44 protein-coding genes are annotated in these 48991 nt (G+C 38.1%); 14 read left to right on the top strand and 30 right to left on the bottom strand.

Annotation, left to right across the window (positions count from 1 at the left end; all coding sequences use genetic code 11):
• Positions 1-415 precede the first annotated feature (415 nt).
• Entirely contained in the window at positions 416-1936 is a 1521-nt protein-coding gene (gene guaA, locus ACEN4L_RS10570; protein ID WP_407097181.1) for a glutamine-hydrolyzing GMP synthase, read from the bottom strand.
• A gap of 232 nt (positions 1937-2168) precedes the next feature.
• Positions 2169-3092, bottom strand: coding sequence for a type I pantothenate kinase (gene coaA, locus ACEN4L_RS10565; RefSeq protein WP_407097178.1), 924 nt, complete (start codon positions 3090-3092; stop codon positions 2169-2171).
• A 242-nt stretch (positions 3093-3334) separates the two neighbouring features.
• Between coaA and ACEN4L_RS10560 the strand changes: the two genes are divergently transcribed.
• From ACEN4L_RS10560 to fni, 6 genes are read left to right on the top strand one after another with little or no spacing between them, the layout of a single operon-like run.
• A complete protein-coding gene (locus tag ACEN4L_RS10560; protein WP_407097177.1) occupies positions 3335-3583 on the top strand; it encodes a hypothetical protein in 249 nt (82 codons plus the stop codon).
• Between the two features lie 11 nt (positions 3584-3594).
• A complete protein-coding gene (locus ACEN4L_RS10555) occupies positions 3595-4953 on the top strand; it encodes a tripartite tricarboxylate transporter permease (RefSeq protein ID WP_407097176.1) in 1359 nt (452 codons plus the stop codon).
• Between the two features lie 45 nt (positions 4954-4998).
• On the top strand, positions 4999-5952 hold the full coding sequence (mvk, locus tag ACEN4L_RS10550) for a mevalonate kinase (RefSeq protein ID WP_407097175.1): 954 nt from the start codon (positions 4999-5001) through the stop codon (positions 5950-5952).
• Complete coding sequence (gene mvaD / locus ACEN4L_RS10545; protein WP_407097174.1) at positions 5945-6922, top strand: diphosphomevalonate decarboxylase; 978 nt, start codon at positions 5945-5947, stop codon at positions 6920-6922. The genes mvk and mvaD overlap by 8 nt, the downstream gene beginning before the upstream one ends.
• 26 nt (positions 6923-6948) lie before the next feature.
• Positions 6949-8022, top strand: a complete 1074-nt coding sequence (locus tag ACEN4L_RS10540) for a phosphomevalonate kinase (RefSeq protein ID WP_407097173.1) — start codon at positions 6949-6951, stop codon at positions 8020-8022.
• A 47-nt stretch (positions 8023-8069) separates the two neighbouring features.
• Positions 8070-9137, top strand: coding sequence for a type 2 isopentenyl-diphosphate Delta-isomerase (fni, locus tag ACEN4L_RS10535; RefSeq protein ID WP_407097172.1), 1068 nt, complete (start codon positions 8070-8072; stop codon positions 9135-9137).
• Positions 9138-9772: 635 nt separating this feature from the next.
• Here the strand turns inward: fni and ACEN4L_RS10530 are convergent.
• The 3 genes from ACEN4L_RS10530 to ACEN4L_RS10520 all read right to left on the bottom strand — a co-directional run bounded on the left by ACEN4L_RS10530 (position 9773) and on the right by ACEN4L_RS10520 (position 11431).
• Complete coding sequence (locus ACEN4L_RS10530; RefSeq protein ID WP_407097171.1) at positions 9773-10306, bottom strand: acyl-CoA thioesterase; 534 nt, start codon at positions 10304-10306, stop codon at positions 9773-9775.
• Between the two features lie 89 nt (positions 10307-10395).
• On the bottom strand, positions 10396-10719 hold the full coding sequence (locus ACEN4L_RS10525; protein ID WP_407097170.1) for an AzlD domain-containing protein: 324 nt from the start codon (positions 10717-10719) through the stop codon (positions 10396-10398).
• Entirely contained in the window at positions 10709-11431 is a 723-nt protein-coding gene (locus ACEN4L_RS10520) for an AzlC family ABC transporter permease (protein ID WP_407097169.1), read from the bottom strand. The genes ACEN4L_RS10525 and ACEN4L_RS10520 overlap by 11 nt, the downstream gene beginning before the upstream one ends.
• 141 nt (positions 11432-11572) lie before the next feature.
• Here ACEN4L_RS10520 and ACEN4L_RS10515 point away from each other — a divergent pair, with 141 nt between their 5' ends.
• Positions 11573-12178: a TraX family protein gene (locus ACEN4L_RS10515; RefSeq protein WP_407097168.1), complete on the top strand. Its 606-nt coding sequence runs from the start codon at positions 11573-11575 to the stop codon at positions 12176-12178.
• A 630-nt stretch (positions 12179-12808) separates the two neighbouring features.
• Here ACEN4L_RS10515 and ACEN4L_RS10510 read toward each other — a convergent pair.
• The 13 genes from ACEN4L_RS10510 to ACEN4L_RS10450 form a co-directional block, all read right to left on the bottom strand.
• The gene (locus tag ACEN4L_RS10510; protein WP_407097167.1) at positions 12809-14113 is read right to left on the bottom strand and encodes a pyrimidine-nucleoside phosphorylase; all 1305 of its coding nucleotides are present in this window, start codon (positions 14111-14113) and stop codon (positions 12809-12811) included.
• Positions 14114-14317: 204 nt separating this feature from the next.
• Positions 14318-14989 carry a ribose-5-phosphate isomerase RpiA gene (gene rpiA / locus ACEN4L_RS10505; protein ID WP_407097166.1) on the bottom strand — a complete coding sequence of 224 codons (672 nt, stop codon included), beginning with the start codon at positions 14987-14989 and terminating at the stop codon, positions 14318-14320.
• A gap of 29 nt (positions 14990-15018) precedes the next feature.
• Entirely contained in the window at positions 15019-15477 is a 459-nt protein-coding gene (locus ACEN4L_RS10500) for an ASCH domain-containing protein (protein ID WP_407097165.1), read from the bottom strand.
• A 239-nt stretch (positions 15478-15716) separates the two neighbouring features.
• Positions 15717-16790, bottom strand: a complete 1074-nt coding sequence (locus tag ACEN4L_RS10495; RefSeq protein WP_407097164.1) for an ABC transporter substrate-binding protein — start codon at positions 16788-16790, stop codon at positions 15717-15719.
• Positions 16787-17623: an ABC transporter permease gene (locus ACEN4L_RS10490; RefSeq protein WP_407097163.1), complete on the bottom strand. Its 837-nt coding sequence runs from the start codon at positions 17621-17623 to the stop codon at positions 16787-16789. Before ACEN4L_RS10490 ends, ACEN4L_RS10495 begins: the two co-directional genes overlap by 4 nt.
• Entirely contained in the window at positions 17623-18435 is an 813-nt protein-coding gene (locus ACEN4L_RS10485; protein WP_407097162.1) for an ABC transporter permease, read from the bottom strand. Before ACEN4L_RS10485 ends, ACEN4L_RS10490 begins: the two co-directional genes overlap by 1 nt.
• A gap of 13 nt (positions 18436-18448) precedes the next feature.
• Positions 18449-19540 (bottom strand): ABC transporter ATP-binding protein, encoded by a 1092-nt coding sequence (locus tag ACEN4L_RS10480; protein WP_407097161.1) that lies wholly within the window; start codon positions 19538-19540, stop codon positions 18449-18451.
• A 71-nt stretch (positions 19541-19611) separates the two neighbouring features.
• Entirely contained in the window at positions 19612-20154 is a 543-nt protein-coding gene (locus ACEN4L_RS10475) for a helix-turn-helix domain-containing protein (RefSeq protein ID WP_407097160.1), read from the bottom strand.
• A 214-nt stretch (positions 20155-20368) separates the two neighbouring features.
• Entirely contained in the window at positions 20369-21286 is a 918-nt protein-coding gene (gene murB, locus ACEN4L_RS10470) for a UDP-N-acetylmuramate dehydrogenase (RefSeq protein WP_407097159.1), read from the bottom strand.
• A 356-nt stretch (positions 21287-21642) separates the two neighbouring features.
• Complete coding sequence (locus tag ACEN4L_RS10465) at positions 21643-22314, bottom strand: potassium channel family protein (RefSeq protein ID WP_407097158.1); 672 nt, start codon at positions 22312-22314, stop codon at positions 21643-21645.
• 11 nt (positions 22315-22325) lie between these two features.
• Positions 22326-23705, bottom strand: a complete 1380-nt coding sequence (locus ACEN4L_RS10460) for a TrkH family potassium uptake protein (RefSeq protein WP_407097157.1) — start codon at positions 23703-23705, stop codon at positions 22326-22328.
• 274 nt (positions 23706-23979) lie between these two features.
• Positions 23980-25365: a TrkH family potassium uptake protein gene (locus ACEN4L_RS10455; RefSeq protein WP_407097156.1), complete on the bottom strand. Its 1386-nt coding sequence runs from the start codon at positions 25363-25365 to the stop codon at positions 23980-23982.
• Between the two features lie 113 nt (positions 25366-25478).
• Positions 25479-26381, bottom strand: a complete 903-nt coding sequence (locus tag ACEN4L_RS10450; RefSeq protein ID WP_407097155.1) for a Gfo/Idh/MocA family protein — start codon at positions 26379-26381, stop codon at positions 25479-25481.
• 126 nt (positions 26382-26507) lie between these two features.
• Between ACEN4L_RS10450 and ACEN4L_RS10445 the strand changes: the two genes are divergently transcribed.
• The gene (locus ACEN4L_RS10445; protein WP_407097154.1) at positions 26508-27281 is read left to right on the top strand and encodes an exodeoxyribonuclease III; all 774 of its coding nucleotides are present in this window, start codon (positions 26508-26510) and stop codon (positions 27279-27281) included.
• 183 nt (positions 27282-27464) lie between these two features.
• Here the strand turns inward: ACEN4L_RS10445 and ACEN4L_RS10440 are convergent, their stop codons facing one another.
• The 3 genes from ACEN4L_RS10440 to ACEN4L_RS10430 all read right to left on the bottom strand — a co-directional run bounded on the left by ACEN4L_RS10440 (position 27465) and on the right by ACEN4L_RS10430 (position 31183).
• The gene (locus ACEN4L_RS10440; protein WP_407097153.1) at positions 27465-28187 is read right to left on the bottom strand and encodes a GntR family transcriptional regulator; all 723 of its coding nucleotides are present in this window, start codon (positions 28185-28187) and stop codon (positions 27465-27467) included.
• A 99-nt stretch (positions 28188-28286) separates the two neighbouring features.
• Positions 28287-29573, bottom strand: coding sequence for a PTS cellobiose transporter subunit IIC (gene celB, locus ACEN4L_RS10435; RefSeq protein WP_407097152.1), 1287 nt, complete (start codon positions 29571-29573; stop codon positions 28287-28289).
• A 215-nt stretch (positions 29574-29788) separates the two neighbouring features.
• Positions 29789-31183 (bottom strand): glycoside hydrolase family 1 protein, encoded by a 1395-nt coding sequence (locus ACEN4L_RS10430; RefSeq protein WP_407097151.1) that lies wholly within the window; start codon positions 31181-31183, stop codon positions 29789-29791.
• Positions 31184-31820: 637 nt separating this feature from the next.
• Here ACEN4L_RS10430 and ACEN4L_RS10425 point away from each other — a divergent pair.
• The gene (locus ACEN4L_RS10425; RefSeq protein ID WP_407097180.1) at positions 31821-34436 is read left to right on the top strand and encodes a cation-translocating P-type ATPase; all 2616 of its coding nucleotides are present in this window, start codon (positions 31821-31823) and stop codon (positions 34434-34436) included.
• A 72-nt stretch (positions 34437-34508) separates the two neighbouring features.
• Here the strand turns inward: ACEN4L_RS10425 and ACEN4L_RS10420 are convergent, their stop codons facing one another.
• The gene (locus tag ACEN4L_RS10420) at positions 34509-35939 is read right to left on the bottom strand and encodes a 6-phospho-beta-glucosidase (RefSeq protein WP_407097150.1); all 1431 of its coding nucleotides are present in this window, start codon (positions 35937-35939) and stop codon (positions 34509-34511) included.
• A 239-nt stretch (positions 35940-36178) separates the two neighbouring features.
• On the opposite strand from ACEN4L_RS10420, the gene ACEN4L_RS10415 reads away from it, so the two are divergent.
• On the top strand, positions 36179-37045 hold the full coding sequence (locus ACEN4L_RS10415) for an MBL fold metallo-hydrolase (protein WP_407097149.1): 867 nt from the start codon (positions 36179-36181) through the stop codon (positions 37043-37045).
• Positions 37046-37112: 67 nt separating this feature from the next.
• Here the strand turns inward: ACEN4L_RS10415 and ACEN4L_RS10410 are convergent, their stop codons facing one another.
• On the bottom strand, positions 37113-38423 hold the full coding sequence (locus ACEN4L_RS10410) for a PTS sugar transporter subunit IIC (protein WP_407097148.1): 1311 nt from the start codon (positions 38421-38423) through the stop codon (positions 37113-37115).
• Positions 38424-38767: 344 nt separating this feature from the next.
• Here ACEN4L_RS10410 and ACEN4L_RS10405 point away from each other — a divergent pair, with 344 nt between their 5' ends.
• A complete protein-coding gene (locus ACEN4L_RS10405) occupies positions 38768-39640 on the top strand; it encodes a DUF368 domain-containing protein (protein WP_407097147.1) in 873 nt (290 codons plus the stop codon).
• A 192-nt stretch (positions 39641-39832) separates the two neighbouring features.
• On the opposite strand, the gene ACEN4L_RS10400 is transcribed toward ACEN4L_RS10405, so the two are convergent.
• Positions 39833-41239, bottom strand: a complete 1407-nt coding sequence (locus ACEN4L_RS10400) for a glycoside hydrolase family 1 protein (RefSeq protein ID WP_407097146.1) — start codon at positions 41237-41239, stop codon at positions 39833-39835.
• Between the two features lie 189 nt (positions 41240-41428).
• Between ACEN4L_RS10400 and ACEN4L_RS10395 the strand changes: the two genes are divergently transcribed.
• The 3 genes from ACEN4L_RS10395 (at position 41429) to ACEN4L_RS10385 (ending at position 44488) form a co-directional block, all read left to right on the top strand.
• The gene (locus ACEN4L_RS10395; RefSeq protein ID WP_079650476.1) at positions 41429-41962 is read left to right on the top strand and encodes a 3'-5' exonuclease; all 534 of its coding nucleotides are present in this window, start codon (positions 41429-41431) and stop codon (positions 41960-41962) included.
• Positions 41963-42294: 332 nt separating this feature from the next.
• Positions 42295-43764 carry an amino acid ABC transporter substrate-binding protein/permease gene (locus ACEN4L_RS10390; protein WP_407097145.1) on the top strand — a complete coding sequence of 490 codons (1470 nt, stop codon included), beginning with the start codon at positions 42295-42297 and terminating at the stop codon, positions 43762-43764.
• Positions 43757-44488 (top strand): amino acid ABC transporter ATP-binding protein, encoded by a 732-nt coding sequence (locus ACEN4L_RS10385; protein ID WP_407097144.1) that lies wholly within the window; start codon positions 43757-43759, stop codon positions 44486-44488. Before ACEN4L_RS10390 ends, ACEN4L_RS10385 begins: the two co-directional genes overlap by 8 nt.
• 60 nt (positions 44489-44548) lie before the next feature.
• Here the strand turns inward: ACEN4L_RS10385 and ACEN4L_RS10380 are convergent, their stop codons facing one another.
• From ACEN4L_RS10380 to tsaE, 6 genes are all read right to left on the bottom strand, one after another.
• A complete protein-coding gene (locus tag ACEN4L_RS10380) occupies positions 44549-45688 on the bottom strand; it encodes a DUF1648 domain-containing protein (RefSeq protein WP_407097143.1) in 1140 nt (379 codons plus the stop codon).
• A gap of 2 nt (positions 45689-45690) precedes the next feature.
• Entirely contained in the window at positions 45691-46077 is a 387-nt protein-coding gene (locus tag ACEN4L_RS10375) for a GntR family transcriptional regulator (RefSeq protein ID WP_407097142.1), read from the bottom strand.
• A gap of 170 nt (positions 46078-46247) precedes the next feature.
• A complete protein-coding gene (locus tag ACEN4L_RS10370) occupies positions 46248-46787 on the bottom strand; it encodes a GNAT family N-acetyltransferase (RefSeq protein WP_407097141.1) in 540 nt (179 codons plus the stop codon).
• Positions 46788-47072: 285 nt separating this feature from the next.
• The gene (locus ACEN4L_RS10365; RefSeq protein ID WP_407097140.1) at positions 47073-47438 is read right to left on the bottom strand and encodes a DUF2512 family protein; all 366 of its coding nucleotides are present in this window, start codon (positions 47436-47438) and stop codon (positions 47073-47075) included.
• A gap of 324 nt (positions 47439-47762) precedes the next feature.
• Positions 47763-48293 carry a GNAT family N-acetyltransferase gene (locus ACEN4L_RS10360; protein WP_407097139.1) on the bottom strand — a complete coding sequence of 177 codons (531 nt, stop codon included), beginning with the start codon at positions 48291-48293 and terminating at the stop codon, positions 47763-47765.
• A gap of 15 nt (positions 48294-48308) precedes the next feature.
• Complete coding sequence (tsaE, locus tag ACEN4L_RS10355; protein WP_407097179.1) at positions 48309-48746, bottom strand: tRNA (adenosine(37)-N6)-threonylcarbamoyltransferase complex ATPase subunit type 1 TsaE; 438 nt, start codon at positions 48744-48746, stop codon at positions 48309-48311.
• Between the last annotated feature and the right edge of the window lie 245 nt (positions 48747-48991).

Below are 48991 nucleotides of genomic sequence, written 5' to 3'. Positions count from 1 at the left end.
CTGTCCTCATTTCAGTAAAAGTGCAAGGTTTTGTTTAACATCCTATAAAAACCCTTGCATCTATTATATCAATCATTAGTTGTAAAAGGCAGCAGAATAAGCATAGTTTATTATTCAGTAGACATTATATAATTATTCTAACATTAATGTAAAACTTTTATTAGTTTAAGCGATATTATCATAAAGTATTATCATAATTATACTTAACCGTTTAATACGGGTTTAAGATCTCTTAGATACATCTATATCCTTTACACAAATTTCGTTTTTTATAAAAGCCATCTAAGTGCCTTTAATTTCTTAAATAGATTGTGAGAGGTAATAATTAAATAAATGATAGGAACAAACCAGATTCAGAGTAAAATAAAAAGACCGAAAAAGCCTTTTAAATAAAGGTTAGTCGGTCTTTTTTCCATTATTCCCACTCAACAGTAGCTGGTGGCTTACTAGTAACGTCATACACGATACGGTTAACGTGTTTCACTTCATTTACAATACGTACAGAAATCTTTTGCAAGACATCCCATGGGATACGCGCAAAGTCAGCTGTCATTCCGTCAATCGATGTTACAGCACGGATTCCGACTGTGTAATCGTACGTACGGCCGTCTCCCATTACTCCAACACTGCGGAAACCTGGAAGGACTGTGAAGTATTGCCAGATATCGCGGTCAAGACCGGCTTTAGCAATTTCTTCTCTTAAGATGTAGTCGCTATCGCGGACAATCTCTAATTTTTCTTCTGTTAATTCACCGATGACACGAATTCCTAGACCTGGACCTGGGAACGGTTGGCGCCATACTAAGCTTTCAGGCATACCTAGCTCGATTCCTAATTCACGAACCTCATCTTTGAACAAAGCATTTAACGGTTCAATCAATTCGAATTGCATGTCTTCAGGAAGTCCACCTACGTTGTGATGTGATTTGATCGTTTGAGCAGTAGCCGTACCACTCTCGATAATGTCTGTATACAACGTTCCTTGTGCTAGGAAGTCCACACCTTCAAGTTTTGTCGCTTCATCATCAAATAAGTACACAAACTCGTTTCCGATGATTTTACGTTTTTGTTCTGGATCGCTGACGCCTTTTAATTTAGCCATGAAACGTTCTTTAGCGTCGACACGGATAATGTTCAAGCCGAATTTGCCGACTAAACTTTCCATAACTTGTTCGCTCTCGCCTTTACGCAATAAACCATGGTCTACAAAGATACACGTCAATTGGTCGCCGATTGCTCTTTGCAGGAGAACTCCAACTACACTTGAATCAACCCCGCCCGATAAACCTAGTAAGACTTTTTTGTCTCCTACTGTTTCACGGATTTTAGCGATTTCTAAGTCGATGAAGTTGCTGATGCTCCAGTTTCCTTCAAATCCACAGACATTGAAAGTAAAGTTTCTTAACATATCATTTCCGTGTACAGAGTGACGAACTTCTGGATGGAATTGAACGGCATGGAAGTTCTTTTGTTCATTGAACATAGAAGCAATCGGACAATGCGCGCTTGTAGCGCTGACAACGAAGCCTTCAGGAGCTTGAGTAACTAAATCTCCATGACTCATCCACACGGTTTCTTCTTCGTCTAATGTTGTAAATAGAGGTGCCGTACGGTCTTCAATACGGATATCCGCTTTACCATACTCACGGTTTGTACTTGGGCTGACTTCTCCACCCATCATTTTCGTCATCAATTGCATTCCATAACAAATACCAAAAATTGGAATACCTAAATTAAAAATTTCTGGATCTACTGAGAAAGATCCATCATCATAAACACTCATCGGTCCACCTGAGAAGATGATTCCTTTAGCATTCATGCCTTTTAATTCGTCAGCTGTTGTCGTATGCGGCAACAATTCTGAGTACACACCAAATTCTCTTATTCGACGCGTGATTAATTGGTTGTATTGACTACCAAAATCAAGAACGATCATTTTTTCCAATTCTTTTGTATCTGTTACAGTTGTCAAAATCTACACCTCTTCTTATTTTTCTTACCATAGTACCATGAAAGCTACCTTGTTGTTACATAAAAGTGGACATTACCCCTCTTTTTTAATGAAAAGTTCATTTTCATAACATTTTTTGAGTTTTCACACTTTTTATACTAAAAAGAACCCTTCTAACATAGCGTTAGTCAGGCTCTTCAAGCGATAATGAGAGTATTTAGTATTTTTTCAATAAAACTTTATCAATGTAATGCTGTTCACTCTTATGCAAAATCAGATCGGCTCTTTTTCGTGTAGGCAGGATGTATTTTTTCAGATTTTCCAAGTTGATGGTTTCCCATACTTGATGTGCATGTGCAAAGGCAACATCTGGGCCTTTTTGAGCCAACTCATAATAGTAATTGTCCGGAGTCGTAAAAGCCGTATCCAGCAAAACGGCAAATCGTTCCAAATACCATTTTTCAATTTGTTCTGGCTCGGCATCGACATAGATGGAAAAATCAAAGAAATCGCTTATGTAGATTTGTTCATTGGATGGAGATTGCAAGACATTGATCCCTTCAACGATCAAGATGTCCGGTTTGTGCAAAATATTTGTTTTCCCTTCCACAATATCATACACTTCATGAGAATAGACTGGAGAAGAAATGTCGGTTTCGCCAGTTTTTACTTTGCTTAAAAAATTGATCAATTTTTTCATATTGTAGCTCTCTGGAAAGCCCTTGCGATTCATAATGCCCCTTTCTTTCAGGACTTTATTGGGATATAAAAAACCATCTGTTGTAATCATTTCAACGTTTAAATCGGTAAACAAACTTGCCAGCATACGTGTCAACAGTCGCGCAGTAGTACTTTTCCCTACCGCCACACTACCTGCAATACCGATCACGAACGGTTTGTTTTCCTTTCGATGTTCTAAAAAAAAGGTCTTTTCTTGCTGCAATTTTTCGTATTGTTGGATAAACAGATTGATTAATTGGACTAGCGGCACATAGATCTCTTTCACGTCTTCCAGTGAAATAGGATCATTCAACCCTCTAATGGTATCCAATTCTTCAAAAGTCATCTTTATGGATGTATCATGTCCTAATGTGCTCCATTCATCACGTAAGATATGGTGATGAGTTTCTGTTTCGTTCATTGGTGTGCCTGCCTCCTGGTTTTGAAAGTTTCGCATAATTGTAACAGATATCACGTCTTATTTATAGTTTTTCCTTTCCACTGGTGACAAAACTTTAAAAAAACTTAACGAGTTTTAAGCGAAGCTTAACTACCGTAAATCTTAAAATTCCTGTACTATAAAGGGTGGGAATGACTTATACAATAGAAAAGTATAGAATCTTTAGTAATTTAGTTAAATTTTTTACAGATAGGAGGAAAAATATGGAAGATAAAAAAAAATATATTGAAATATGGGGAGACGTTGTAGAGCTTCGTGACCTTGTTCGTTCCATTATTATCTCTGCCATTTCAACTATGGGACTTTTTTTTTTAGCACCTTCGGGAAATCGTACGTTGCAATTGTTTTTCGGTTTAGCGGGAGCCGTTATCGGCTTTATCATTTCAGGATTATTGACTAAACCAAAACGGATTATTGATTCCAAAGATGCTAAACACCATCACACTAGTTAGGAGATACCTTAATGGATTTTTTATTGCTCACTCAAATGTTTGTGGCTGCTTTAAGTGCAGTCGTGTTATACACTTTTATTGGATTTATACCGGGTACCGATGAAACATCCGTTTTAATGCCTATTTCACTTGCTCTTATTCTTTCAGGCGCTAACCCAATGATTGTCTTAACTTTCTTTGTAGCAGCGTTTATTACGTTAAATTTAACCAATTTAATGCCCACTGCTTTAGTAGGTTTACCTGGTGGAGTATTATCTGCTCCCATGATTGATCACGCTATTTATTTAAAAAATCAAGGCAAATCAGCTGTTACCGTTAAGAAAATGGCTGCAGGAGCACTGATTGGAACAGTTATTTCTATCCCTGTTTCTTTTTTGTTGGCTAATTTGTTGATTCCATTTGCAGAAACGATACAACCGTACGCTTCGCTCTTATTTGTTATTGGAGCTGTTTTCTTATCATTGATCAGTAAACAAAAAGTTCTTTCTTTGATCAGTATCATTCCGTTAGCTATTCTTTTTCAAAGCCTGCGCCACTTATACTGGGGCACTGGAGTCGTTCCAGAAGGGACCAACATTACCACTTCTTTCTTCCTGGGCATCACCATCGGACCGTTGATCGTTTCTTTATTGCAATTGCTGAATAAAGAAAGCCGCTCGAAAATGCTGACAAACAGTTACAAAAACATCGTCATTCCAAAAGATTTAGGCAAAGAGAAAACATTGAATCCATTTAAAATATTATCGAAAAAAGAATTAAAAGCTGCTTCATTTTCTTCTTTCATCTCCAATATTTTCTTTGTATTGAGCCCAGTTGGCTTGATTTTACTATTTGGTGAAACTGTCTCTAACCGGATCAAAGATCCTGAGGAAAAAGCAACTACTACCATCACTACAATGAGTGCTTTATCGCAATCTACTTATATTTCCGGAATCATTATTCCCTTAGTGGCATTAGGCATTCCTTTATCTCCTACTTCTATTGGACCTGGGAGTGCACTGTTTAATGCTCCTCCTGTGTACACAGTGGAAAACAATTTATTTCATATTTTATCCACAGGGGAAAAAGCGATCGCTATTGTCTTGGGGGCTGTAGTAGCTACAGCTTTGAGTTATGTTATTATTAATAAGTATGCCGGAAAAATCTCCACTTTTGTCTTAGAAAAAATTCCGCATGAAGCCATTCTTGGATTGTTTATTTCCTTCATTCTATTGCTTTCGTATATGGATGCAGGATTGATCAATATATTCGGCGTATTGCTTATTGGAATTACGAGTGGAACTTTAAATAAAATGGGCGTTAATTATGGTATTCAGTTCATGACGTTATATGCAGCACCTTATATCGTTCAACTGTTAACGTCCCTTTAATCAACTAACCAATTATGAAATCAGTACATTAAGGAGTATGTATGCATGCAGACAGCACACAACCAAGCTATTGGAGAAGCTATAGGTAAAATCATTTTAATGGGAGAACATGCAGTGGTTTATGGAGAACCTTCATTAGCTATTCCCTTTCCCAAAGCCACTATTCAAACTACCGTTACACAATCTACAGGACCTGTTACCGTAGATTGTATCTATCATTCAGGGTTGCTGTCAGAAGCACCTGACCGATTGTCTAACTTAATGACGGTCGTTGAGGTGACTTTGAAAGCTTTGAAACAAGAATCAAAAGATTTTTCGTTACACATTACCAGTTCGATCCCAGCAGAACGCGGTATGGGATCTAGTGCAGCAGTGGCTGTCGCTACTGTTCGCGCTCTTTACAATTATTTTGATTGCCCCTTATCACATGACCAATTACTTGAACTAGTCAATATTTCTGAAGTGATCGCTCATGGAAATCCCAGTGGTTTAGATGCCGCAATGACTAGCGGTGACAGCCCCTTGTACTACATCAAAGGCAAACCGTTCGTTCCTTTTTCATTATTGATTGATGCTTATCTAGTGGTTGGGGATACTGGTGTGAAGGGTCAAACCAGAGATGCAGTAGGCAGTATAGCGTTATTGATGGAAACCAATCCGGTAGAAACTTCTCAAGATATTCATCAATTAGGCAGCTTAGCAGATCAAGCAAAATCAGCTATCGAAAATAATCAACCAGTCGAGTTAGGCAAATTGATGCACCAAGCACATGTGCTGTTAACTAAATTGGGTGTCAGCAATGATCAATTGAATCAATTGGTTGAAGCAGCCATAAATGCTGGAGCTTTAGGTGCTAAACTGACCGGTGGCGGACGAGGCGGCTGTATGATCGCTTTAGCTGAAAATGAAACTGCTGCTCAAGACATCGCTCGGGCTTTAAACGAAACGGGAACTTCCACTACTTGGATCTATCATTTAGGAGGTGGCTCTGTTGAATAAGGAGAAAAAAGTACGTGCCTATACCAACATCGCTTTGATCAAATATTGGGGCAAGCGCGATGACAAATTGTTTTTACCGATGAACAGCAGTCTTTCTTTGACTTTAGATTCATTTTACACAGAAACTTCTGTGGCTTTTGACGATAGCACAGCAGAAGATCGTTTCTATTTAAATGATGCATTACAAGATAATAAAGCAACAGCGAAAGTCAGCCGCTTCTTGGATTTATTCCGTGAAGAAGCGGGTATCCAAACAGCAGCGATCGTAAAAAGCACCAACTTCGTCCCGACTGCAGCCGGTCTGGCTTCTTCTGCTTCTGGTATGGCAGCTTTAGCGGGTGCAGTTAATTTGGCTAGCGGATTGAATTTGGACAAAACAACTTTATCCACTTATGCTCGAAGAGGTTCTGGTTCAGCAACACGCAGTATTTTCGGCGGTTTTGTCGAATGGCAAATGGGTACCGGCAGCGATGATTCATTTGCGGTAAAAGTAGATGATGCTTCTTGGGATATCGGCATGGTCACTATCGTGGTCAATGATAAACAAAAAGCGGTTTCCAGTCGTGTAGGTATGAAAAACACCGTAGCGACTTCGCCTTTTTATCCTGGCTGGTTAACAGCTACAGCGATCGATTTGGAAAATATCAAAACGGCTATCTTGAAAAAAGATTTTGAACAAGTTGGTGCCATTACGGAAAGCAACGGCATGAAGATGCATGCAACAATGTTGGGGGCTAATCCGCCTCTTTCTTACTGGGAACCAGACAGTGTTCGAGCGATGCAAGCGGTGAGAGAACTGCGTCAATTAGGTGTTCCATGCTATTTCACGATGGATGCCGGTCCAAACGTCAAAGTATTGTGTCGCCTGTCAGATAGCCAAACGATCAAAAACTACTTGAGCAACATTTTTGATCCCACGCAACTGATTATTTCAGGACCTGGGAAAGATATCGAAGAAATTACAGACTAAAAAAGGAATTTTAAGGAGTGTCGTACATGATCACAGCTTCTGCATCTGGAAAGTTATATATCGCAGGAGAATACGCTGTTGTAGAACCCGGTCATCCTGCCATTTTGGTAGCCGTCGACCAGTTTATTACTGTTTCACTTGAAGCAACGACAGATATGGGAACAATTTTATCGAAGCAATATGGAAACCTGCCTGTCACTTGGAAAAGAGAAAATGATCGACTAGTATTGGACAAGCGTGAAAATCCGTTTCATTATATATTGGCAGCTATTGAAGTGACAGAAAGCTATGTCAAATCCTTTGGAAAAAAGCTTTCTTTTTACCACTTATCTGTCGATAGTGAATTAGACAGTTCCAATGGCCGGAAATACGGTCTCGGTTCCAGTGCCGCTGTTACCGTTGCCACAGTGAAAGGGATTTTGCGTTTTTACGGTTTGCAACATGAGTCTAATGAGAGAATATTCAAGCTAGCTGCCTTGGCACATTTAACGGTCAAAAGCAATGGATCGTGCGGTGATGTAGCTGCCAGCGTTTTTGGTGGATGGTTGGCTTTCACTACTTTCGATCCAAAATGGGTATTGGAAAAGCAACAGCAATTATCGGTTCGAGAAGTGGTTGAATTGGACTGGCCTCATTTGTCTTTTAAACCGTTGACACCCCCAGCAGAATTGCGTTTATTGATCGGCTGGACAGGATCTCCGGCGTCTACTTCTCATTTAGTGGATGAAGTAACGAATAAACGGACCCAAGATGCTCTCGCCTACAATGAATTCTTAAAAGCCAGTGCAGCTTGTGTCGAAGAAATGATTTGCGGCTTCGAAACAAACGATATTCCTAAAATACAAAATGAGATTCGTCACAACCGCTCCCTCTTGAAAAAAATGAGTCAATCGACTGGCGTGATTATCGAGACTCCTGCCTTGGCTCATTTGTGCAAGCTGGCGGAAGAATTTAATGGTGCAGCCAAATCTTCAGGAGCTGGCGGTGGAGACTGCGGAATTGTGATTTTTGATCGCAAAGATGGGGTTCTTTCATTGATCACAGCTTGGGAAGAACAAGGGATCACCAATTTGCCGTTGCATGTTTATACTAAAAATTAGTGGCTGCTAAGCCTACTCTAGAAACATTATCCAGCAGGAGGTTAACAATGGAGAAAAAAAACAATCGGAAAAACGAACACGTTTCATTAGCGGAACATTTTTACACTGAAACGCATGAAACTGATTTTGACCACATCCGGTTTGTACATCACTCAATACCAGAGACCGGAACTCAGAAGATTGATCTGTCCACTTCTTTTGCCGGACTTTCAATGGCGCAACCTTTTTACATCAATGCCATGACCGGCGGGAGCCCTTGGACAAAGAAAATCAATGAAAAATTAGCTGCTGTAGCAAGAGAAACTGGTCTGGCAATGGCTTCAGGTTCATTAAGCGCAGGTTTAAAAGACCCTTCTGTAGCCAATAGTTTTACGATCATTCGGGAAACAAATCCTAATGGACAAATTTTGGCTAATCTAGGCGGCGGACAGACCTTAGAAAATGTAAAAAAAGCTGTGGATTTGATTCAAGCCAATGCTTTGCAGATTCATTTGAACACCCCTCAAGAAATCGTGATGCCAGAGGGAGACAGAGATTTCTCTTCTTGGCTAACTAAATTGGAACAAATCATAAACGGTGTGGATGTACCCGTCGTGGTGAAGGAAGTCGGCTTTGGCATGAGCCGAGAAACGATCCAACAATTGATATCGATTGGCGTAAAAACGATCGATGTCAGCGGGAAAGGCGGAACCAACTTTGCTCAGATCGAAAACTACCGCCGTACTCAGAATCCGATGGACTTCCTAGAAGATTGGGGACAATCTACAGCAATCTCCCTTCTTGAAGCTCATTCCTTTATGGATTCAACTGAAATATTGGCTTCGGGCGGCATCCGTACCCAAATGGATATCCTCAAAAGTTTAGCTCTCGGAGCTAAAGCAGCAGGCATTTCAGGTTACTTCTTGCATTATATTTTACAAAGTGGTGTCGAAAAAACGGTTGCACATGTTGAACAAATCAAAGAACAATTGGTTTCTGTGATGACTTTATTAGGCGCTGAATCGGTGGTTGATTTGCAACGGACAGATGTGATCATCACTGGCCCTGTAAAAGATTGGTGTGACGCAAGAGGCATTGATTTCCGATCTTTTGCGTGTAGAAATCGAATCTCATAAAAAGCACATAAAATTAGTAGTGCAGAAACCAAATGGGTTCATTCTGCACTACAAATTTTTGTTTTTACTGATGTGACGCTGTTAATCTTCAAGTGGGAGACTGATTTGGTGCCACTTGATGAGTAAGGTCATTTTATTCTTCAAGTGAGAGATAAAATTTGCACCACTTAATCAATAAGACCACCTTATTCTTCAAGTGAGAACCAAATTTAACGCCACTTGATCAATAAGACCACCTTATTCTTCAAGTGAGAACCAAATTTAACGCCACTTGATCAGTAAGACCACCTTATTCTTCAAGTGAGAACCAAATTTAACGCCACTTAATGAGTAAGGTCATTTTATTCTTCAAGTGAGAGTTAAATTTTGGACCACTTGATCAATAAGACCACCTTATTCTTCAAGTGAGAACCAAATTTAACGCCACTTAATCAATAAGACCACCTTATTCTTCAAGTGAGAACCAAATTTAACGCCACTTGATCAATAAGACCACCTTATTCTTCAAGTGAGAACCAAATTTAACGCCACTTGATCAGTAAGCCTATTAGACCTGCCCACCAAAAAGCTGGCAATAAAATAAACCTGTTCAAGATAAAGGTTCAATACCTCATCTTAAACAGATTTATTTAGCCTTAGTTTGACCAAGGCAATTGGTCGGTAATCGTTTGCGCAAATTGTTCATGGAATGAACGACTGAACATGCGTTGTGCTTTTCTGGCTTCATATCCTTCACAAACAAACTTCTCTTCTTTAGTACTTGGTTCAACTAAAGGTACTAGCTGTTTTTTGCCTTTTTCTTTAGCGACAGCTACAAAAGTGATAAAGCTTGTAGCTGCCAAGTAACGTTCTCCACTAGATAGATCTTCACCCATTATTTTGCAAAAAACTTCCATCGAGGTCGATCCAACACCGGTCACGTAGCTTTCTATACAAACGGAATGATTTTCATTCAGCGGATGCAAGAAATCTAATGTATCCATTGAAGCAGTAACAACATCACTGCGACTGTGGCGTGAAGCGGATATGGATGCTGTATCATCAATATAACTCATTAAGCGTCCCCCAAATAAAGTCCGATGTGAGTTAACATCTCCGGGAAATACACGATGTGTCTGAATCACTTTTGATTCCCAACTTTTTTTTACTTCTCGATTTTGATCTGCCATACTAAAAGCCTCCATCTATTTTTCTACGCCCATTATAGCACGAAAGCTGTTTATGCAATTTCGTTTCCCATTATACAAGGATAGTACTTTTAGAAAAACCAAATCATAAAACTAATGCCGATAATGCCAAATACCATCGACCAGAGTAAGCTTTGAGTCTTATAGGCTATGTAAAAGACAAGCACTGTTGGCAGCAGTTTCACGTTTTCTATCGGATTTACGTTTACTTCGCTGTCCCAGAAAAAGACATCCGAAAAAACCAGCGCGGCAAAAATAGATACCGGTATAAAAGACATCCATTTAGCGAATTTTTTAGGAATTTGGCGATTACTGAGAACCAGCATCGGAACAAAACGGGGTAAATAAGTCACTACTGCCATTCCTGCAATCAACCCTAGTAAATTACTGTTCATTTTGAATCGTCGCTCCTTCTTCAGCTCTTTTCTTCTCTCTCTGTTCATCCAGCAAGTATCCCACAAAAGAAGCTAGAACTGCGGCAATGACTAATGAAATATTGTGCTGCAATACCATCATAAGAATGACGGCAAGCACACCAGACAGCAGCCCCACAAAAACAAAGATTTTAGAGACAAATTGATTCACCAGCATACATGTAAACATCGCGATCAATACATAATTCATAATGACGGTATTCATCGAAAAAGAACTTCCTATGTATCCCCCAACAACTGTACTCCCCACCCAGCTAAAGTAAGCTAATAGATTGGTAGACAAGGCTTCTTCCGGTCTCCATTCTTTATCCGTTTGAAATTGATTGTAATTGATGGCATAAGCTTCATCCGCTAAGGTATGACTAAACAACATTAAAAACGGCACCGAGCGCTTTTTAAAGAAAGGAGCTATACTGGAGCTCATCAACAAGTGCCTTAAGTTTAAAAAGAATGTCATGATCACGATAGAAGGCATTGCAGCTCCTGCAGAAAGCATAGATGCTGCCATAAATTGTCCTGCACCCGCAAAAACCAGTGTACTCATCAAAAAGATTCCCCATAATCCGATCCCTGCATCATACAGCAACATACCACAGGCTAGTCCTAAAGGAACATAACTGATCATAACAGGATAAATATTTTTGAAGCCTTCCAACCATACTGCTTTTCCCACTCTCTTCCCTCCATTTTACAAGTTTAAAAATCATTATAGCACAATCCATTTTATTTTTTCCGAGAAAGATGAATTATTGTCTTATTCGCTAAGATTTTTTGTATAATAAAATATATACCTTTAGAGAATTGGAGGGTCACAATGGAAACTACCTCGGTGCAAGCCCACAGCTTTGATGAAAAAAGCAATTTTATCAAATGGTTGGCCATCATTATCATGACAATTGATCATATTGGCGCCTATATTTTACCGCAATATGTGATACTGCGTGTCATCGGCAGAATCGCATTTCCCTTATTTTTGTACACTACTGTATTAGGCACACACCGTACACACAACTTTAAACGCTACCTGTTTCAATTACTGCTGTTTGGAATCATATCCATCCCCTTTACGTTAGGAAGAATCAACATTTTATTTTCATTGGCTTTGTTTGCTGTTTCGATGAAAGACAAACGCTTTTTTATTCCTTGCTTGATAGCAAGCTATTTTGTTGAATATGGTATCTACGGGTTTCTCTTGGGCTGGGCTATTTACATGTTAGTTTTTGAAAACCGGTATTTTGGAATCACAGCTTACCTTCTAATGCACATTCCAGAATTTGGAACAATCCAAATGTATGCCTTATTAGCCTTGATTCCAATACTGCTCCCTTTTCGTTTTCATGTGATACGAGTCCCTAAGTATTTGGGTTATGCTTATTACCCACTTCATTTAGCTATTATTCATTTCATCGCTCAATTATAGACGTGAATATGGTGTAAGGTGCGGAGTGTGGCTCCCAAAAGATTAGAGTAAAATCTAGCTTTTTGGAGGTTTTTTATGACAAATTTTAGTGAGTATTTGGGATGATTTAAACATCAAAGGGGAAATTGGTTTGATGAAGAATGGCGTTTGAACATCAAGGACAAAATTGCCTTGATGAAAAACGGGGTTTGAACATCATGGACAAAATTGCCTTGATGAAGAACGGGGTTTGAACATCATGGACAAAATTGCCTTGATGAAGAACGGCGTTTGAACATCAAGGACAAAATGACCTTGATGTTCAAACCCCTTCCATCCTTCATTCGCTCATCAAACATACATTTCTTTCACTCTAAATAGAGCTTCCCACTAGAAGTACGCATCGAGCGGTACAACATTAATCTATCAAAAGCAAAACTGGTTAGCTAACCGTATAGAACCAGAACCACAAATCGTTAGAAAAAAATCGATTGAGTATTGGGTTCTGTTTCTTTTAACGCAAGGAGCCTTTCGAAACACGTTTATAATGTTGGTGCAGACCGGTAAGAGCCCCAAACTTGTACACAAAAAGGAGATAGGATTGGTTGTCCTAACTCCTTTACTTAACTTTATGAGCAGCTTATTACTTCTTTATTCTCCAGATAAAACATCGTAAATCAATGGTAAAGGTTCAGCTGTATCCGCAATCGTAATGCACTCCCAAATCTTTTGTTCTACATCAGGGACTTCTTCTTGATTACTATGGATCGTTAATAAAGGTTCCCCTTTTTTAACTTGGTCTCCTACTTTTTTGTGCAACACTAATCCAACTGCTAGATCAATGTCACTTTCTTTAGTGGCACGTCCTGCACCTAACATCATAGAAGCAACTCCTAATTCGTCAGCTACTAATTCAGCTAAATAACCATCTTGGTTAGCTAACACTTCTGTTTGGTATGGCGCTTTAGGCAACAATTCTGGGTTATCTGCAACGTCTGGGTTTCCGCCTTGGGCTGCCACAAATGTTTTGAAAACTTCCAGTGCTTTCCCATTTTCTAAGTTTTCTTTCAAGATACTTCTGGCTTCATCAAGATCTTTACCAACTCCAGCTAAATGCGCCATTTGACTTCCCAAAGTTAAGCACAAATCTACCACATCTGCTGGTCCATGACCTTTTAAAGTATCGATAGCTTCTTGAACTTCTAATGCATTCCCGATCGCAAATCCTAAAGGCTGGCTCATATCCGAAATAACTGCCATCGTTTTTCTTCCCACATGATTTCCGATTTTTACCATTGCTTCTGCTAATTCGCGAGCAGCTTCAGGAGTCTTCATAAATGCACCGGCACCTGTTTTTACGTCCAATACGATCGCGTCAGCACCAGCTGCGATTTTTTTACTCATGATTGAGCTCGCGATCAATGGGATAGATTCTACTGTACTGGTTACATCTCTTAACGCATACAGTTTTTTGTCTGCAGGAGTTAAATTCCCGGATTGCCCTACAACGGCTACTTTATGTTGATTGACCTGTTCGACAAATTCTTCTTGGCTCAACTCCACATGAAATCCTGGAATAGCTTCTAATTTATCAATCGTACCACCAGTATGGCCTAATCCCCTACCGCTCATCTTTGCAATAGGAACTCCTACACTAGCTACTAATGGAGCTAAAATCAAGGTTGTCGTATCTCCTACTCCACCTGTTGAATGCTTGTCTACTTTGACACCTTCAATTTGAGACAAATCGATTTCATCTCCAGATTTCACCATGCTCATGGTTAAAGCTCCGCGTTCAGCGTCGGTCATGTCTTCAAAATAGATGGCCATCAACATCGCACTCATTTGGTAATCTGGTATTTCATCTGTTGTATATTGTTTTATCATCCATTGAATTTCTTCAGCGGACAACTCTTTCCCTTGTTGTTTTTTATGGATCAAATCTACCATTCTCACTTAATATCATCTCCTTATCGCTAGTACACAGTTATTTTACCACACTTCTAATAGAAACCGTTTTCTAACTTTTGAATATGAGAAGATTTTTACGCTTTTCTTCTGAAGAGCAGCCGCTTAGAATTCATTTCCTCGCACAAATGTCTAACAAAAAAGACTGAGGTTTTTAGCCTCAGTCCCAGCCTTACTGATTTGATCCGTTTGTTATCTAGCTTCTATAATTTCAACGCCTGATTCGCGCCCAACAATAATCGTATTGACACGGTCTAAAAACAATCCATGTTCTACAACTCCTGTTAAACTATCTAACCATTCAGCCAACTCATGAGGCTGCTTGATCGTTCCCATGTGCAAATCAATAATATAATGCCCAGCATCTGTAACCAATACTTCTTCATTAGCATCATTTCTGACAACTGGGTGATACCCTTTTTTCTCAAATAAACGATACAATTGCTGGCTGCCGTAAGGAATCACTTCGATAGGTAGTGGAAAGGCACCTAATTGTTCAACCATTTTAGTTTCATCTACGATCCAGATCACTTTATTGGAATTATCGGCTACGATTTTTTCAAATAAATGAGCTGCACCGCCGCCTTTGATGCCTTGATAATCGCGGCTGATCTCATCTGCTCCATCTATCGTAATATCGATCCGATCGATTTCATCTACGCTTTTCAAAGGAATCCCTAATGCTTCAGCTTGTTCTTGGGTACGATTCGAAGTAGTCACACCAGTAATGTTCAACCCTTCTTTTACACGTCTCCCAATTGCTTCCACCATATAATACGCCGTTGATCCCGTTCCTAAACCAACTACCATACCCTCTTTCACAAACTCTGCTGCTTTTTCTCCAACCATTTGCTTTAAGTCCATTAGGCCATTCCCCTTTAGTTATTAGTTGATTACGCTGCATACACCAATTCGAAGCTTTCAAAAACCACTTCCATTTTCGTCGAAAACGTTTCTCCAGCAGATTGACATTCTCTTTTAAAGAACTCTTTATGAGCTTCCATCCAATAATCGACTGTACGATCACCTTCACCTTCTGCAATGGCGATTTCTTCTGTCACTTCATCAAATGGAAAGACAAAGACGTCTAAATTTTGAATGATTCCCACTGCTTGATCATTTCCATCTAGAATGACTGAATAAGCCCCAACTTGTGGCAAATCCGCTCCTTCAACATCATACAAGCGCTTCAAACTGCACGTCGCTGTTTTTAAACCTGATAACACTAAAGCAGCTAACTGATCTGCTAATTCTTTTGAATCTCCAAAAGCCCAAACATCATAATGCTCCGGTAAATTAGGAATCTGCTGATGAAAGCTTTCCCACAACTCTTTTGCTGATTCGTTCTCCATGTCTACACCTTAACCTTATCTATGAATCTACACTTTTAGCTGAAATACGATTTCTAAAGTATAGTTTTTTTCAAACATCACTCGTATTCTATCATACTATTTTTTTATTTGTTTGGAAACTTATTATAACATGTGATTCTGCTTAAGAATCTCTAACCATCACACTCTTTATTTCGAGCTTTAAAGAATGAAAAAAACACATCGGCCTTTGTAACAAAGACCGATGTGTTGGCTGTTTATCAATTCCGATGCATTTTAAATTCCAAAAACAAATCATTGTAGATCCCAATATACTCTTGTCCTAAGTTTTCATAAACCTCTAAGTGTTCCATCGTTTCATCGGATGGGTAAAATTGCTCGTCCTCAATCATTTCAGCTGGCATCAATTCCATCGCTGACGTATTGGGTGTAGAATACCCGACATACTCTGCATTCTGAGCAGCATTTTCGGGCTCCAACATAAAGTTGATAAAGGCATAGGCAGCCTCCACATTCTGAGCGGTTTTAGGAATGACAAAGTTGTCGAACCACAAATTGGACCCTTCAGGTGGAATCACGTAACGCAGATTTTCATTCTCCCACATCATATCCGCTACTTCTCCAGAAAAAGTTACAGCCACAGAACTTTCTTCTTGGATCATATACATTTTGATTTCATCAGCGACAACAGCTTTTACGTTTGCTGTCATTGAATCCAATTTTTCAGCGGCTTCAGCCAACTCAGCATCATTTTTAGAGTTTACCGAGTAACCTAAACTGTTCAGCGCCAACCCCATCACTTCTCTAGCTCCATCGATCAGCATCACATCATCTTTGAAGCGTGGACCCCATAAATCATCCCAATGTTCAATAGTGCCTTCCTCAATAAACTTCGTATTGTAAACAATTCCTAATGTTCCCCAAAAATAAGGAATGGAATAACGGTTCTCAGGATCAAAAGCCATGTCCAATAAATCAGGATCTAAGTGTTCTAATCCTTCAATTTTTGAATGATCCATTTCAATCAGCATATCTTCTTCAATCATACGCTCGATCATATACTCACTCGGCACAGCTAAATCATACGCTGTCCCACCTTGATTGACTTTGGTATACATGGCCTCGTTCGAATCAAACGTTTCATAAGACACCACATACCCTGTTTCTTCTTCAAATTTAGTAATCAATTCAGGGTCAATATAATCTCCCCAGTTGTACAAATTCAACGTGTTTTCGCCGGTCATGCCTTGAGCTTCATCCAACTTGTTAGATGAATAGTAGAGCACTCCACAGACGGCTAAAATAACGCCGGCTAGTGTGACTAATCGTTTCATAGTAAAGTCACCGCCTCTTTACCTTTTCTTCCATGCTGCTGCTTATGTTTTTTGCTGATGCTGTATTGTTGGATAAAGTAATAGCCCACTACTAAAATCAATGCAAACAAGAACATCAATGTGCTTAATGCGTTGATCTCTAAGGATACTCCTTGGCGAGCACGAGAATAGATCTCTACTGCGAGTGTACTGAAGCCATTTCCAGTTACGAAAAAGGTCACCGCAAAATCATCTAAAGAATACGTAAAGGCCATAAAATAGCCCGCTAAAATTCCAGGAGTGATTGCTGGCAATATGATTTTAGTCAAGACTTGCCAGTTATTTGCCCCTAAATCGTGTGCCGCTTTGATCATCGTCGGATTCATTTCTTGCAATTTTGGCAAGACCATCAATACAACGATCGGAATACTGAACGCAACATGCGACAATAGAACGGAAGCAAAACCTAATCTAAAACCAATAAACGTGAACAGGATTAAGAAGCTTGCTCCAATGATAACATCTGGAGAAACCATCAATATGTTGTTCATACTCAACAAGGTATTGCGTGTCTTTCGATTTTTCACCAAATACACTCCAATAGCGCCTAATGTTCCAATAATCGTTGCTAACAACGAAGACAGCAAAGCGACCAATAATGTATCTAACACGATTCCCATTAAACGAGTATCCTCAAAAACAGCAGTGTAATTGTCCCAAGTAAATCCCGTAAAAGAAGTCATTGTTCCGCCATCATTGAAAGAATAAAATATCAAATACATAATGGGAGCATACAATAAGACGAAAACAAGCAGTAGATAAAGATTCGTCCATTTAAATGTCTTTTTTGCCATTATTTATGCAACGCTCCCTTCTTTTTCTTTTCTCCCGTCAGCAGCATCATTAAGAACATCGCTACGATCAAAACTACTCCAATCGTAGAACCCATTCCCCAATTTTCAGTCACTAAGAAGTGTTGTTCAATCGCTGTCCCTAATGTGATGACGCGATTTCCTCCAATTAATCTGGTCAGCATAAATAAAGATAATGAAGGAATGAAAACGGCTTGTACTCCACTTTTGACTCCATTCAATGACAAAGGAAAAATGACTCGTCTGAAGGTCTCCCAGTTATTGGCTCCTAAATCAGAACTCGCTTTCATATAAGAGGGATTCATTTCTTCCAGTGCATTGTAAATCGGCAAGATCATAAACGGAATTTCAATGTAGGAAGCGACCAGCAAAAAACTAACGTCTGTAAATAAAATTTGCTGACGCCCAATTCCAGTAAACACCAAGAAATCATTGATTGTTCCATTCATACTGAATATTCCAATAAAAGCATAGGCTTTTAACAACAAATTGATCCATGTAGGTAAGATGATCAGCAGCAACCACAATTGTTTATGCTTCGTTCTCACCAATAAATAAGCTGTAGGATAACTGATCAGTAAAGTAAATAAAGTAATCAAGAACGCATAGAATATCGAATTGAAGGTCATGGTTAGATAAGTGCCTGATTGAAAATAAGCAGCATAATTGGCAAACGTAAAATTGCCTTGGATATCAAAAAATGATTGATACAAAATCAACACTAAAGGAGCTACCACAAATAAAAGCAGCCACATCGAATACGGCGCAAAATAAAACGCTTTTGTTTGTTTCATATCCGTTTCCCTCCTATTCCTCTTCGTAACTTTCTAAACGAGCATCAAATTCTTTTTCAGTTTCTCCAAATCTCATAACATGGATATCTTCTGGACCAAAATGCAATCCTACCATTTCGCCAACTACAGCTTTCTTAGTAGAATGAACCATCCATTCATTTCCTTCTGCATCGTATCCGATGATTTCATAATGCACCCCGCGGAATAATTGGGTGTCCACCTTGACCGTCAATTTCCCTTTGTCTGTCGTCGTCAACGCTAAATCTTCTGGACGAATCACCACTTCTACTTTTTCATTCGGCGACATCCCTGCATCAACACATTCAAATGTGCGACCGACAAATGAAATTTCATAGTCTTGAATCATTGTTCCTTCTACGATGTTGCTTTCCCCAATAAAATCCGCCACATAACGGTTGATCGGTTCATCATAAATATCTACCGGTGTTCCGCTTTGAACGATCTTGCCTTCTTTCATCACAAAAATTTCGTCGCTCATAGCTAATGCTTCTTCTTGATCATGAGTGACAAAGATAAACGTGATGCCCAATCGTTGCTGCAATTCACGCAATTCATATTGCATATCGGTTCTTAATTTCAGGTCTAATGCCGATAACGGTTCGTCTAGTAACAATACATCTGGTTCATTAACTAAGGCACGAGCGATAGCCACCCGTTGGCGCTGACCACCAGACATTTCACTGATGGCGCGATTTTCGTAGCCAGATAAACGCATCATTTTTAAGACTGCTGCTACTTTTTCTTTGATCGTTTTGTTGTCTAATTTTTTGATTCTCAAACCAAATGCAATGTTCTCAAATACACTCATGTGCGGGAACAACGCATAATCTTGAAAAACGGTATTGACTGTACGTTTATTGGGAGGAATATCATTTACTTTTTCACCGTTAATGGTAATCAACCCATCAGAAACTTCCGTAAATCCAGCAATCAAATTTAAAATGGTTGTTTTTCCACAACCGGATGGTCCTAACAAGGTATAAAATTTTCCCCGCTCAATATCAAAAGTGATATTTTTTAAAATAACGTCATCTTCATACTGTTTTTTTACATTTTTAAACGTAATAATAGCATTTTCTGGCATTTTTACTATTCTCCTTTTTGTTCCAATCTAGTGGATCTTTTTTTGAAATACAAGTAGAAAGCTTCTGGAGTCTACAGATAGGATTCTGTAACGACCATCAATAACCGGCTTTCTCCATCTGCTTGATTAAATATTTGGTGAGTATCATTAGCATGGTAATAAATCGCATCGCCTTTTTTGGCATAGTATCGATTCATCCCGATTTCGATACACACTGCTCCTTTTGTCACATAAGCAAAGGTTTCTGCCATAGAAGGAGAAAATTCTTTGAAGGCTCCATTTTTTTCCAATGTCAATTGGATAGGTTCCATTTCATTTTCATTGGATTCTGGAACAAGCCATTGGATCGTATATTGTCCATCCACAGCTTCGTAATGAGTGTGCTCATCCTTTTTGTAGACCACTCGCTGTTCCTCTTGTTCTTCGTCAAAGAAATCTTTTGGACTGCAACCCAGAACTTCCAGCATATCAAAAAAAACATCCATTGAAGGCATACTTAAATCTCTTTCTACTTGAGAAATATATCCTTTGCTTAGATTCGTTCGTTCTGCCAATTCCTCTTGTGTAAGATTTTTTTGGATCCGTAAATTCTTTATTCGCGTGCCTATTTCCATTTTTTTACACCCTTTTTTGTTTACTATCATTAAACTAAATAGCACAAAAGTATTCTGTCACTAATTATTTTGTTTAGTAAAACCTCTTCTTATTATAGATAATTTGGACAAAAATGCAATAAAAAAAAACTAAAAAACAGAGAGATTCTGTTTTTTAGTCCTAATTCGTTCCAATGGCTTCTCTTTTATTGTAATGTGTCGTCTCTACCTTCTATTAAGCAAGTTCTTTTACCAGGTCTTCCCCAATAATTCTTACTTCCGTTTCTAATTGCACCTTGTTTACTTTAAGGATGACTTCTTTGATGTGTTCGATCAATTCGATATAATCTGTGGCTGTAGCATGATTGATATTTACGATAAAACCTGCATGTTTTTCGGATATTTGTGCACCACCCCAGATTAAACCTTGTAAGCCAGCTTCTTGGATCAATTTGCCTGTAAAATACCCCGTTGGACGCTTGAACACACTCCCACATGATGGATACTCTAAAGGTTGTTTAGACTCTCTTAAAGCAGTCAATTCATCCATTCGCTCTTTAATAGCCTTTTTCTTACCATTTTCAAGAGAAAATACTACTTCCAACACAATATCATGGCTCTGTTGGATGGCACTGTGACGGTAACTGAATTCTAAGTCCTTATTTTTCACTGTTTTTACTTCACCTTCAAGCGTTAGCACCGTGACTGATTCAATGGATTCGCTGACTTCTCCATCGTAAGCTCCAGCATTCATGTAAACTGCACCACCGATACTGCCTGGAATACCGCAAGCGAATTCCAAACCTGTCAAACCGGCTTCATAAGCTTCATTAGAAGTATCGATTAAACGAGCACCACTTTGAACGATAATTTTTTTATGCTCCACTTGAATACGTTTCATTTTTGTTAAGATCATCACTACACCACGTATTCCGCCATCTTTGACAATAAGATTGCTGGCATTGCCCAACACAGTTAGAGGCAATTGTTCCCTATTTACCCACTGTACGACGTTTGTGACTTCTTCAATAGTTGTGGGGAAAACCAGCACATCAGCTGGACCTCCAGTTTTAGTGTAGGTGTATAGTGATAGTGGTTCATTTTCTTTTATAATTAAATCAGGAATTTGTTTTTTTAATTCTTCGATTACCATAGTGTTTAAATACCCTTTCCTATGAATAGAGCAAATACTCTACTTTTTAATGATCCCAAGTAATGTTTTCATTAGGGATGTCTCTTGCCTGTTTTTTAGTTTACCATGCAAAGATGTATTTTTGTAGCTTGTCTTGCTATAACAATCAAAATTTTAATTCTTTTAGAATAACTTTTGAACAAAAAAAGATGTGCTAGGTTCTGTCCCATCACATCTTCGCTTGATTTGTGCTCTTAAACGCGTTGCGCAAGGCAGCTCACACTACCAAAATCCAAACGACGAGAGTTAGGTAAAGAACACCTAACTCTCGTCGTTTGGATTTTGTCCGGTGAGCTAAACGCCTTGCTCCACGCTCTCTATTTTAGTTTATTCAAGTAGTCGTAGCGTTCAAATATTTCAGATTCTGCAATCCCAACCAAGACAGTACCTTGTTCAATTCGGTAGTCTGGGCTAAAGGATACATCCATTCGTTTTTGAGAAGATTTTCGCACTCCGATAATATTGATTTCGTATCGTTTTCTTAAATCCAATTCATCGAATGTTTTCCCTACCCAAGGAGCAGGCGGAATAAACTCGATTACAGCATAGTCTTCATCCAAGTCAACAATATCCGTGATATGTCTTCTTAACACACTTTTTGCCACACGAGTCCCTGCTTCTTTTTCCGGACGAATGACCTTAGTTGCCCCAATCTCAAGCAGTACTTCCATAAAAGATTTATTTTTTGCTTTTGCAACAATCGTAGCGATCCCTAATTTCTTACAGTTCATGACAGCTAAAACACTTGCCTCTAAACTAGTCCCTGTAGCTACTACTACCACATCACAATTTTCGAGTCCTACACTTTGTAAAAAATCCAAGTCTGTGATATTTCCCTGTACAGCTTGTGTTACATAAGGTTCTACGCGTTCAACATTGTCTATATCGATATCAATTGCAATCACTTCACAATCAAAATCATTCAATTCTTTCGCTATTGATGATCCAAAGACTCCCAGCCCCAGTACACCAATTGTTCTTACTGCCATATTCTTATCTCCTATCCAATTAAAATAGTTGTTTTCGCATATAATTTGTCTTTTGTCTTTTTATTGTTTCTGATTAAACCTAATAGTATGGTGATTGGTCCAATTCTACCAACATACATCAAAATCATCAACACAATATGGCTGATATCTGACAACTCAGGTGTTAAATTTACACTGACCCCTACTGTTGCTAAGGCAGAAACGGCTTCAAACAGTAAATACAAGAAGGGTTGGTCTTCAACCAGCATCAAAATACTTACACCCATTACTAGAAAAGCACAGAATGTAGCTACAACAACGATCGCACGACGTACGATTTCGATTGGAATCGTGTGGTGTGCGTAATTGATGTGTTTTTGCCCCTTGACCTCATTAATAATCAACAGAACAATCAAAGCAAATGTAGTTGTTTTGATACCACCGGCTGCACCTCCAGGAGACCCTCCGATAAACATTGTAAAAATGAAGAATAATAAAGTAAAAGGTTCTACCAGTTCATAATCCAATGTAGCAAAACCAGCTGTTCTCATTATTACTGTTTGAAATAGAGAAGCCATCACCTTGTCCCCAAATGAAAAATTTCCAATGGAGTCTGGGTTGTTCCATTCGACTAATAAGAAAACCAGAGTACCTGTTACAATCAAAATAAGTGTCACATTAATAGCTAAACGCGTATGAATCTTTAACAACCGATAAGCACGTTTCCAACCGTGCTGAAATTTATTTTTTACAATGGATTGAAGGTTGTGTGTGACGTCAAACCAAACTGAAAAACCAATACCGCCTAAAATAACCAGCGAAATAATAACTAGATTGACTAAAGAATCATGCGCATACTCTTGTAGACTAATAGCTCCGATATTGTCGAAACCAGCATTACAAAATCCAGAAACCGCTAGAAATAAAGAGACAAATAGCCCTTTAGCCCATCCGAATTCTGGTACAAATCTAAAAGATAACAGCAGCATTCCTGTTCCTTCAATAGTCATTGTATATTTAATGATGGAAGCTAAATAAGTATTAAAATTGCTTAATTCATCTCTATTAAGAGCTTCTTTTACAGCTATAGTATCCGAATAGCTGATTTTTCTTCCTATTCTTAAGATAAAAGTTGCCAATATAGTCATCAGACCCAGTCCACCTATTTGCATCAAAACGATACAAACGATTTGGCCAAACACCGTATAAGACGCTGCCACAGGCAATGTAAATAATCCCGTCACGCATACCATGGATACCGCTGTAAATAAGTTATCAAAATAAGTGGTTTGTGATGTTTCCAGATTGCTGATGGGCAGTGTTAACAGCAGTGATCCTGCAAAAATAACTATTGCAAAACTAATAGCAATCTTTAAAGCTGGAGGTACCTCCCTAATCTTTTTTGCAGACATTCCCTTCTCCTCTTTCATTCATACTTTATCAAGTTCTCATGTATTATATTCTTATTCGCATAAAAGTAAAGCAAATTCTTTCCTCAAAAAAAGTTTTTTTACACTCTTTTTTTCGAAGGTAAATCTCTTATTGATTATTTTTTTACTCAGTTTGTAAGTTTGTGCGATTCGTTTACTCTATGCCACAATTAGATAAGGATTGTTTCGGATTAAACTAAAGCACTAAACATCGAAAAAGGAGCCCGACTAATGAGGTTCTGACTACTTTTTTCTGTTACCCAATCAAAATTTTTGTTTCTGCATAACGGTAATTTTTTTGTTTTTTGTTTCTTCTACCCAAACTCAAAAATATGGTGATAGGGCCAATTCTGCCAATAAACATTAAAATCATAATCACTACTTGACTAACTGTAGATAACTGGGGCGTCAAGTTATCTACAGTTAGTCCGATCGTTGTTAAAGCAGAAGCCGTTTCAAAAATCAAATGAAAGGGTCTCTGATCTTGCTCAAATAACAACAATAAACCTGTCCCTACCATAAAACAAACAAAAAAGGTGACCAATACTACCAAAGCTCTTCGCACAATTTCAGTTGGAATCGTGTGGTAAGCGTAATTGATGTGTTTTTGTCCTTTGATTTCGTTGTACATCAATAAAACAACTAAAGCTACCGTAGTTGTCTTCAGACCTCCAGCAGTCCCACCTGGAGATCCTCCGATGAAGCTGATGACAACAAAAAAGAAGTTGGTAAAACTTTTAAAGTCCAAAAAATTTACTGTAGTGAATCCAGCGGTTCTAAAAGTAGTGGATTGAAATACTGCTGCCAAGATCTTTTCTCCGATAGAAAAATCTCCAATACTAGAAGGATTGTTCCATTCAACAATTAAAAACAGCATAATTCCAAAGAGCAATAAGAAAACAGAAATATTTATAGCTAGACGAGTGTGCACTTGCAGACGTTGGTAATTTCTCTTTAAATTGCGGCTACCTGTTTTCTTAAAAATCGATTGTACATTTTGCGTGATATCAAACCAGACAGAAAAACCGATCCCTCCTAAAACAATCAACACCATCATAACAATATTGACCACAGGGTCGTGAACGTAATGTTGCAAACTATTTCCTCTCAGCGTATCAAATCCAGCGTTGCAAAAACCCGAAACAGCCAGAAAAAGCGCATGGAAGAAACCGTTCTTCGTTCCGTATTCGGGGATAAGTCTAACTGCCAAAAATATAAATGCTGTTCCTTCAATAACAGCCGTATACTTGATAATAGAGGTCAGGTAATTCTTAAAATCCCCTAATTTATCGCGGTTTAGAGCTTCACTAACCGCAATCTTGTCTTTAAAGCTTATTTTTTTACCTACACCGACTATAAACGCAGCAAGAATCGTCATTAAGCCCAACCCGCCAATTTGCATCAAGAAAATGCAAACTACTTTACCGAATAAACTGTAGGTAGTGATAAGTGGTGTCGTCAATAAACCTGTCACACAGACCATAGAAACTGATGTGAACAGATGCTGAAAGTACCCTGCCTCTGAAACTGCAGATTGGCTGACAGGCAGACTCAGCAATAGGGATCCGATAAAAATAATCATCAAAAAACTGAAAGCAATTTTTTTAGATGGTGATAAATGACGTATTTTATCTCCAATCATAAAAGGTTGGATTCCTCCTTCGTAAATTTTTCTCCTCTTTTTCACAAAAACATGATGAGTCAAGAACGACAGTTACGTCCACCGCTTTTGACTGATCATGTATTTGTTATTCTCTAGTCCTTGTTGTCAGCCACTATTTCGGCACATATTTGGTGACTCATAAAAGAAGATTCCAGACTTACAGGATTATCTCCCGTTTTCACAGCTTCAATGAACTGACGGATCAAAGGAGCAAATCCTCTCTTTTCAAGAGTGTGGTCCCAGTCTCCGAATGCTCTGGTCTCTTGTTCTCCATAAGAATCGCTTTCGTAATCGGTCAAGTTCGTTACGCGATACGTTCCTTCAGGAGACTGTACTTCAGCTACTTCCAGATTAGCTCCAGCTTTATAGTTCATTGAAACGATACACATCGTTTGATCCGTTTCCAACTGCACGACACAGTTTTCCAATTGTCCGTCCGTTTCGGTAATAGTATGTGACATTTCTACTACCTCATCGTCCAATAAGTACAAGGCTGTATCAATGGCGTGAATAAACATATCAAAAATACCAAACTGAACTGTCCCAGAACCATTAGGCTTGTTTTTTTGAACGAAAATCATATTTTTATGCGGAACTTTTTTTAGTTCTTGAATCATTGGTGCAAAGCGACGATTAAATCCGGTAGTCAATACCAGTTGTTTGTCTTCAGCTAAAGCTAGTAAGGATTCTACCTCTTCAAGGTCTTCACTGATTGGTTTATCTACATACACATGAATACCATTTTCTAAAAATTGTCTGATAAAAGCTGTATGCGTGTGGGTTGCCGTATGGATGAATACTCCTTCCACTCCGCTTTCAATCATAGATTCGATTGTTGGATGCAGATTTGTTACTCGGTATTGTTTGCCGATTTTGGACAGTTTTTCTTGATTCCGTGTGTAAAAATGCCACTCGACTTCTTCACTCATGGACATCATAATTGGCAAATACGCTTTTTGAGAGATGCCGCCTAAACCTACTATTCCTATTTTCACTACTTTTCCTCATTTCATTAGTTTAATGGATTTTCTTGCCGAACTACTAAGCTCTACTGCTTCAAGTTTTTTTTCGTTTACTGTACAATAATAGTACCATGTTACACTAAAGGAGCAAACTAATAAATGAAACTAATTTCTTGGAACGTCAACGGATTACGCGCTATTGTCAAAAAAGGTTTCTTAGATATTTTTACAGAATTAGATGCTGATTTTTTCTGCCTTCAGGAGACCAAACTTCAAGAAGGACAAATCGATCTGGATATCCCTGGATACTACTCTTTTTGGAATTATGCTGAAAAGAAAGGCTACTCGGGTACAGCTATTTTTACTAAATATGAGCCTTTATCGGCAGCTTATGGAATCGGTATTTCTGAACACGATACAGAAGGAAGAGTAATCACTTTAGAGTACGACGATTATTATGTGGTTACTTGTTACACTCCTAATTCTCAATCCGAGTTGAAACGGCTAGACTATCGTGTACGTTGGGAACAAGATTTTTTAGCTTATTTAACTGAATTAGATATCCGAAAACCAGTTATTCTTTGTGGAGATCTAAACGTTGCCCATAAAGACATTGATTTAAAAAATCCGCAACGCAACCGCGGCAACGCTGGCTTTTCTGATGAAGAAAGAGCTCAATTTGAGGCTCTTTTAAGCAATGGATTTGTCGATACTTACCGCTATTTCTATCCTGAAACAGAAGGAAGCTACACTTGGTGGAACTACCGGTTCAATGCCCGCAAAAACAATGCCGGTTGGCGCATCGATTATTTCTGTGTTTCACAAAAATTGATTCCATTTCTAGAAGATGCGAAAATACACAACACTATCTTGGGTTCAGATCATTGCCCAGTAGAACTGACTCTTAAAGATACCCTAGCTAAAGCTATTTAAAAGGCTCTTCATCTTCTAACGTTGGTAAAGAAATTTCCTCCGGCCTATGGGGTTGCTTATGGAAGGCCATGGGAACGCCCTTGAGCCGAAAACCGCGTCTCAAGACTTACAAGCATCAAATGTTGTAGAACCATTAAAAAAAGAATGGATCGTCTTAAATGGACGGTCCATTCTTTTTATCGCTTACCCTTTATTTTTGTTTTGCAAATCAACGACTGTGTAACTCCGTTTGTCGTATCTATTTCTACTCCGGGAATATTCAAAAGGTGTCCCATCTTCTAAATGGACAACTTGCTCTACTTCCAAAACTGGGTCATCGACAGCACAGCCTAAATACTTCTGATCGTATTTGGAAGACTTCGCTGCGTGAATCTTTCGGTAAGCTCCTCCGAATTGCAACCCTAATTCATTATGAATGTATTGATAAATAGAGGAGTTTAAGGCTTCTTCGCTTAACCCCGGTATCAAATTCGCATTCATAAACGTATGCTCAATAATATACGGCTCTCCGTCTACAATACGCAAGCGGATAATTTTATATACCGGAACATGTTTATCCAGCATCAGCGTCTCTCGTATCTCTTCTTCAGGAAACTCTACCGAAAAGGAAATAATTTCTCCTTTAACTTCATGACCAACCAATTGTTTGGTCAATCCTTCATATTCCATTGCGTTAGCATTTAGGCCATTTTTTAGAGCCGTTTTCTTCACATAAGTTCCTGATCCGCGTTTCCGAAAAATCAATCCTTCTAATGCCAAAACGTCCATGGCTTTTTTTACGGTCATTCTGCTTACACCAAATTCTTTTGCCAAAGAAATTTGATCAGGGATCAGAGAATCCACTGGATAGAATTCTTCTTGAATACGTTGTCTAATTTTATTCGCTATCATTTCATATTTGATCATGTTCTTCCCTCCGGTGGTTTATACTCTCCCCTAGCATACTCCATCTCAAAGAAAAAGACTAGTTTTTTTATACAAAAAACTAGTCTTTTCAACATTATTTTATTCTGCTGTACTTAAATCGACTGATTTAAGGTTTGTTTTATCGACAACTTTCAAGAATGGATACCAGATAACACCGATAATTGCCATATCAATCAATTGTAACACCCCACCCATTGGAGAGTTCGTAGCTAACATACCGTTAAAGAATACCGGTACTGTCCACGGCACTGATACCCCAGTCGGCGTTGGGAAAATACCCAAGTCCATCACTACATAATTTAAAGTAGTTGTTACTAATGGAGCTAAGATCCATGGAATGAAGATAGCTGCGTTCAATACAAGCGGCATACCGAAGATAACAGGTTCGTTAACATTGAAAATACCAGGTGCTAAAGCTAAACGTCCAACATCTTTCATTTGGCGACTCTTCATCACGAATGCCATAAGGATAACAACGATCAACGTGCTACCAGATCCACCCATACCAACTGTATACATTTCCATAAATGGTTTTGTAACGATATTTGGCAATGCTTCTCCAGCTTCAAAGTGTTCTAAGTTATCCAACATTAATGTATTCCAGATTGGATCCATTACTGAGTTGACAATGATTTGTCCATGTAATCCAAAGAACCATAATAATTGAACAAAGAATACAGCAATCAACGTTGCTGGCAATCCACTACCTAAACCAGTTAACGGCTCTTGAATAACATTGTATACAAAATCATGTAAGTTTGTATTAAATGCGCCAGTTACGATGGCATTTACAATTGTGAAAATACCTAATGTAATAATTGCAGGAATCATCGCTGCAAATGATTTAGAAACTGCTGTTGGAACGCCATCCGGCATTTTGATAACAATTCCTTTTTTGATTATTCTGCAGTAGATTTCAGCTGCAAGAAATGATGCTATCATCCCAACAAACATCCCTTTAGCGCCTAAGCGATCTAAAGTTAACACACCGCTTACTACCTCACCAGATTCAAGAGTAGTCACAAACGGAGTTAAAATCAAGTAGGATGCAAGAGATACGGCTCCACCAAACACTGGATCCACATCGTGTGTTTTAGATAAATAATACCCGATACCAAATGTTACAAAGATAGTCATAATAGACATGGTAGCATTTTGTCCATTACCAAATAATGTTCCTAATGTACCTTTCACATCATCACTGAAAAACGGTAAATTATTGATAACTACTACTAATGAACCAAACATGGTGATTGGGAAAGCCAACATAAAAGCATCTCGCAAGACTAGCAAGTATTTGTTTTGTCCTAACTTTCCTGCAATCGGTAACAATTTTTCACTTAATTTGTCAATAAAGCCATTCATAAGTAAAATACCTCTTTTCTTTTTTTAAAATGTAATAAATTATAGCAAACGTTTACAAACCAAAGTATACCATTTCTACATAAAATGTCTAGTCTTTTTAAAAATAAGTTCAGCTTTTACTCCGAATTCATATTCTGTTCACAATTGTGAATTCGTTTTGATGAAAAAAGTACACTTGCATAGTAAAAATACAAGTGTACTTAAGTAACATTGAATTAGTCTTCAAAACCATTATTTTTAGAAACTTCATTAAACCAGCGACCACTTTTCTTGATCGTCCGTTTGTGCTCATTGTCTAAGTCAACTGCAATAAATCCATAACGGTTTTTATAAGCGTTTGTCCAAGACCAGTTGTCCATACATGTCCACATGTGGTATCCACGCACATTGCTTCCTTCTTGGATGGCTTGGTGTACATATTTCAAGTGATCTTGCACGAATTCGATACGGTAGTCGTCTTCCACAATCCCTTTTTCATTGACGTAACGTTCTTCGCCTTCTACACCCATTCCATTTTCAGAAATAAAGCATTTGATGTTGTCGTAGTTTTCACGTAAATTCGTTAAAATATCGTACACGCCTTTTTCGTAGATTTCCCATCCACGATAAGGGTTCATTTTACGTCCTGGCATTTCATAGTTGTCAAAGTAGTCATCCGGCATTGGACCATCCGCTAACTTCGTAGTCGATTCTTTCGCTTTGATGCGACGAGGTTGGTAGTAGTTTACACCTAATAAGTCGACTGTATTTTCTTTGATCGTGTCTAAGTCGCCTTCTTCAATAACCGGTAAAATATCGATTTCCTTCAATATTTCTACTAAATCGCTTGGGAATTCACCTTTTACAGCAGAATCTAAGAAAGAACGATTGAAAAATGCGTCCGCTGCTTTTGCTGCTTTCACATCTTCGGGATTACTTTCATCACGTGGGTAACTTGGCGTCAAGTTTAGGATGATTCCGATTTCTCCCCCTAGATCCATTCCATGATAAGCTTTAATGGCTTTAGCACTGGCTAGTACTTCATGGTAAGCTACTTGTGCAGCTTTTTTCATATCTACTATAGCTGGGTAATGGAATTGATATAAGTAGCCTCCCTCAACAGGAACGATCGGCTCATTATGTGTAAACCATTTTTTAACACGGTCTCCAAATAATTCAAAACATGTTTTAGCAAACACTACATAAGCTTCTACTGTTTCACGATTTTCCCAGCCGCCTTTTTCTTGCATTTTCCTTGGCATATCAAAGTGATATAAATTGATGAACGGTTCAATATCATTAGCGATCAATTCATCAATTACTCTATTGTAGAAATCGACTGCTTTCTCATTGACTTCCCCTACGCCATTTGGAATCAAACGACTCCATTGGATAGAAGTACGGAATGTATTGTGTCCAGTTTCTTTCATTAATTGAATATCTTCTTTATACTTTTCATAGAATACAGAAGTTTTTTCAGGTCCTACTTGGTTGAAAAATAATTCTGGGCTTTCTTTGTACCAGTAATCCCAAATACTGTCCCCTTTGTTATCGCCTTCAAAAACGCCTTCTGTTTGTGGTCCGCTAGCTGCTGATCCCCACCAAAAATTCTTTGGAAATTCATATTTCATAGCTTTCTTCTCCTTTTTAAATGACTATACTTTTATTTTATAACTTTATACTTTTAAGGATAACAAAAAAAAGAGCATTTGTCTGCAAAATAAGCAAACTTTTTTAAATCGTTTTCATTTTTTGTTTTTTATTATTCTTAATAAAAACAATAAAAAAGTTCCATTCTTTTTGTTGCGCCAGTTTTCGTTATACGATATACTTGATTATGATGAAATCGAATAGTTTCCAATAAGGGAGTAACTGGCAGCTGAAGCTGTGGCAACGTCACCAGCAAGTAGATGTAACGGTCTACTGGTGTTGTCTTAAATAGTGAGACTTATGCAGTTGTTGAACCATAAACAATTCCGCATAAGTCTCTTTTTTTGTCGATTTTATTATGAATACTGTTTAAGGAGGAATTGAATTAAGAGATAGCACATTTTAATCCAGCTGATCAGCTGCCAAAATAAAATACAAGGCATTTTGACAGTTAAATACAAGTTCTGTTTCTTGTGAAAAAACAGCTAGAATAGTATGTTAGATGTAAGTTATTTATTACTACTATCTCTTTAGTAGTTAGGTTTTCCTCTGCAATTCAACAACGTACTAATTTGACAAAAAGAAAGGGTGTATAATTTGGAAAACTATCAAAAAGATATGGACCAGATCTATCAAGATTTTGAAGCTTCAAGAGAAGGCTTATCAGACGCAGAAGTTAAACGTAGACAAGAACGCGATGGTCTAAACGAATTAAAACAAAAGAAAAGAGATTCCGTTTTAAAGCTATTTTTAGAAACATTTAAAGACGCAATGGTTGTTGTACTTTTGATTGTAGCTATTATTCAAATGTTGCTGGGTGAAGTAACTGAGTCTCTAATCATATTTGCGGTATTGATGATCAACTCTGTTTTAAGTGTTGTCCAAACCAGAAAAGCTGAAGGTTCATTAGATGCTTTGAAAAATATGTCGGCTCCTTCTGCAAAAGTATTGCGTAATGGTGGAAAAGCCACTGTTGAAGCAAGAGATTTGGTTGTTGGCGACATTGTGAGTTTAGACGCTGGGGATTATGTTCCTGCAGACGGACGTTTGATCGAAGCCGGTTCATTGCAAATCGAAGAAGGTATGTTGACAGGTGAATCTGTTGCCTCTGAAAAGAACACTGATTCCCTAAGCGGAGACGTTCCTCTAGGTGACCGTTCTAATATGGTCTTCAGTGGAACCTTAACTACTTATGGACGTGGATTATTTGTAGTTACAGGAACTGGTAACAACACTGAAATGGGTAAAGTTGCTAGCTTGATCGATGACGCTTCCTCAAAACAGACTCCATTGCAAAAGAAATTAGATGTATTTAGTAAAAAATTGGGTATCGGAATCTTACTATTAAGTATTTTGATCTTTGCTATCCAAGCTGCTCGTATTTTCTTTGGTGATGTGACAGATGTTCAAACCGAACTGCTGAATGCGTTTATGTTTGCTGTAGCCGTTGCCGTTGCTGCTATCCCTGAGGCATTGCAATCTATTGTAACGATCGTATTGTCTGTCGGAACAAATAAAATGGCGAAGAAACACGCTATCATCCGTAAATTACCGGCTGTTGAAACTTTAGGCTCAACAAGTATCATTTGTACGGATAAAACAGGTACATTGACTCAAAATAAAATGACTATCGTAGATTATTTCTTGCCAAATGGACAATCTGGAGAATTCAGTACAACTCCTGATTCTTGGACAGCCGATGAAAAACGCTTGATGGAAATCGCTGTTCTAGCCAATGATTCTAATATTAATGAAGAAGGTCAAGAACTTGGAGATCCTACTGAAGTGGCTATGATCGCATACAGCAATAAATTAAACAAATCGTATGAAGATCTTCGTCGTCAATACCCACGTGAAGCTGAATTGCCATTTGATTCTGACCGTAAATTGATGTCAACCGTCAACACTATCGACGGAGAACGTTTAATGTTGACAAAAGGTGGTCCAGACGTAGTATTTGGCCGCAGTACTAAAATGATGTTGGATGGCGAAGTCGTTGAATTGACTGACGAACGTCTGAAAGCATTGCAAACTCAAAATGAAGCCTTCTCAGATCGTGCATTACGCGTGTTGGCATTTGCTTACAAACCCCTTCCAGAAGGGAATGAAATCAGTTTTGACGACGAGAATGATTTGATTTTAGCTGGTTTAATGGCTATGATCGACCCTCCTCGTGAAGCTGTTTATGGAGCTATTGAAGAAGCTAAGAGCGCCGGAATTAAAACGGTTATGATTACTGGTGACCACAAAACGACAGCTCGTGCCATTGCTCGTGATATTGGTATCTTTGCAGAAGGCGACTTGGCCTTAACAGGACAAGAGTTAGATGCTTTAAGCGAAGAAGAATTGCATGAAAAATTAGAACACATTTCTGTCTACGCTCGTGTTTCACCTGAAAACAAAATCCGTATCGTTCGTGCATGGCAAGACAGAGACAAAGTTTCTGCTATGACAGGTGATGGAGTTAACGACGCTCCTGCTTTAAAACAAGCGGACATTGGTATTGCAATGGGTAGTGGTACTGACGTTGCCAAAGACTCTGCTGCTATGGTATTGACAGATGATAACTTTGTTTCTATCGTGAGTGCTGTTGAAGTTGGTCGTAACGTTTATGACAACATCAAAAAATCGATTGCTTACCTATTCTCAGGTAACTTAGGAGCAATCATCGCGATCATCGCTGCTTTATTAATGAACTGGGTCAGCCCGTTTACAGCATTACAACTACTGTTTATCAACTTAGTCAATGACTCTATTCCTGCTATCGCTTTAGGTATGGAACCTGGTGAGCCAAATGTGATGAATCGTAAACCTCGCGATCCAAATGAGGGTATTTTTGCTGGCGGTACGTTTACTTCTGTAGTCTTCCGTGGAATTTTGATCGGTATTGCCGTTATCATTTCTCAATACATTGGATTAGGTTATTCAGATGAAATGAGTGTTGCAATGGCATTTACGACATTGATCCTAGCTCGTACGTTACAAGTGTTCCCTGCTCGTTCAAATACTCAAACATCCATCGGTGCTGGCTTCTTCTCTAATATGTATGCTATTTACGCATTTATCTTCTGTATGGCATTGTATGGTATCACTATGTTGCCTGGTGTTCGTTCAGTATTTGATGTTCCAGCTGACTTTGGTTTAGAACAATGGGGAATTGCTGCAGGTTTAGCTTTAGCTGCCGTTATCCTTATGGAACTAAAAAAAGTTTTCTTTCCAAGTAAAAATGACTAATTATTAATCTTGTTTAAAACAACAATAGAGGCTTACTCCTACTGGAGTAAGCCTCTATTGTTGTTTTAATGGTTAACTGTTTACTTCTTCTGCTACTGCTGGATGATTACTTTTCATCAATTCATCTACATAACCAACTGTTTCTGGCTGATTTCCTTCTATTTCCTTGATTTTATCCGCAAATTGCGGCAAGTGATCCTTATGGGCGTACAGTAATTCATCTAAAATTGTTTTAGCTAACTTACCGCCAGGAACAAGAGGATTGACTGTAAAGGCCTGTAGTGCAGCACCATAATCTCCGTCAACTGCTGCTCGAATAACGGTTTCTTCCATTCCTTTCATATTTTGGATGATTCCTCTAGCTGCTCCAGATGGGAATGCACCCCAATTGTAAGGTTCGACTCCATGCGCAGTGACCACACCTGACACTTCTACAATACTGTCATACGGCAAGTCAGTGATCGTGCCATTATTTTGAGTAGACACTACCATGGTAGTTTGTTTATCATTTTGAATAGAAGCAATAATCTCACAGGCTGCATCACTATAATGTGTGCCTCCTCGTTGAGACAACTCTTCTGGTTTATAGTCTAATGCAGGATCTTTGTATAGTTCAAACAGACGTTTCTCTGTTTCTTTGACTACTTGAGCTCTTGTTTCGCCTCTTTCAAATTCTTCAATAGAGTGTTGCAGCATTTCATCTTCAATATAGTAATAACGATGATACCCACAAGGCAGCATACCTAAATCTTTGATCTGCTCATAATGGAAAGAAGCACTATGAATATTTTTTAAGTGATTGTCTTCTTCATTTTGTGAAGGTCCATATAAAATGTCGATCAATTCTGCTGTTCTTTCTTTTCCGGTTTTATCCCATACCCGGTGCCAATGGAAATGATTGATTCCAGCAAATTTAAAGAACAATTCATTTTCAGGAATGCCCAATTTTTCAGATGCAGATGAACAATGGCCAATTGGCACATTACATAGTCCAACTGTTCGTTCCCATCCTCCTACTTTGATTGCTGCTTCAGTGACCATTCCTGCAGGATTGGTAAAGTTTACAAGCCATGCATCTGGACATTGTTCTTTCATATCTTCGATAATCTCTAAAATAACCGGAATTGTACGGAAAGCTTTCAGCATTCCACCAGCACCATTTGTTTCCTGTCCTAAAACCCCATGTGATAAAGGAATACGTTCATCTTTGACACGAGCGTCTAACAATCCCACTCTAAACTGAGTCGTCACAAAATCTGCATCTTTCAAAGCTGTTTTACGGTCTAAAGTTAATTCAACGTTCCAGTCTAAACCTGCTGCTTTGACCATCCGTTTAGCCATTTCTCCAACAATCTCCAGCTTTTCTTTACCTTCTTCGATATCTACTAAAACAATATCTTTAATCGGCAGCTGGTCTTTGCGCTTAATGTATCCTTCAATCAATTCTGGTGTGTAACTTGAACCTCCACCAATCGTAACAATTTTCAAAGCTTCTTTAGTCATTGTTATCCTCCTTGGAAAGCGTTTTCTTTTTAAGTACAATTTCACTATAAGATGTGTAATCCATTACAGTCAAGCTTAATTTGAAAAAACCTTTATTACAGAACAAAAAGACTTAACTGTCAGTTGACAAGTGTTATTAACTGAATAAGTTTGCTCAATTGGATAAAATAAAGGTGTCTTACCTTTTTTGTCTTAATACTACTTGATAGCATTTTTGATCCTTAAGGAGGAAATCGACAATGGATTTAAATCTGTATTACGGAAAAGACTATAAGTCTATCCCTATGACTTCTATAAAAAGAAGTCATGGAAAAGAATTGACACCTGATGTCTACGTTTATACTGTCCAGTTTGTTAACCTTTATCTGATTGGAGATATTGTCAGCGACGATTTTGTTATCGTTGATGCCGGCACACCTAATAAAGCTGATGATATTATCTCAGCTGTAGAGGAACGTTTTGGGAGAAATAGTACTCCCAAGGCTATTATTTTGACGCATGGCCACTTCGATCATGTAGGTTCTGTGATCGAACTAGTTCATCACTGGAACATACCTGTTTACGCTCATAAAATGGAACTTCCTTATTTAACAGGGAAAAAAAGCTATGCTAAAGGAGATTCTACTGTCGAAGGTGGATTGATTGCTAAGATGTCTGGAGCTTTCCCTATAGAACCAATCAATTTAGGCTCTCATATCCATCCTTTACCAGAAGATGGAACAGTACCTTATTTATCTGATTTCAAATGGATCCATGTTCCAGGTCATACAGAAGGCCAAATAGCTTTGTTCAGAGATAAAGATCGGCTACTGATCGCGGCAGATGCATTTGTGACTACTAAACAAGACTCTCTCTATCATGTAGTGACACAGAAAAAAGAATTAAGCGGGCCCCCGAGGTACTTGACACCAGATTGGACAGCCGCTAAGGAATCAGTCCGTAAATTAGCAAGTCTGAACCCTTATATAGCCATAACAGGACACGGTCCATCAATGGAAGGAAGCGAGTTAAAAAAGGATTTAAATAAATTAGCAGACAACTTTGATGAAGCGGCTGTTCCCAACTATGGTAAATTTGTAGATGACTCTTCTGAAAGCCAAATCTAAATACCTAAAAAAACGATTCCTTCTATAACAACTGTAGAAGGAATCGTTTTTTCTTTTAGTGTATTCTTTAAACAGATGGTGTTCCAGTTGGAGCATCTGTATCAGTTGTTTGAGCTTCCAAGATTTCTTCTTCTGTTTTACCTTGTTCTAGCATATAAGCTTTTTGGTCTACTAGTTTGAAGAATGGATAGTAAACTAATCCGCCTAAGAAAATTTGGAAAACTTGCAGCAATGCACCTGTCCATCCACTAACTAAGAACCCTGAAAAGATTGGTGGAGTTGTCCAAGGGATGTTGACACCATTGGCTACGTTCACTAATCCTGTTGACATAGCTGCATAAGCAACGATTGCCATAATAATTGGATTAATAATAAATGGAATCAACATAATCGGGTTCAATACAATTGGAATACCAAAAATCAATGGTTCATTAATATTGAACATTCCAGGACCGATGGCTAATTTTCCTAAAGTCTTAAATTGTTTGGATTTTGCAAAGAATAGCGCACATAAGGCTAACCCTAAAGTACTGCCGGCTCCGCCTAGTTTGATAAAATTATCATGGAACTGAGAGTTGATAATGTTTGGCAAAGCTTGTCCTGCTGCAAAAGCTTCCGCATTACCAGCCGTTAAGGACAGCCAGATCGGTGACATAACTCCTGATACGATTTGAGATCCATGAATCCCAAAAGACCAGAGAATTGCTTCAAACAACAGCACAATGATCATTGCAGGCAAAGACCCGCCTAAAGCTAACAATGGTGTTTGCAACACTTCAAAAATGAAATTGTGAGCTGTTTCAAAAGAAGTCATTGCAAACAACATTCTGATAACATTAAAGGAAAGAATAACAAAAAGTCCAGGAATCAAAGATGAAAATGAACGTGCTACATTGCTGGGTACAGATTCAGGCATTTTAATGACCCATCCGCGTTGTACAACAGCTCTCATAATCTCAGTAGCTAAAATAGCTGTAATCATCCCTACAAATAAACCACTTGCGCTTAAGTTAGCAGATGGAATACCTGTAGCTCCTTCGGCTGTAATCAAACTTGGAGTCAAAATCAAGAAAGATACGATAGACAATACGATTGCTGCTACATCATCGACTTTATAATGACTAGATAATGATTTTGAAATACCGATAATAACAAAAGGCGTCATAATATTCATGGTCATATTATAAGGAACCATAAAGAATTCAGACCAGTTAGCCCCAAAAATGCCAGCCATAAAATCTGCATAGCCATTAATGGGAAGATTGGCTAACAGCAAAAAGATCGAACCAATGATCAAAATAGACATTGCTGCAAAAAAACCACTTTTTATAGCGGTTAAATACCGATTTGAATCTAATTTGTAAGCAAGTAGGGCCATTTATTCTTGTAAAAAGTCCAAAAATTTATCCATTTGTATTTCCTCCTCTGAACGGAATGTGTACTCACAACTAAATCCTAAAGAGTAAAAACTGATAAAAATAATAGGGCCTGCAGTATTTCAGGTGCGCTTTTGCTCCTCCTTTCTTTTTTGTAATCGCTTACTTTAGTATCTGATTTTATTTTAATCTATGTTGCTCACCTAAGCAAGTCTTTTTTTTTTAATCTGTTACTTTAATTTTTAATCTTTTATTACGTTTTGCTGAAATACTTGTGTGTTTTCATTAAATCTGTTTATAATGAAAGACAGTGAAAAATTGTACTACCTAAAGGAGAGAAAGGCAATTGAAAAATGAGGCAAACTCATCGAAAGATTGGTTTATCAGATTGTTAAAAGGAGCTGCAGTAGGAATCGGCGGTATATTACCCGGTTTATCAGGCGGTGTCTTAGCTGTTATCTTTGGACTTTATGATGAAATCATTTCATTTTTAGGCAATATCACTAAAAATTTCTTGCAAAATGTTCGTTACTTTTTACCGGTTGGTATCGGCGGCGTTATTGGTGTAGTCATCTTTTCTGCATTTGTTGAAAAAGCTTTTGGCCAATATGAAGCTATGTTTACTTGCTTGTTCATTGGTTTTGTTGTAGGAACTTTCCCCTCTTTATGGAAAACTGCCGGTGAAAAAGGTCGCAATACTGTAGATATCAGCATTCTTGTGATCAGCGCTGTTGGATTGACTCTATTGATGGTGATTGGCGGACAGTCACTGACACAATTAGCTCCCGGCTTTTTAACTTGGGTGTTCTCTGGGGCCTTGATCGGTCTAGGAGTAATCGTTCCCGGAATGAGTCCAAGCAACTTCCTTATTTACTTTGGTTTGTATGAAAAAATGTCTGCAGGAATCAGTTCATTTGATTTTAGTGTGATTATTCCCTTAGTTATCGGCGGCCTGCTGTGCGTATTATTGTTGGCTAAATTAGCAGACTGGTTATTTACTCGCTTCTACTCAAAAATGTATCATTTCATTTTAGGAATGGTGATTGGTTCATCTCTAGCTATTTTCCCAACTGTTATCCTCCCAGCATTCTCATCTGAAGGATTAGCAGCATCTGGATTATCCTTTACGTTGACTTTGGTGTTCTCTCTCATTATGTTTGTGATAGGTGTGATTTTCTCTTACTGGTTCAGTGGAATCGAAGAAAAATATTCGAAATAAATAACTGGGTCGTCTCAATTATGATGGCCTTTTTTTTGATTGAGTTTGTGCTTCTAGTAAAAAGCAATTTATGAGTGACAGAGGTTCTATCTCTCAATAATTGTTCTTAGCAAATTCTCTATCCACTAACAAAATAAACAGCTGCCCTAAAATCGAGTAATAGTCGATTTTGGGACAGCTTGTTCGTTAATGTCAGCCTAGCTCTTGACCATTTGAAGCAATTACATCTTTGTACCAATAGAAGCTGTCCTTGCGTAAACGAGAGAGATCTTTCAAATCAAAGTCTGAACGATTGACGTACACAAATCCATAACGTTTACGGAAACCTTCATGAGTACTGATCAAATCGATCGCGCTCCATGGACAGTAACCAAACAGCTCAACACCATCTGTAATAGCTAATTGAACTTGTTTGATATGGTCTCGCAAATAATTGATGCGATAAGTATCGTGGACCTTTCCATCTTCTGTCAAAGTGTCTCTTCCGCCTAATCCATTTTCAGTGATGACTAACGGTAACGCGTAACGAGAATAGATTTCATTTGCTGTTGTACGTAAACCTTCTGGATCAATCTCCCAGCCAAATTCAGTTTTGTCAAGTGCACCATGTTCTACTTGGCGGAAGAATCCAGGAATTCCTTGTCCTTTTTGTTGGTCAGCACTTGTAGAATCCGTACTCTCTTCTTGAAGCGGATAATATTCAACAGTTCCTGAACTATAGTAGTTAAAGGCAATAAAATCAGCTAAACCAGATTTTAAAGTTTCTTCATCACCTGGTTCGAATTCTGGAGTTGCATCATTAGCTTCTAAGAAAGACCACGCAACATTATTGTATCTCCCATACACTGCCATATCCAAATACAACCAGTTTCGTAATGCATTAAAGGTTTGAGCAGCTTGAATATCTTTTGGACTGTTTGTTTTAGGATAAATGTAGGAGATATTTGGTGCAGGGCCGATTTTAGCCTCTGGCAGCTTATCGTGGCATTGTTTCATCACACGCGCTTGTGCCAAGAGCATGTGGTGATTTTGTTGATACGTCTCTTTCAAGGTACTGGCGCCTCCACCAACAACCGCACCAGCAGACAGAATCATCATATTTTGTTCATTGATGGTTTGCCATAACTTAATTCGATCTCCAAAACGATCAAATAAAATATCACAGTAGCGTACAAATGCATCGACCGTAGCGCGATTGCTCCAGCCGCCCTTTTCTTCTAATGCAGCAGGCAAATCAAAATGGTATACCGTCACTAAAGGTTCAATATTGTATTTCAGTAATTCATCAATCAGAGTATTATAAAACTGGATACCTTCTTCATTGATTTCCCCATCTCCACTTGGAACGATACGTGTCCAGGCAATAGAAAAACGATACGTTGTAAATCCCATTTCGGCTAACAATGCCACATCTTCTTTATAATGATGATAATGGTCCGCTGCTACTTTGAAATCAGAAGTATCCTCTGGAATAACTTTTATATCTTGAACAGATGGCCCCTTTCCGCCTTCATTCCAGGCGCCTTCAATTTGGTAAGCACTTGTTGATCCACCCCATAAAAAGTCTTTTGGAAATGGTTTTGCTGTTTTCTGTTGCATAAAGTTTCCCTCCTTAAATTATACCGCTTTCATTTATTACTTTACCTTATGTAATGCTTTACATTCAAGCACCGATTTTTATTATTTTCAATAAACAATAGTGTTCGTAAACTGAAATTACCATAGAGTTTGTTTGTAAAAAGAGTTATACTACTAGCAACAAATCTTTAAACCACTATGGAGGCTGAAATGAATTTTACTGCTATTGACTTTGAAACAGCTAATTATCAAAAGCACAGCGCTTGTTCTGTAGCTTTAACGATCGTTCGAGACAGTCAAATCGTTGACAATTATTATACCTTATTGAAACCTGACACTTTTTTTGATCAAAGAAACATTCGTATCCATGGTATTTACGAAAGAGATGTGGCAAATGCTCCCACTTTTGCTCAGATCTGGCCAGAGATCAATCCTCTGTTTACACAAAACCAGTTGATCGTTGCCCATAATCTTCCTTTTGATCGAGGTGTACTGCAAGGTTGTCTGGATTACTATCAGCTTGAACAACCTCATTTCCAAACCTTATGCACTGTCCAATCAAGCCGAAAACTATTGTATGAACTGCCAAACCACAAATTAAATACGGTATGCGAATCTTTAGGCATTACACTGGACAATCACCACAATGCTTTGGCAGATAGTGTAGCTTGTGCAAATATCCTTCTTTACCTTGAAGACCATTTTGGGACAACGCCCCTAAAAAAATTAGTCAAATATGTGTAACTAAGTTTTTCAATTCTACTATGGCTAATAGTTAACAGACTCTATATTCTATGCAAAGCAACGGATCTAGCCGATTGCATGGAAATAGAGTCTTTTTAATTTGCCAGCACGATAAATGATGATTCTTCTTCTGGTATTCCTCGCTTCATTTCCTCATTTACTAGACACATATTATTCATATTTAGATTGTAACCGACTGATAAAACAACTTTTATGTCTCTTCATTTTCATTAGAAAATGAACTGAAATCTCATTTTTGAATGCTTATTAGTTGAAATAGGATTCGTATTCCCGTATGCTATAGGGGTACCAAAAATCAGGAGGAGATCACGGTGAATAAATATAAAAGGAAAGGCAAACTGTTTGCCTTTATCGCAACACTTGCTTTTATAATCAACATCCTATTACCAATGCAAGTTGGAGCAAGTGAAACAGATTCAACGAAAGGAACCCCCGAAGACCCGTACATTATTACAACGGACGTTACTTATACACCATTTGAATTTCAAAATGCAGACGGCGAATATGTCGGTATTGACGTTGATATCTTACGTGCCATCGCAGAAGATCAAGGTTTTGAAATTGAACTTAATCCATTAAATTTTAGTGCAGGATTGCAAGCTCTAGAGACCAACCAAGTGGATGGTATGATCGCAGCCATGAGTATTACTCCCGAACGTGAAGAATCGTTTGATTTTTCTGACCCTTACTTTGAAGCTGGGACTGTTATGGCTGTTTCCGAAACGAATGATGAAATCACTTCTTACGATGATTTAGAAGGTAAAACAGTAGCCGTAAAAGTAGGAACTACTGGAGCTAATTTTGTTAATGAATTACAAGAAGAATACAATATCAACGTAAACCAATTTGACGATTCAGCAACTATGTATGAAGACGTTATGGCTGGCCATTCAGATGCTGTTTTTGATGACTACCCTGTAATGGCATATGCTGTTCAACAAGGTCTGAAATTGCAATTCCCGCTTGATCCAGAGTCTGGGGATGTTTACGGATTTGCCGTTAACAAAGATCAAAACCGGGAATTACTCGAAATGTTTAATGCAGGTTTAGCAAATATCCAAGAAAATGGGACTTATGATGAAATTGTCGATCGTTATTTAAGCGAAGATGCTGAACCAGCTGCAGGAAATGGAATCTTCGGTCTACTTGCAGCTAACTGGAAAGACTTAGCCAGTGGCCTAGGCTCTACGTTAGTGTTAACGCTTGTTTCCTTTGCTATTGCATTAGTACTCGGAACTGTTTTGGGATTATTTAGCGCCAGTCCAAATAGAGTGATGAATGTTATATCTTCTATTTATATTACGATTATGCGCGGGATTCCATTAATTGTTCTAGCTTTCTTTATCTATTTTTCAGTACCACAATTGCTTGATATTAAAATGTCTGCCTTTATAGCAGGGGTCACTACATTAACGCTTAATACAGCGGCTTACATTTCAGAACAAGTACGAGGGGGTATTTTAGCTGTTGCTAAAGGACAATTAGAAGCTGGGAGAAGTTTGGGGCTGTCTTACAATACATCCATGAGAAAAATCATTCTTCCACAGGCTATTAAAATAATGATTCCGTCTCTTATCAATCAATTTGTCATTACATTAAAAGACACCTCTATCCTTTCCGTAATCGGGATAGTAGAATTAACACAAACGGGACGTATCGTCATTGCTCGAACATATTCATCTGGCAGCATGTGGTTGATCGTCGGAGCCATTTACATCGTTATTATTACCATTTTAACTTGGCTTTCATCTGTATTGGAAAGGAAACTGACAAATGACTAAACTAAAAGTAGAACATTTAAAGAAAAACTTTGGCGACTTAGAAGTATTAAAAGATTTAAACTTAGAAGTTCAAGAAGGAGAAGTTATTTGCATTATCGGTCCTTCCGGATCAGGTAAGAGTACTTTCCTTCGCTGTATGAATAATTTAGAAGAAATTACCGGTGGTAAAGTCATTGTGGACAATCATGATTTAACGGATCCATCTCAAGACATCAATAAGGTACGCGAAAATATCGGGATGGTGTTTCAACATTTCAACTTATTCCCTCACTTAACTGTACTGGACAACATCATGTTGGCTCCAAAAGAGCTGAAAGACGAATCGAATGACGACATCAAAGCTCGTGCTTTAAAACTATTAGAAACTGTCGGATTGGAAGAAAAAGCAGATGACTATCCGAAATCACTTTCAGGTGGGCAAAAACAACGTGTAGCTATCGCTCGTGCGTTAGCCATGCAGCCAGATATTATGTTGTTTGATGAACCAACAAGTGCTCTTGACCCTGAGATGGTTGGCGATGTTCTGGAAGTTATGCAACGCTTAGCTAGTCAAGGGATGACCATGCTGGTCGTTACTCATGAAATGGGATTTGCCAAGGAAGTTGCTGACCGTGTCATCTTTATGGATGGTGGTTATATCGTTGAGGAAGGTCCTCCTCAAGAAGTCTTCAACAATCCGCAAAATGAACGGACAAAAGATTTCTTAGATAAAGTATTGATCTAAATAGAGAAGAAGGAAGCTGGGGTCATGAACTCCAGCTTCCTTCTTTTTATAATTCATCTATTATTCCATTAAAAATGGCACAACCGCAAGCAGAAAACAAAACACAATTAATCCACCTATAGCCAGCCATGACTGCCATCTAGCCATATTGATCGTACTTCCAATTCCAAATCTCTTCTCCACAAAGACAGCTGGATCTTCGGGATTATAATAAAACACGCCCCACTTCCAGTATTTTTCTTCGTCTACTTCAGTGAATTCATCTGAGTTCTCCTTTATTTGGCTATAAACTAATTTTTCTCCACCTTGTCCATATTTCCAAGTTAAAAATAAACTATACCCGATAATTCCGACGATAAATATGCCTATCACGATACTGACCCATTCAAAGCTGGAATCATCGGCAATGAAAAGAGCATAAAAATTTATTAGTGTAAACAGAAGTTGCAGTGCTACTGAGACAATCAAAAAATAAACAGACCATGCTTTTCGATATTGTTTACTTTGTTTGCTAGTCAACTGTGGGTAATTAGATAACAACTTTTGTTTTGATTTGATGAACGAGTAATTACTGAACGCCATTACAGGTATCATCAGTAATTGGATCGCTGGCACCATCAATACAGACAAATAAGTTTTCTCCACAATTCGATCTGGAACATTTTGACTATTCCAATGAACTGGGAATTCATTTGGGATACTGCGATAGAAGAACAATGTTACAACGACCGTTATCAATACGATCAGCAGTTGTGCCATCACTATCGTTCGAGTCGAAATCGTTTTTAAATCACTATGGTAATTGGTATCCACAATGATTCGCTCTTTTTTGATATCTGTAAAAAGATTGTTCTCTTTTTTCCAGATTTGAATCTTTTTTCTATTGCTCAAATACAAAACAAAAGTCAAAATCATAAATAAAAATACTGCTCCTGTGAAATATAAACTACTCCACATTTCTTGTGCTTGTATATTCTCTATAGTGGAAAAGAAAAATAGTGGTATAGAAAATAGAAGGCTCAAAACAATGTTTTGAATCAAGAAGCGTTTCTTCAGCATTTGAATAAAAGAATCTTGTTGATGAGTGCTTGGGACTGTGATGCCAAAAGGGGTCCCTCTTCTACTATAGTAAGGTGTCACTCCATTAATGACCCCTACTAACAAAAATGTTCCTGTCATGATCATACTAAATAATAGCATGTTTATTTCACCTCTTCTTTCAACTTTTCTTTGATTGTATTCAGCCATTCTTCTATCGTTTGTTCAGAGACGCCGTAAATTTCTGCATCGATTTGAATTTGAGCTAATTTCTCCAGCATCGCTTGTTTTACGTTTTCATGCTGTTTCAAAGAAGACTGATCTTGAATAAAATAACCTCTTTTACTTTTAATCAATACTCCCTCGTCTACTAATAGATTATAAGCCTTATTAACGGTATGCATGTTGATGCCCAAGTCGCTAGCTAAACTTCTTACACTTGGCAAATCTTTATCGATCGAATTGCGATGGATAACAATATTCTTTTTGATTTGATACATTAATTGAGTATAAATAGGTGTTTCATCATGAGGATTGATTTCAATAAACATTTCATCACCGCCCTATTTGTTATATAACTAGTATAACACAAGAATAATAAAATGGACACTTTATTACTTCCTTATTAAAAAAATACCGCTCTCTCCTTTTAGCAAGGGGAAAGCGGTATTCTTCATTTTTATACAGCTTAGAAGCAATGTTGGGGTTCCAAGATTGCTTTTCATAAACTTTTGTATTGCTCAAAAGACACCCCATAATAAATATGATCATGTGTGTTCCCATTAAAGACAGCAATTCCAGGCATACGTCCCCATTGGTTAAATCCATATTTCAGCAGCATATTCTCACTGCCTAAGTTTCCTTCAACAATCATGGCCATCAAGTGGTCATATCCTAATTCTTTTGCGTGATTGATCGTGTGGCTAACTAATGCAGATCCAATACCTTGTTTTCGAAATTTTTTGTTGACGTAATAACTGATTTCAGCAACTTTCTCAACAGCTCTTCTACCTGCTCGATAAGCGCTCAAATGACTATATCCCGCAACCTCTCCATCTACTTCATAAACAAACAATGGATACTCAGCTGTTTGATGGACATCAAACCAGGGAATTCTTTCTTCTATAGTAAATAAATCAATATCACAAGTAATTCCACCTAATGCGACAGCATCATTATAAATACCCACCATTTCGGGTAAATCAGATAGGGTAGCTTTGCGAATTCCTGTTTTAGGCATGACAAAGGTTACGTTTAACAATTTAATTCCTCCTCTTTTTGAGACTTTCATCAACGTTTTCTCTACTCGCAAAAATACATTGGATCTTTCATTCTATTCATTTTTTCCTTTTATGTAAAACGTTAGTTTGATCGATTCATTTTCGCGACAAGTCAAATTATATACGGTGAAAGAGGGAGAAACAATCTTTTTTTTGTAAATTTTTTCTATTTTTTGAACAAAAAAATAACACTCTTCTCTTACGAGGAGAAAGGTGTCTTTAAGCCTATCCGGCCAGTATTATTTGGCATATTGCCCGATTGTTTTTCACTTCATTTTTCGTTCATCTGGTACAACATGTTCTTTTAAAAGCCATTTATGGAAGAACCATTCTCCTGCTCCAATAAGAACTGCACTAATCAGTGTCATCATCCAGATATTTTCAGTATAATCCATCGAGTTCAGGTAGAGATACAGAATGATCGCAGCTGCCCCTGAATCAGCGATAGTAGCTGCAACATTTCCTACTTTTCGTAAAATAACTAAATCACCTAGAATATAGATCAACACTACAATAATTACACCTACTATTGTAGAATCCATAAATGCCACATCGTAAATCAAAGATAAAACAATCCAAACAATTGCCCATATCATAATGGCCTTAATGATCAATGCTTTTACATGTTTCATATTCATTCCTCCTATAAAATATCCTTCTCCATTTTCCAGTTAACAACAAGAAGCAAGCGAATCTTTTTACAGCAATGATACTTATAATTTTCGAATAAAAATTCCTCCTCAACTGATCCAGTATTTTGAAAAAATGAGAGAACTGATAAAAATAACCTTATCTTTATTATAAGTCATCAGTTATAGAAAACAATCAATACGCATTAGTTCAATAGTTGTTCTGCAGTTGGCACTCCACTCTCACATTCAAAAAAGCTCGAATTTTCTAATAGATAGAAGAAAATTCGAGCTTTTTGGATAGTGATTAGAATGATGGTACTTCGTTTACTTTATGTCACCAATCATCATGCTCATTAAACACACGTCTAAATATTCCCCGTTGTCTTTTACCCCACGAGACATGACTGCTTCTAATGTAAACCCCAACTTTTCGTATAAATGACGCGCTTTTTGATTCCGGGCTTGCACAGTCAACTCCAAGCGTTTCAAGACAGATGATTCATTAGCCCACTCAATCATTTCTTTCATCATAGTGGTCCCTAACCCGTAGCCCCAATAGTCTTTTGCGATGACGATGCCTATCTCACCAATATGGCTTAATTTTGGGCTTTGAGAGCCATGCACAGAAGCGGTTCCGATAACTTCATCATTTACCAAGGCAACCAGCAGGACGTTATTATTTGACTCATACAGCTTGGCTAATTGCTCTTGTTCTTCTTCTACCGTGATTCCCGGTCCTTCTTCGCCCATTGTCATAAACCCGGTTTCAAGAGCTGTATGACTCAAATGATTTAAGATGCTTGCAGCATCATCCGGAATAGCTTCTCTGATTAATACATCCAATTGTTCTTCCATCAATTCACCTGCTCCTTAGTCAATATTCCATGCTTCTATTAATTTCTCAAAACGTTTCCCTTTTGGTATAAACGTTATTTTTCGTTCTGACAACTCTTCACCTACTGGTTTTAATTGGATCTCAAGATGCTCTTCTGGAACATCTTCAGGAATAAAAGTCGCCCATTCAATCACTGAAACGCCTTCTCCTTCAAAGTACTCTTCAAGCCCTAAGTCAGTTCCTCCAGTTTCTTCTAAACGATAGACATCCATGTGATACAAAGGCAATCTTCCTTCATCATATTCACGTATAAGCGTATACGTGGGACTTTTAATAATGCGTTGGATTCCTAATCCTTCAGCGATACCTTTTGTAAAAGTTGTTTTGCCAGCTCCTAAATTGCCTTCCAACAACAACACATCTCCTGCTGCTAATTGATCCGCTAAACTAGCTGCTATTTCTTTTGTTTCCATTTCGTTTTTTGCATAGAGTGTTTTCACGTCATTCACCTTTCTTCTCATAGGCAGTTATTGTATTATTTTAATTCATTTGACTAGAAAAAGCGAAAACTAATTTTGAAGAGTTAGTGTCATATCGTTCGAACGTGATAATGTCCTAAGTAGGTCGAAGCATAAAATGTCCCAAAATGATAAAATAAAATCATGAAAAGGATAATACTAACGATGAATGAAGATAAGAAATATAAAGTAATAAAAGC

This window comes from Desemzia sp. FAM 23988, assembly GCF_045528365.1.
In the GTDB taxonomy this organism is placed as follows: Bacteria; Bacillota; Bacilli; order Lactobacillales; family Carnobacteriaceae; genus Desemzia.
Note: the sequence above shows the minus strand (reverse complement) of the source record. Positions and strands in the feature narration are given on the sequence as shown.

Excerpts from the sequence above, each read along its gene's own strand:
- guaA (WP_407097181.1), bottom strand. The coding sequence starts at position 1,936 with ATGATCGTTCTTGATTTTGGTAGTCAATACAACCAATTAATCACGCGT.
- coaA (WP_407097178.1), bottom strand. The coding sequence starts at position 3,092 with ATGAACGAAACAGAAACTCATCACCATATCTTACGTGATGAATGGAGC.
- ACEN4L_RS10560 (WP_407097177.1), top strand. The coding sequence starts at position 3,335 with ATGGAAGATAAAAAAAAATATATTGAAATATGGGGAGACGTTGTAGAG.
- ACEN4L_RS10555 (WP_407097176.1), top strand. The coding sequence starts at position 3,595 with ATGGATTTTTTATTGCTCACTCAAATGTTTGTGGCTGCTTTAAGTGCA.
- mvk (WP_407097175.1), top strand. The coding sequence starts at position 4,999 with ATGCAGACAGCACACAACCAAGCTATTGGAGAAGCTATAGGTAAAATC.
- ACEN4L_RS10540 (WP_407097173.1), top strand. The coding sequence starts at position 6,949 with ATGATCACAGCTTCTGCATCTGGAAAGTTATATATCGCAGGAGAATAC.
- fni (WP_407097172.1), top strand. The coding sequence starts at position 8,070 with ATGGAGAAAAAAAACAATCGGAAAAACGAACACGTTTCATTAGCGGAA.
- ACEN4L_RS10530 (WP_407097171.1), bottom strand. The coding sequence starts at position 10,306 with ATGGCAGATCAAAATCGAGAAGTAAAAAAAAGTTGGGAATCAAAAGTG.
- ACEN4L_RS10525 (WP_407097170.1), bottom strand. The coding sequence starts at position 10,719 with ATGAACAGTAATTTACTAGGGTTGATTGCAGGAATGGCAGTAGTGACT.
- ACEN4L_RS10515 (WP_407097168.1), top strand. The coding sequence starts at position 11,573 with ATGGAAACTACCTCGGTGCAAGCCCACAGCTTTGATGAAAAAAGCAAT.
- rpiA (WP_407097166.1), bottom strand. The coding sequence starts at position 14,989 with ATGGACTTAAAGCAAATGGTTGGAGAAAAAGCAGCAGAGTTTGTGAAA.
- ACEN4L_RS10500 (WP_407097165.1), bottom strand. The coding sequence starts at position 15,477 with ATGGAGAACGAATCAGCAAAAGAGTTGTGGGAAAGCTTTCATCAGCAG.
- ACEN4L_RS10495 (WP_407097164.1), bottom strand. The coding sequence starts at position 16,790 with ATGAAACGATTAGTCACACTAGCCGGCGTTATTTTAGCCGTCTGTGGA.
- ACEN4L_RS10490 (WP_407097163.1), bottom strand. The coding sequence starts at position 17,623 with ATGGCAAAAAAGACATTTAAATGGACGAATCTTTATCTACTGCTTGTT.
- ACEN4L_RS10485 (WP_407097162.1), bottom strand. The coding sequence starts at position 18,435 with ATGAAACAAACAAAAGCGTTTTATTTTGCGCCGTATTCGATGTGGCTG.
- ACEN4L_RS10480 (WP_407097161.1), bottom strand. The coding sequence starts at position 19,540 with ATGCCAGAAAATGCTATTATTACGTTTAAAAATGTAAAAAAACAGTAT.
- ACEN4L_RS10475 (WP_407097160.1), bottom strand. The coding sequence starts at position 20,154 with ATGGAAATAGGCACGCGAATAAAGAATTTACGGATCCAAAAAAATCTT.
- murB (WP_407097159.1), bottom strand. The coding sequence starts at position 21,286 with ATGGTAATCGAAGAATTAAAAAAACAAATTCCTGATTTAATTATAAAA.
- ACEN4L_RS10465 (WP_407097158.1), bottom strand. The coding sequence starts at position 22,314 with ATGGCAGTAAGAACAATTGGTGTACTGGGGCTGGGAGTCTTTGGATCA.
- ACEN4L_RS10460 (WP_407097157.1), bottom strand. The coding sequence starts at position 23,705 with ATGTCTGCAAAAAAGATTAGGGAGGTACCTCCAGCTTTAAAGATTGCT.
- ACEN4L_RS10455 (WP_407097156.1), bottom strand. The coding sequence starts at position 25,365 with ATGATTGGAGATAAAATACGTCATTTATCACCATCTAAAAAAATTGCT.
- ACEN4L_RS10445 (WP_407097154.1), top strand. The coding sequence starts at position 26,508 with ATGAAACTAATTTCTTGGAACGTCAACGGATTACGCGCTATTGTCAAA.
- ACEN4L_RS10440 (WP_407097153.1), bottom strand. The coding sequence starts at position 28,187 with ATGATCAAATATGAAATGATAGCGAATAAAATTAGACAACGTATTCAA.
- celB (WP_407097152.1), bottom strand. The coding sequence starts at position 29,573 with ATGAATGGCTTTATTGACAAATTAAGTGAAAAATTGTTACCGATTGCA.
- ACEN4L_RS10430 (WP_407097151.1), bottom strand. The coding sequence starts at position 31,183 with ATGAAATATGAATTTCCAAAGAATTTTTGGTGGGGATCAGCAGCTAGC.
- ACEN4L_RS10425 (WP_407097180.1), top strand. The coding sequence starts at position 31,821 with ATGGACCAGATCTATCAAGATTTTGAAGCTTCAAGAGAAGGCTTATCA.
- ACEN4L_RS10420 (WP_407097150.1), bottom strand. The coding sequence starts at position 35,939 with ATGACTAAAGAAGCTTTGAAAATTGTTACGATTGGTGGAGGTTCAAGT.
- ACEN4L_RS10415 (WP_407097149.1), top strand. The coding sequence starts at position 36,179 with ATGGATTTAAATCTGTATTACGGAAAAGACTATAAGTCTATCCCTATG.
- ACEN4L_RS10410 (WP_407097148.1), bottom strand. The coding sequence starts at position 38,423 with ATGGCCCTACTTGCTTACAAATTAGATTCAAATCGGTATTTAACCGCT.
- ACEN4L_RS10400 (WP_407097146.1), bottom strand. The coding sequence starts at position 41,239 with ATGCAACAGAAAACAGCAAAACCATTTCCAAAAGACTTTTTATGGGGT.
- ACEN4L_RS10395 (WP_079650476.1), top strand. The coding sequence starts at position 41,429 with ATGAATTTTACTGCTATTGACTTTGAAACAGCTAATTATCAAAAGCAC.
- ACEN4L_RS10385 (WP_407097144.1), top strand. The coding sequence starts at position 43,757 with ATGACTAAACTAAAAGTAGAACATTTAAAGAAAAACTTTGGCGACTTA.
- ACEN4L_RS10380 (WP_407097143.1), bottom strand. The coding sequence starts at position 45,688 with ATGCTATTATTTAGTATGATCATGACAGGAACATTTTTGTTAGTAGGG.
- ACEN4L_RS10375 (WP_407097142.1), bottom strand. The coding sequence starts at position 46,077 with ATGTTTATTGAAATCAATCCTCATGATGAAACACCTATTTATACTCAA.
- ACEN4L_RS10365 (WP_407097140.1), bottom strand. The coding sequence starts at position 47,438 with ATGAAACATGTAAAAGCATTGATCATTAAGGCCATTATGATATGGGCA.
- ACEN4L_RS10360 (WP_407097139.1), bottom strand. The coding sequence starts at position 48,293 with ATGGAAGAACAATTGGATGTATTAATCAGAGAAGCTATTCCGGATGAT.
- tsaE (WP_407097179.1), bottom strand. The coding sequence starts at position 48,746 with ATGGAAACAAAAGAAATAGCAGCTAGTTTAGCGGATCAATTAGCAGCA.